The sequence below is a fragment of the Streptomyces sp. NPDC002467 genome (assembly GCF_042889825.1).
Classification (GTDB): Bacteria; Actinomycetota; Actinomycetes; order Streptomycetales; family Streptomycetaceae; genus Streptomyces.
Map to the genome: position 1 here is coordinate 1 of NZ_JBIARJ010000022.1, position 55,800 is coordinate 55,800.

Sequence of the window (55,800 nt, forward strand, 5' to 3'; positions counted from 1 at the left end):
CAGGGCGTCGAACGCACCACGTCTTGCATGTCCGCTGCCGCTTCCCGTTCGACGCCCGAGGAGGTGCCCCGGCGCGCGCCCGGCCCCGACGGCCCCCGGTGCCGCCCGGGCCAGGGGTGCCGCTGCGCGGAGCGGGTCCCCTACCCGCCCTTCCACCGTTCCCCGGGGCTCCGGACCCCGGTCCTCAAACGCCGGACGGGCTGAACGGTGCGGGCGGCAGCAGCCACATCCAGCCCCGCCGGCGTTTGAGGCGCGGGGGTTCGGGGGCGGAGCCCCCGGCACGGCGGGGGCTCAGGATGTGGCGGCGGCAGCCGCGCGACCCGCGGCTCGGCCCGAGAAGAGGCAGCCGCCCAGGAACGTGCCCTCCAGCGCGCGGTAGCCGTGGACCCCGCCGCCGCCGAAGCCCGCCGCCTCGCCCGCCGCGTAGACGCCGGGGAGCGGTTCACCTGACGGGGTCAGGACGCGGGAGGAGAGGTCGGTCTGGAGGCCGCCCAGGGACTTGCGGGTCAGGATGGACAGCCGTACCGCGATCAGCGGCCCGGCCTTGGGGTCCAGGATCCGGTGCGGGGCCGCCGTACGGATCAGCTTGTCGCCGAGGTACTTGCGGGCCCCGTGGATCGACATCACCTGGAGGTCCTTGGTGAAGGGGTTGGCGATCTCCCGGTCGCGCGCCACGATCTGGTCGCGGACGACGGCCTCGTCGAGGAGGTCCTCCTTGGTCACCGCGTTCATGCCGCGCACCAGCGCGGACGGGTCCCGCTCCACGACGAAGTCGGCGCCGTTGTCCATGAAGGCCTTGACCGGGCCGGGCACGGCCTGCCGGGCGCGGTCGATGACGTCGCGGACCGACTTGCCCGTCAGGTCGGGGTTCTGTTCGGAGCCGGAGAGCCCGAACTCCTTGCCGATGATGCGCTGGTTGAGGACGAACCAGGTGTGGTCGTGCCCGGTCTTCATGATGTGGTCGAGGGTGCCGAGGGTGTCGAAGCCCGGGAAGAGCGGTACGGGCAGCCGCTTGCCCGTCGCGTCCAGCCAGAGGGAGGACGGGCCGGGCAGGATGCGGATGCCGTGCCGGGCCCAGATCGGGTTCCAGTTCTCGATGCCCTCGGTGTAGTGCCACATCCGGTCCTTGTTGACGTGGCTCGCGCCCGCCGCCTCCGCGATGCCGAGCATCAGGCCGTCCACGTGCGCCGGGACCCCGGAGAGCATCCGGGCCGGCGGGGTGCCGAGCCGGGTGGGCCACTGCGCGCGGACGAGGTCGTGGTTGCCGCCGATGCCACCGCTGGTCACGATCACGGCCTGGGCCCGCAGGGAGAAGGTCCCGGCGGTCTCGCGGCTGCTGGCGGTGCCCCGTACGGCGGTCGAGGGCTCCAGGATCTCGCCCGTGACCGTGTCCACCGCGCCGGCCGTGGCGGCCAGGCCGGTGACCCGGTGGCGGAACTTCAGCCGGACCAGGCCTCGGGCCACCCCGGCCCGGACCCGCCGCTCGAACGGTTCGACGAGGCCGGGGCCGGTGCCCCAGGTGATGTGGAAGCGGGGGACGGAGTTCCCGTGGCCGTTGGCGTCGTAGCCGCCGCGCTCCGCCCAGCCGACGACGGGGAAGAAGCGGACCCCCTGCGCGTGCAGCCAGGGCCGCTTCTCACCGGCCGCGAAGTCCACGTACGCCTCGGCCCAGCGGCGGGCCCAGACGTCCTCCTCGCGGTCGAAGCCGGCGGTGCCCATCCAGTCCTGGAAGGCGAGGTCCCGGTTGTCCTTGATCCGCATCCGGCGCTGTTCGGGCGAGTCCACGAAGAACAGTCCGCCGAAGGACCAGTGCGCCTGGCCCCCTATGGACTGCTCCGGCTCCTGGTCGAGCAGGATGACCTTGCGGCCCGCGTCGACGAGCTCCGCGGTCGCCGCGAGGCCCGCGAGCCCGGCTCCGATCACGATCACGTCTGCGTCGTACGTCATGCGTGTACCCGTCCCGTCCTGACGTCGGTGGTGGGGCAGATCCTTGGCTACGGAGCGGTAACCAGTCAACAGCGGTGGTTGGATGACTCCTGTGAGTGCTGCTGACGAGGTACTGGACGTGGTGGACCGGGACGACCGGGTCGTCGGGCGGGCCCGGCGGGGCGAGGTGTACGCGGAGGGGTTGATCCACCGCTGTGTGTTCGTGCTGGCCAGGGACGCGGAGGGCCGGGTCTTCGTGCACCGGCGGACCGCGTCGAAGCTGGTCTTCCCCTCGTACTACGACATGTTCGTGGGCGGGGTGCTGGGCGCCGGCGAGGGCTACGCGCAGGCCGCGCTGCGCGAGGCCGAGGAGGAGCTGGGCGTGAGCGGGCTGCCGCAGCCGGAGCCGCTGTTCAAGTTCCTGTACGAGGGCCCGGGCGGGGCCTGGTGGTCGTACGTGCACGAGGTGCGGTGCGAGGGGGTCGTGCGGCCTCAGGAGTCCGAGGTCGCCTGGCACGCCTTCCTGACCGAGGACGATCTGGCCCGGCGGGTCGCCGGGGGCGAGTGGCCCTGGGTGCCGGACGGGCTGGAGGCGTACCGCAGGCTGGCGGAGTACCGGCGGCGCGGCGCGTAGCGCGCCCCGTACATTGGGCGGGTGATCGACTTCGTCAAGGACGTGCGCCTGTGGTTCGCACCCTCGAAGCTGAGGGACGAGGGCGAGACCCCCGACTACCGCTTCTCGCTGGCCAACGAACGGACCTTCCTGGCCTGGATCCGCACCGCCCTGGCCCTGGTCGGCGGCGGTTTCGCGGTCGACCAGTTCCTCCCGGACCTGCGGTGGGGGGTGCGGGTCGGGATGGCGCTGGCGCTGCTCGCGGTGGGGGCCGCGTGCGCCCTGCGCGCGGTGAACCACTGGGTGCGGTGCGAGCGGGCGATGCGGCGGGGCGACGACCTGCCGCTGTCCCGGTTCCCGGTGGTGCTGAGCGTGGGCGTGGGGCTGGTGGCGCTGGCGATGGTGGTGGTCGTGCTGCTGGGCTGGACCAAGCGGTGAGTGCGTGAGCGGCAGGTACGGCGAGGGGCACGACGCGGGCCTCCAGCCGGAGCGGACCCGGCTCGCCTGGCGGCGTACGACGCTGGCCTCCTCGGTCGTGGCGGTGCTGGCCCTGCGGGCGGCGCTGCGCGGGACCGGTACGCCCGTGGAACTGGCCGGGGTGTCGGTGATCGCGCTCGTCTGGCTGCTGTTCCTGTGGGTCGCGCACCGGCGCATCCGTGCGCTGGCGGCGCACCCGCCGCGGACCCTCGCACCGCGGGCGGCGGTGGCCGCGGTCGCGTGCACCGTGGCGCTCGCCCTGTTCGCGATGGCCGTGATCACCTGATCGTCACGTCGGATGATCGGGCTTCCTCGCACCACCGCGACACAACGGGCTTGACGGGATGAACCGGGACGATCCCCACTAGCCTCGGCGCCATGACGACCCTGCACCAGGAACACGCCACACACGAGCACGCGCACGGCGCCGGCTGCGGCCACCGGGCGGTCCGGCACGGCGACCACGTCGACTACGCGCACGACGGTCACCTCCACCGGGAGCACTCCGGCCACTGGGACGAGTGCGAGACCACATCCCACACCGCCCACGAGGGCCACGACCACGCCCACGGCGCGGACTGCGGGCACGAGACGGTGCAGCACGGGGACCACGTCGACTACCTGCACGACGGCCACCGGCACGCCGTGCACGACGGGCACTACGACGACCACTGACCCACCCGCCCTCCCCGGGGCCGGCGGCGACTGACAGGATGCGAGGCGCCCGTCAACGCGACCCGGGGAGACCGCAGATGACCGCCGACGTTCCGTACCTCGTCCAGCCCGCTCCGGGGGTGTACGCCTACGTGCAGCCGGACGGGGGCTGGTGCCTCAACAACGCCGGTTTCGTGAGCGACGGCGGACGCACCCTCCTCGTCGACACCGCCGCCACCGAGCGGCGCGCCCTGGCCCTGCGCGAGGCGATCGTGTCGACCGGGGTGCCGCTCCCCCGCACGGTGGTGAACACCCACCACCACGGCGACCACACCTACGGCAACGGCGTGTTCGCGCCCGAGGCGCTGATACTCGGGCACGAGAACGCCCGGGCCGAGCAGCTCGCCGCCGGGCACCAGCTGGAGATGATCTGGCCCACGACGGACTTCGGCGCGATAGAGATCACCGCGCCCGACCTGACGTACGGCGACCGGACGACCCTGCACCTCGGCGAGACGGAGGTGCGGGTGATCCACCCCGGCGTCGCGCACACCACCGGGGACTCGATCGTGTGGCTGCCCGGGCGGCGGGTGGTGTTCACCGGGGACCTGGTCTTCGCCGAGGGCACCCCCTTCCTGGCGATGGGCTCGCTGGCCGGTTCGCTCCGGGCGCTGGAGATGCTGCGCTCCCTGGACGCGGAGACGGTGGTGCCGGGACACGGCCCGCTGACCGACCCGTCGGCGTACGAGTCCACCGAGCGCTATCTGCGGTACGTGGCCGAACTCGCGCGGGAGGGCCGGGACGAGGGACTCACCCCGCTGGAGGTCGCGCGGCAGGCCGACCTCGGCGAGTTCGCCTCCTGGCGGGAGAGCGAGCGGCTGGTGGCGAACCTGCACCGGGCGTATTCGGAACTGGCCGGGGAGCCGGAGGGGGTCCCGCTGGACATCCTGGCGGTGCTGCGGGACATGACGGTGATGAACGGCGGGACGCCGATCCTCTGCCACGCCTGACCCGCGGTCACGCGGCCGGGGTTCTTTCAGCCCGCGCTCTGGACGACATACCGACTGGTCGGCATGATGGCCCACGGACACCCGTCGCCTACTCCGCACGGAGGTGCGCAGCATGACGTCAGCATCGGCCTCGGCGCCGACCGATCCGCGAGGCCTGAATCTGGAGCGGCTGCGCGGTCATCTCGATCGGGCGCGACCGGGCCTGGTGGCCGGGGCGCTGCGCGGCCGGTTGATCGAGGGCGGCCGCTCGAACCTCACGTACGAGGTCACCGACGGGAGCTCCCGCTGGGTGGTGCGCCGCCCTCCGCTCGGGCACGTGCTGGCCACCGCGCACGACATGCGGCGCGAGCACCGGGTCATCGCGGCGCTGCACGGCACGGCGGTCCCGGTGCCGGAGCCGCTGCTGCTGTGCGAGGACGAGTCGGTGCTGGGGGCGCCGTTCTACGTGATGGAGTACGTGGACGGGGTGCCGTACCGGACGGCCGGGCAGCTCGCCGCGATCGGGCCGGAGCGCACCCGGCGCGCGGTGCTGGGCCTGGTCGACACCCTGGTCGAGCTCCACGCCGTGGACCCGGGGGCGGTGGGTCTGGGCGACTTCGGCCGGCCGGAGGGCTTCCTCGACCGGCAGCTTCGCCGCTGGGGCAAGCAGCTCGCGGCCTCGCGGGGGCGGGAGCTCGCGGGGATCGACGAGCTGCACGGCGCGCTGGGGCGGGCGCTGCCCGACTCCCCCGCGCCGACCGTGGTGCACGGGGACTTCCGGCTGGACAACGTGCTGATCGGCGGTCCGGACGACACGATCCGGGCGGTGCTGGACTGGGAGATGTCCACGCTCGGGGATCCGCTGACCGATCTCGGGCTGCTGGTGATGTACAGCTCGGACCTGGGCCTGACCGAGTCGCCGGTCAGTACGACCAGCGGGGCGCCGGGGCATCCGACGCCCGCCGAGCTGATCGAGCGGTACGCCGCGCGGTCCGGCCGCGACACCGGTGCCATCGCCTGGTACACGGCCTTCGCCTGGTTCAAGCTCGCGGTGATCCTCGAAGGCATCCACTACCGCTACACGCTCGGGCAGACCGTCGGGGCGGGCTTCGACCGGATCGGCGAGCTGGTGCCGGTCTTCATCGAGCACGGACTGACCACCCTCCACGAACCGCAGCAAGGCTGAGGAGCCGATCAGCATGGACTTCGCATTCGACGCCCGGACCGAGGAACTCCGCGGGCGGCTGCTCGCGTTCATGGAGGAGTACGTCTACCCGGCGGAGCCCGTCGCCGCCGAGCAGCGCGCACGGCTGGCCTCGCCCTGGGACACCCCGGCCGTGTTCGGTGAACTGAAGGCCGAGGCGCGCCGTCAGGGCCTCTGGAACCTTTTCTTTGTAGACCAGCACAGCCTTCCCGATGGCGAGTACGGCGCCGGGCTGACCAATCTCCAGTACGCCCCGCTCGCCGAGATCACCGGCCGCAGCCCGCACCTGGCGCCGATGGCGACCAACTGCGCGGCGCCGGACACCGGGAACATGGAGCTGCTCGCGCAGTTCGGGAACGAGGAGCAGAAGAAGCAGTGGCTGGAGCCGCTGCTGGCCGGGGAGATCCGGTCCGCGTTCGCGATGACCGAGCCCGAGGTGGCCTCGTCGGACGCGACGAACATCGAGACCCGGATCGAGCGGTCGGCGGACGGGTCCGAGTACGTGATCACCGGCCGGAAGTGGTTCATCTCCGGCGCCATGAACCCGGACTGCAAGATCTTCATCGTCATGGGCAAGACCGATCCGGAGGGCGCCGATCCGCGCCGTCAGCAGTCGATGATCCTGGTCCCGCGCGACACCCCGGGGGTGGAGGTGCGGCGGGCGATGACGGTGTACGGGTACGAGGACCACGACCACGGCGGTCACGCGGAGGTGGTCTTCGACGGGGTCCGGGTCCCGGCGGCGAACCTGATCGGCGAGGAGGGCACCGGCTTCGCCATCGCCCAGGCCCGGCTCGGCCCGGGCCGCATCCACCACTGCATGCGGCTGATCGGCATGGCGGAGCGGGCCATCGAGCTGATGTGCAGGCGCGCGGTGGGACGTACGGCCTTCGGCAAGCCGCTGGCCGCGCAGGGCGTCGTCCAGAACTGGATCGCGGACGCCCGGGTGACGGTGGAGCAGCTGCGGCTGCTGGTGCTGAAGACGGCCTGGCTGATGGACACGGCGGGGAACCGGGGCGCGCACACCGAGATCCAGGCCATCAAGATCGCGACTCCGCGGGCGGTGGTGCGGATCCTGGACGACGCGGTGCAGTTGCACGGCGCGGGCGGGGTGAGCCAGGACTTCCCACTGGCCGAACTGTGGGCGGCGGCGAGGACGCTGCGGCTGGCGGACGGTCCGGACGAGGTCCACCAGCGCTCGCTGGCCCGCCGGGAGCTGAAGGGATACGCCGCCCCCTCCTGAACGTGTGGGAATCGTGCGGGAGTTCGTGCGAACCCATGTACGACGTGAAGGCGGTGCGGGGAGCCCTTTGAGAAACCTTGTTGAACAACCCCGAACCGCCGGTACGTTCTTGATTTGCGCCTGTCAATCGGAACAGGGTTCTCCAGAAGGTTTGACGCCCCACACGTCAGCATGAGGAGAACTCTCCATATGGCAACTCACAAGCGCTCGCGCACTTTCCGGTACGCGGCGATCGGCACGGGAGCCGCAGCGGCGGCCGCCGCGGCCCTGATCGCCAGCCCCTTAGCCGGGGCGGCGACACCGGCCGAGGGAACGGTGTACGGACTGGGCGCACCCGGTGCGATCAGCGGTAGCTACGTCGTCATACTCGACGCATCCGCGAACAAGGAAAAGCTGGCCAAGAAGTACGGCGGCGAGCTGAAGCGCACCTACAGCTCGGGGGTCAACGGCTTCTCGGCCGCGGGCCTGAGCGAGACCGAGGCCAAGCGGCTCGCCGCGGACCCGGCCGTCGGCAAGGTCGTGCAGAACAAGAAGTTCACCATCAACGCCACCCAGGACAACCCGCCTTCATGGGGTCTGGACCGGATCGACCAGACCGCCAAGGCGGGCGACAAGAAGTACAGCTACCCCGACGGCGCCGGCGAGGGCGTGACGGCGTACGTCATCGACACCGGCATCCGCACGACCCACAAGGACTTCGGCGGCCGCGCCACGTCCGGCTTCGACGCGGTGGACAACGACGACAAGGCCGACGACGGCAACGGCCACGGCACGCACGTCGCGGGCACCATAGCGGGGACCTCGCACGGCGTCGCCAAGAAGGCGAAGCTGGTCGCGGTGCGGGTGCTGGACGACAACGGCTCCGGGACGACCGAGCAGGTGGTCGCCGGGATCGACTGGGTCACCCAGCACCACTCGGGGCCCTCGGTGGCCAACATGAGCCTGGGCGGCGGCGCCGACGAGGCGCTCGACGAGGCGGTGCGCCGGGCCATCGCCTCGGGCGTCACCTTCGCCGTGGCGGCGGGCAACGAGTCGGCGGACGCCGGGCAGGGCTCGCCGTCGCGGGTCCCGGAGGCGATCACGGTGGCGTCGAGCACCATCGACGACCAGCAGTCCTCGTTCTCCAACTTCGGCTCGGTGGTGGACCTGTACGCGCCGGGCTCGGACATCACGTCCGCCTGGAACGACAGCGACACCGGTACGAAGACCATCTCGGGCACCTCGATGGCCACCCCGCACGTGGTGGGGGCCGCTGCGGTCTACCTGGGCGGGCACCCGAACGCGACCCCGGCCCAGACGGCCGCGGCGCTGACGGCCGCGGCCACGAGCGGCGCGGTGACCAACCCCTCGGCGGGAACGCCGAACAAGCTCCTGAAGGTCGCCCCGTAGGCATCCGGCGATCCGGGGATCCGAGGACTTGGGGGGATCCGGTGATCCGGTGATCCGGTGATCGGGTGATCTAGGGACGCAGGGCGCGCAGCAGCAGGTCGGCGAGGTGATCGGCGACCTGCTGCGGCGTGAGCGGACCGTCCGCCCGGTACCAGGTGGACAGGTGGTGGACGGACCCGAAGTGGTAGTCCACCACCAGGTCCGCGGGGGTGGCGGTGGAGAACACCCCGGTGCGCTGGCCCTCCTCGACCAGGGCCCGGAACCGCTCGTGGTAGCGGCGGCGCTCGGCCCGTACCTGCTTGTACTTCTCCGGGCTGAGCTGGTGCATCGACCGGAAGAAGATCATCGCGTCGTCGAGGTTCTCGATGGTGGTGACCACCACGTCGGCGGCCGCCGCCCGCAGCCGTTCCTCGACGGGCGCGTCGGAAGCGGCCACCGCGTCGAGCCGCTGCTGCTGGGTGCGCAGCATCCGCGCGTACACCTCGTGCAGCAGATCGTCCTTGGACCCGAAGTAGTGGTAGAGCGCGCCCTTGGTGACCCCGGCCGCCTCGACGATCTCCTGGACCGAGGTGCGGTCGTAGCCGCGCTCGGCGAACAGCCGTGTGGCGACGGCCAGCAGCCGCTGCGGTACCGGCGCTTCGTGCGTGCCCTCGGGCTCCGTCGTCTTGGCAGCCGCCATGGCGCTGACCTTCCCTTCCCAGTCCTTCGTACGACCGTCCGACTCTTTTCAGCCTCGGTCGCGCAGTTCTCGTCGCAGGATCTTGCCACTGGTCGTCTTCGGAAGAACAGGCAGGATCTCGACCTGACGCGGGTACTTGTACGCGGCCAGGCGCTCGGCGCAGTGGGCGGCGAGTTCCTCCGGTGCCGCCGAGGCTCCCGGACGCAGGCTGACGTACGCCTTGACGTCCTCCCCGCGGTACGGGTCCGGGACGCCGACCACGGCCGCCTCGCGGACCGCGGGGTGCGCGTAGAGCACGTCCTCGACCTCGCGCGGCCAGACCTTGAAGCCGGAGGCGTTGATCATGTCCTTCTTGCGGTCGACGACGTAGAGCCAGCCGTCCTCGTCCATGAACCCGACGTCACCGGTGCGCAACTCGCCCCCGGGGAAGGCCTCCGCGGTCTCGGCGGGCAGACCCCAGTAGCCGCGGACGACCTGGGGTCCGCGGACCACGATCTCCCCGGTCTCGCCGAAGGGGACCTCCGCGCCCTGCTCGTCCAGGACGCGGACGACGGTGTCGGCCCCGGGCAGGCCCACGGAGAGGGTGCCGGAGGCCGGGTCGACGGGGGCTTCGAGGTGCACGGGCACGGAGGCGGAGGCGGCGGTGGTCTCGGTGAGGCCGTAGCCGTTGCGGAGGTAGAACCCGAAGGCGGCGCGCAGGCGCTCGACGAGCGCGGGCGGGAGGGGTGCTCCGCCGGAGGAGATCACCTGGAACGAGGCGAAGTGGTCGCGGGTGACGGCGGGGTGGGCGGCGAGGGCCATGAAGGCGGTCGCGGGGCCGACGGTGTAGGCGGGACGGTGTTCGAGGAAGGCGTCGAGGACGGCTCCGGCCTCGAACCGGTGGGCGAGGACGAGGGTGCCGGCGTTGGCGAAGCAGGCGGCGAGCTCGCAGACCATGCCGGTGATGTGGAAGAGCGGGGCGAGGGCGAAGTAGGCGGCGCCCTCGGGCAGGGGGTGGCCGGCGACCTGGCGGGCGGCGTTGTGCATGAGCGCGCCGTGCGGGTTCATGGCGCCCTTGGGGGTGCCGCTGGTGCCGGAGGTGTAGCCGATGAGGGCGATGTCGTCCCCGCTCAACCCCGGGTCGGCGGGCCCGCCCCGCCGCTCCCGCGCCACGCCGAACAGGTCCAGCACCAAGGGCTCCCGAGCCGCCGGCGGGTCCAACGGCGCCTGAGCGTCGCCCGGCCCCGCCGGCGTTCGAGGCGCGGGGGTCCGGGGGCGTAGCCCCTGGGAACGGGGGGCGGGGCGGAGCCCCGGGGCGGTCGGAGCCGCGGCGGCGTCGGAGGCGGGAACGGTGGAAGGGCGGGTAGGGGACGGCTCCGCGCGGCGGGACCCCCCGGCCGGGCCGGGGAAGACGCGGGGGTCGTTGCGGGTCTGGTGGTCCGTGTCCCGGGCCGTCAGGACGACCCGCACACCGCTCCCCCGCACCGCCCCCCGCAGGTACGCCTGCCACGCACCCGCCTCGCACACCAGCACACCCGCCCCCGAGTCGCGCAGCACGTGCCCGACCTCGGCGGACTTGTACATCGGATTGAGCGGGACGACCACCGCCCCCGCCTTCCAGGCGGCGAGTACGGCGAGCACGAAGTGCGGGGTGTTCTGGAGCATGACCGCGACCCGGTCCCCCCGCCGAACGCCCTCCGCCGCGAGGCGGCCGGCGATCGAGTCGGAGAGCGCGTCGGCCTGCGCGTAGCCGATCCGGCCGTCGAAGTAGGCCAGCGCGGTCCGCTCGGGGGCCCGGGCCACGGCCTCCCGGAAGGCGTGCAGCACGGTGGGCGGCGCCGCGAGGGGGGCCCGCTGCGCCGCGCTGAGCAGGCCGAGCCACGGCTTGGCCGCGTAGCGGGAGCCGGAACGGGAGCCGGAGTTCACCTGGATTCCCACTTGCGCTGGAGATGGTTCATACCGCTCAGCCAGCGGTCCGGGTCGGTGGCACGCGCGGTGTGGAAGTCCGCCACCTCGGGGTGCGGGAGGATCAAGAACCGGCCCTTCTCCATGCCGTCGAACAGTGCGTCCGCGACCGCGTCCGGCTCGATCGCGGTCGGCGCGAGGACGAGTTCGCCCGCCGAGCCCGCGGCGGTCAGCATGTCGGTGCGCACTCCCTGCGGGCAGATGGCGTGGACCTGGACGCCGCGGTGGCGGTAGGTCAGCGAGAGCCATTCGGCGAAGGCGAGAGCACCGTGCTTGGTGACACTGTACGGGGCCGCTCCGATCATGGTCAGCAGTCCCGCGGCCGAGACGGTGGAGACGAAGCGGCCGCTCCCGCGCTCCAGCCAGTGCGGCAGCAGCAGGCGGGCCGCGCGGACGTGTGCCATGACGTTGACGTCCCAGGCCGCCTCCCACACGGCCTCGTCGGCGAACGCGTCGCCGCCGGAGGCGAGTCCGGCGTTGGCGCAGTAGACGTCGATCGTCCCGCCCAGCGCCTCGCGCGCCTCGGCCACGATCGCCGAGGCGTCGCCGGGGACCGCCACGGCCCGTCCGCCGATCTCGTCGGCCACCGCGGCGGCCTTGGCGGGGTCGAGGTCGTTGACCACCACCGTGGCGCCCTCGGCCGCGAAGCGGTGGGCGAGGGCGGCGCCGATGCCGCCGCCCGCGCCGGTGACGACGACTCGCTGGTCCTGGTACGCGCTCACGGGATCACCCTTCGGGGACGGACGCCGACTGCCGGTGCCGGGCAGACTAACCGGTCGGTATGTCGTGGCGGAAGGGGGCCGACGCCTAGCGTGACGGCATGAGTCTGTCGCGACGGGGGCTGCTGGGACTGGCGGGGGCGGCCGGGGCCGCGGGGGCGATCGGGGCGGCCGCGCCCCGGGCGGAGCGGGTGCGCACCGGGTTCGAGCGGCTCGCCGCGGACGGGTACGGCCTGCTGGCCGGGCAGAAGGTGGGGGTGGTCACCAACCCCACCGGCATCACCGCCGACGCCCGCCATCTGGTCGACGTACTGCACGCGGAAGCAGCGGTGGACCTGGTCGCGGTGTTCGGGCCCGAGCACGGTTTCCGGGGCACGGCCCAGGCGGGCGGTTCGGAGGGCGCCGGGCGCGATCCGGCGACCGGGCTGCCCGTTTACGACACGTACGACAAGAGCGGGGAGCGGCTGGCGGAGGTGTTCAGGGCGTCCGGGGTGGACACCGTCGTCTTCGACATCCAGGACGTCGGGGCTCGCTTCTACACCTACATCTGGACCTTGTACGACTGCATGCGCGCGGCCGCCCTCGCGGGCAAGTCGATGGTGGTGCTGGACCGGCCCAATCCGGTGGGCGGCCGGCGGGCGGCGGGGCCGGTGCTGGAGCGCGCGCAGGCGAGTTTCGTGGGGCGGGAGCCGATCGCGCTCGCGCACGGGATGACGGTGGCCGAGCTGGCGCTGCTCTTCAACGGCGAGTTCCTGGGCGCCGATCCGGTCAGGCTGCGGACGGTGGCGATGTCCGGCTGGCGCCGGGGCTCCTTCTTCGGGGAGACGGGACTGCCCTGGGTGCCGCCGAGCCCGAACATGCCGACTCCGGACACGGCCCTCGCGTACGCCGGCACCTGCCTGTTCGAGGGGACGAACCTCTCCGAGGGCCGCGGGACGACCACGCCGTTCGAGGTGGTGGGCGCGGAGGGGATCGACCGGCGCTGGGCGGAGGCGGCGAACGCGCTGGGGTTGGCGGGCGTGTGGTTCCGGGAGGCGTACTTCACGCCGTCCTTCTCCAAGCACGTGGGGAAGACGTGCGGCGGGGTCCGGCTGATCGTGCACGACCGGGAGGTCTTCGACCCGGTCCGGGCCGGGATCGGGCTGCTGGTGACCGCGCGCCGGGTCTGGAGCGGCTTCGGCTGGCGCGAGGACCACTGGATCGACAGGCTGACCGGCTCGGACCGGGTGCGGACGATGGTGGACGCGGGGGCCGGGGTGGAGGAGATCGCGGGCGACTGGGCTGCGGGGTTGGCCCGGTTCGAGGCCGTGCGCGGGAAGTACCTGCTCTACGGCTGAGCCGGTGGTGTCACGGGTCTGGCCGGGCGGGGACGGCGGCAGGATGCTGGACCCGGCGGGATCCAACGGCGTTCGCGGACGTGCGGAGGCACGGCTGCGCGGATGCACGGTTCGGAGGGGACCTCATGGCGCAGAACGTGGCCGGGACCGGGGCGGGGATCGGGGCGCAGAACGTGGCCGGGATCGGGGCAGGGGTCGGGGCGGGGTCCGGGGCGGGGTCCGGGGCGGGGATCGGCGTCGGGCCGTACGCGGAGCTGACCTTCGACTCCGAAGGGGACCTGGACCGGGCCACGTACGGGCCGGTCCAGCGGATGGAGGCCACGGACCTGCTGGTCTTCGCGCACGGCTGGAACAGCGACCGGTCCACGGCGACCCGGCTCTACGACCGGTTCTTCGCCCCTTTCCCGGGGCTGGTGGGGTCGGGGGTGCGGCTGGGGTACGTGGGGGTCGTATGGCCCTCGATCCGCTTCTCCGACGAGCCGATTCCGGACTTCGACCCGCCCGGCGCCCTCGCGGAACCCGGCTTCGGTACGGCGCTCGACCCCGCCACCCGTCAGGCGCTCGGCAGGTTCTGGCCGGGGCGCGGCGCGGAGCTGGACCGGGTCGCGGAGCTGCTGGAGGAGCGGCCGGAGTCGGAGGCGGCGTTCGCCGAGTTCGGGGCGCTCGTACGGCGGCTCTCCGGAGCGGACGGGGGGTCGGCCGCCGCGCCCGGGGCGGTCCCGGCCCTGTTCACGGACGACGCCGTGGAGGTGTGCCGGGCCCTCGCGCTCGCGCTGGTCGAGGCGGGCGGGCCGCCCCTGGGTCCGGGGGAAGGGCTGGGGTCGACCCTCGGCGGCGGATTGCGCGGGTTGTGGGGCGGAGCCAAGGAGCTGCTGCGGCAGGCCTCGTACTACCAGATGAAGAAGCGGGCGGGGGTGGTCGGCGAGCGGGGCCTGGGGCCGGTACTGGCGGAGCTGGCGGCGGCCCGCCCCGCCCTGCGGATCCACCTGATCGGGCACAGCTTCGGGGCCCGCCTGGTCTCGTTCTCGCTGCGCGCGGTGCCGGACGGCGCCCGGTACGTCACGTCGCTGACCCTGCTCCAGGGGGCCTTCTCCCATTACGCGTTCTGCGACCGGCTGCCGCACGACAGGGGGCGCGGGGGCGCCCTGGGCGGGCTCCAGCGCCGGGTGGACGGACCGGTGCTCGCCTGCCATTCCCCGTACGACTCGGCCCTGAAGGTGTTCTACCCGCTGGCCTCCCGGATGGCCGGGGATTCGGCCGGTCTGTTGGGTTTCGACGAACGGTGGGGCGCGCTCGGGCACGACGGGGTGCAGGCGGTACCGGGCGCGCCGAGGCTGTCCCTGGACGCGGCCCTGCGCGACGGGTTGCCGACGTCGGGCTGCGTGAGCGTGGACGCCGGTTCCGTGGTGCGGCGAGGCGGGGCCCCTTCGGGGGCGCACAGCGACATCTGCCACGCCGAGCTGGCCGAACTCGTGGTCAACGCGGGGCGCATGGGGCGCTGAGTTCCGGCCATGTGCCACCCGCACGCCTCGTCCGCCCTGCATGCGCCCGCTGTCCGCCGGGCATGTTGGGCACATCGGTGCAGGTGGAGGTGAAAGTGTGATGGCGGGTTTCCGGAGTCTGGCCTACCAGGTGCGCGACGCGCGCAACGACCGGGCGCTGCGGCGCCATTCGCTGCGCCGCTGTCTGGAGCGGTTCGCGCCGTACGGGCACCGGGCCACGTGGTGGCACCTGTGCGACCGGCACGGGATCGCCCCCGAGGACCGGGGGGCCGATCCGCTGCGGCTGGTGGCGGCGCTGGAGGAGCTGGAGGACGCGCGGGCCGTGTGGCTGGAGTACGAGCGGCAGTTCGCGGAGCGGCGCCGCCGGGAGAAGCACGACGGGCTGCGCCGGCCGGAGTGGGCGTGGGGCGGCAGCGGGGACGCGGTGGTGCGGTGCGCGGATCCGGGGGTGCGGCCGGAGGGGACGCTGGGTGAGGTGCTGCGTCGTCTGGTGAGGGCACTGGAGTCGGAGCCGGGTACGGGGTGCCCGGTCTGCGGGGACAGCGAGCTGCGCTGGCCCGCGGTGGTCCGGGTCGGCTCGTGGGAAGGGGCCTGGGCGTGGGACGGGCCGCTGTGCGCGGGCTGCGGGATCGTGGTGCCCAGACCGGCGCTGGCGGAGGCTCCCTCGGCGGCGGTCCGGGCGGGGGCCGCGTGAGAACGGCCCTGCCGGGGCTGCCGGTCATGCCGGTGCTGCTGGCGTCGGTGAACGGTGCTCGGAGCGCCTCGGACGGTCCTGCCGTGCCCATGTCCCCGGCCGATCTAGCGGATTCGGCGCTGGCGGCGGTCGCCGCGGGGGCCGGGGAGGTGCTGGTGCACCCGCGGACCCCGTGCGGGCGGGAGAGCCTCTCGCCCAGGGTGGTGGGGCCGCTGCTGGAGGAGCTGCGGGGCGCGGGGGTCGGCGTACCCCTGGTGGTGCCGGCGGGCGTCGGGGCCGGGCCCGGTGCCGTCGAGCGGCTGGAGCGGGTGCGCTCGTGGACGGTGCTGCCGGACCGGGCGGTGGTGCGCTTCGCGGAGCCGGGGGCGCGGGAGCTGGCGGAGGCCCTGCTGGGCCGGGGTGTGGCGGTGGACGCGGTGGTGCCGCTGGGTGGGGCGGCCGGGCCGACCGATCCGGATCCGATGGCCCGGTTCCTGGCCTGGCCGGTGCGCGAGCCGGGCCGGGTGCGGCTGGTGGCGGAGCTGCCGTCGGCCGATCCGTCGCTGGTGGCCGGGTTGCGCGGGCTGCCCCCGGTGGCCGTGGTGCTGTTCGGGCGGGAGGCCGCGGCGTGGCCGGTACTGCGGCTGGCGGGGCGGTGCGGGACGGGTGCGCGGACGGGCGTGGGCGACGTACTGCACCTGCCGGACGGGCGGCCGGCCCGGTCGAACGCGGAACTGGTGGCGGCGGCCCGCGCGGTGCTGCGCGACGCGACGGACCCGGGGCCGGCCGTACGGGTCTAGAGCGGGAGCGTGGGCCGGGCGCGCCCGTCCACAGCGGGACCCGGGGGCGGGCGCGCCCTGTCCAGAGCGGGACCCGGGGGCGGGCGCGCCGTTCTAGAGCCGGGATCCGGTGACGCGGTCGCCTATGACGTCGTCCGGGTTGGACAGTGCGCAGGTCTTCATCGAGAGGCAGCCGCAGCCGATGCAGTCCGTCAGGTGGTCGCGCAGGCGGGCGAGCCGGTGGATGCGCTCGTCGAGTTCCTTGCGCCAGGCCTCCGAGAGGCGGGCCCAGTCCTCGCGGTTGGGGGTGCGCTCCTCGGGGAGTTGGGCCAGTGCCTCGCGGATGTGGGCGAGGGGGATGCCCACGCGCTGGGCGGCGCGTACGAAGGCGACGCGGCGCAGGGCGTCTCGGGTGTAGCGGCGCTGGTTTCCGCTGGTACGGCGGCTGCTGATCAGGCCCTTGGTCTCGTAGAAGTGGAGTGCGGAGACGGCGACGCCGCTGCGGGCGGACAGCTGGCCGACGGTGAGTTCGTGGACGTTCTCGGGAATCTGCGGCACCCGGCCGAGCGTAGTCGGAGGTCCGTTGACATACACATACGGTCCCAGCATGCTGAGCAAACGCTTATTCGTCTGTTCATGTGCACCGACAGGTAGGAGCAAGGGCATGGCCGAGCCGAGGGTCTTCACGTCCGCCGAGGAGCTGCGCGCCGGGATCGGCGAGCCGCTCGGCCCGAGCGGCTGGCTGGAGGTGGACCAGAAGCGGATCGACCTCTTCGCCGACGCCACGGGCGATCACCAGTGGATCCACGTGGACCCGGAGCGGGCGGCGGACGGCCCCTTCGGCTCCACCATCGCGCACGGCTACCTGACCCTGTCCCTGCTGCCGAGCCTGGTGCCGCAGATCATGCGCGTCGAGGGCATGCGGATGGGCATCAACTACGGGACGAACAAGGTCCGTTTCCCGGCGCCGGTGCCCGTCGGTTCGCGGCTGCGCTCCACCGCCGTGATCACGGAGGTCACGGAGGCGGGCGGCGGCGTGCAGGTCACGGCGACGGTCACGGTCGAGCGGGAGGGCGGCGACAAGCCGGTGTGCGTGGCGGAGTCGGTGTCCCGCTACTACTTCTGAACCGCGCCGGGACCACTTCAGCGCTTCACTGCTTCACTGCTTCCGGGCGGGGGCCGCGGGGCTCGCGCCCACCATGCGGAGCACGAGGTCGGCGTAGAGCGCGCCGACCTCTTCGGGCGTGCGGTGTCCGGCCGCGCTGAACCAGCGGGCCACGTCGATGCACAGCGAGAGCACGGCGAGGGTGGTGCCGGGCACGTCCGGGACGTCGAACTCCCCCGTCGTGACGCCGTCGGCCAGGATGCGGCGCACGGCGGCGTCGCTCTCCCGGCGCAGTGCCACGATTTCGGATCGGTGCTCCGGAGCGAGAGCGTCGAGCTCGTACTGGACCACGCGCGCGGTGGTGTGGTGCGCCGCGTGCCACCCCACGAAGGAGCGCACGGCCGCGTCGAGCCGCTCCGCCGCGGATCCGGGGCCCTCGGCGGCCGAGGTCAGGATCTCCAGCGCCTTGTCGTGGCCGATCCGGCTGATCCGGTGGAGCAGCTCTTCCTTGGTCTTGTAGTGGATGTAGAGCGCGGCCGGGCTCATCCCGGCACGGCCGGCGATGTCGCGTGTGGTGGTCGCGTGGTAGCCGCGCTCGGCGAAGGCGTCGACGGCGGCCACGAGCAGCCGCCTCGCCGCGTCGGGGGTGACCTCCGACCACGGCCGGTAGCCGCCGGTTTCCGCGCTGTCCATCGCTCGCTCACCCTCTTCGCCTTGTAGGAATGAACACCTTACCGGAGGGTGAGCAAGCGCTTAGCGATCCTGGGCGTTGGGCTGCTTCGGAGCGAAGGGGTCGTAGTTCGTCATGAGCTTCTCCATCCGGGCCTGGTCGACCCGGCTGACGATCTGACCGACCTCCTGACGGTCGCGGATCACCTTGGCGAGGGTGAAGGCGGAGGTCGTCAGGTAGAGCACCGCGATGCCGAGGAAGGAGCGGACCCAGGCGTTGGTGTCCAGGTTGTAGATCCCCAGCGCCACGGCGGCGGTGGCGACGCCGAAGGAGGCGACGGCCTGGGCGTAGAAGGCCCCCGTGTTCTGCTGCTTGACCGGTGTCTCGTTCATGGGTCCAGCTTCGGGCGGGGACGGCGCGGACACATGGGTGCGCGTACTCACCTACGTACTCAGAAGGGGCTCAGAAGGGGCTCAGAAGGCGGAAACCCCCGTGCGCGCGCGGCCGATGAGGAGTTTCTGGATCTGGCTCGTGCCTTCGTACAGGGTCATCACGCGGGCGTCGCGCAGCAGTTTGCCGGCCGGGTACTCGTCGATGTAGCCGTAACCACCGTGGACCTGGAGGGCGTTGCTCGCGGCGCGCACGGCGGCCTCGGAGGCGAAGAGCTTGGCGGTGGAGGACTCGGTGGCGAAGGGCTGCCCGCGGTCGATGAGGTCGGCGACCCGCCAGGTCAGCAGTCGGGCCGCGTCCACGTCGACCGAGATGTCGGCGATCAGCTCCTGGACCAGTTGGTGGTGGGCGATCGGCTTGCCGAACTGCTCGCGCCGGGCGGCGTAGGAGACGGCGGCGTCGAGGGCGGCCTGCGCGATGCCGACGCATCCGGCGGCGACCGACATCCGGCCCTTGGCCAGCGCGGACATGGCGACCGAGAAGCCCTTGCCCTCGGGGCCGAGCATCGCGGAGGCGGGCACGCGGACGCCGTCGAGGGCGAGTTCGGCGGTGGCCTGGCCGCGCAGCCCGAGCTTGCCGTGGATCTCGCGGCGGGCGAGGCCGGGGGCGTCGGCGGGCACGAGGAAGGCGGAGACCCCGCGGTGGCCCGGCTCGTCGTTGGTGCGGGCGAAGAGCAGGACCACGTCGGCCCAGGTGCCGTTGGTGATGAAGGTCTTGCCGCCGCTGATCACGTACGAGTCCCCGTCGCGCACGGCGCGGGTGGTGAGGTTGCCGGCGTCGGAGCCGGTGCCGGGCTCCGTCAGGCCGAAGCAGCCGAGGGCGTCGCCGGAGCAGAGCCGGGGCAGCCAGTCGTTCTTCTGCTCCTCCGTCCCCCAGGCGGCGATGGTCTTGGCGACGAGGCCGAGGGAGACGGAGACGATGCCGCGCACGGAGGAGTCGCCGCGGCCGAGTTCCTCGGTGACCAGCACGTAGGCGAGGTGGTCACCGCCGGAGCCGCCGTACTCCTCGGGGACGGTCAGGCCGAGGAATCCGAGGGCGCCGAGCTTCTTCACGATGGCCCGGTCCACGCTTTCGGCGCGGTCCCAGTCGGCGGCGTACGGGACCACCTCGCGCTCGGTGAACGCGCGGGCGAGCCTGCGTACGGCCGCCTGCTCCTCGCTCAGCTCCATGTCCACCGGGCACCTCCGGGTGTGTCGTGGGTCGTCCGCGGCCGCCACGCCCCCCGGTTAACTAGCACCGGTAGTTTATGGCGGGCAGGCCCTACTATGTGGCGCATGGCCAGACCGCGCAAGCCCCTCCTCAGCCGAGCCCTCATCGTCGAGGCGGCCGGTGCCCTGGTGGACGCGGAGGGTCTGGAGGCGGTGTCGACGCGGCGGCTGGCCGCCGCGCTGGGCGTCAGCGGGCCCTCCCTGTACAACCACTTCCGGACGAAGGACGAGATCCTGGAGGCGGTCGCGGACGCGGTGAGCGCACGGGTCGACCTGTCGATGTTCGAGGGCGGCGGGCAGGACTGGCGCGGGGCGCTGCACGCGTGGGCGCACTCGTACCGGGACGCCCTGTCGGACCATCCGAACATCGTGCCGGTACTGGCGCGGGGCCCGGGTCGCCGGCCGGCGGGTCTGAGGCTGGCGGACGCGGTGTTCGGCGCGATGACCGAGGCGGGCTGGCCCCCGGGACAGGCGACCCGGATCGGCGCGCTGATGAGGTACTTCATCCTGGGCTCGGCGGTGGCCTCGTTCGCCGGTGGTTTCGTGGACGACGAGACGGCCTACGACCCGTCGGACTACCCCCACCTGGGCCAGGCGCACCTGCTGGCCGAACGCCGCCGCGAGGTGGACGAGGGCGCCTTCGAAACGGGGCTGACGGCCCTCCTGGACGGGCTGGCCCTGCAGTACGAGGCGCTGCGCGAGACCGTGCGCTAGCGGCGCCGCGACCGCGACCGTCCGCGACCGTCCGGGCCCGGTGAGCGGGCGGTGAGCGGGCGGTGAGCGGTGGCGGCCACCGTGTCCTCGTCGCCGGATCCACCGCGGACCGGCCGCCGAACGAGGAGCAGGTCATGGGCAACACGACGCACCACGCGACGAACCACGCCACGGGCAACGCGACGGGCGAACTGGCGGGCAAGACCGCGCTGGTGACGGGCGGATCCCGCGGGATCGGCCGGGCGGTGGCGCTGCGCCTCGCCGCCGAGGGCGCACTGGTCGCGGTCCACTACGGCGGCAACGACGCGGCGGCCAAGGAGACCGTGGCCGCGATCGAGGAGGCGGGCGGCCGGGCGTTCGCCGTCCGCGCCCGGTTCGGCGAGGAGGGCGCCGTGGACCGGCTGTTCGAGGGCCTCGCCGAGGGACTGGCCGGACGCGGGCTGGACATCGTGGTCAACAACGCCGGCATCATCTCGGGCAACTCGATCGCGCGGGTGACGCAGGAGGAGCTCGACAGGCTGCTCACGATCAACGTCAGCACGCCGTTCTTCGTGATCCAGCGCGCCCTGCCGCTCATGAACGACGGCGGCCGCATCGTCAACATGGGCTCGACCGCGAGCCGGTTCGCGGTCTCCACCCAGATCGGCTACACGATCAGCAAGGCGGCACTGGAGTCGATGACCCCGTCGCTGGCCAACGAGCTCGGCGGCCGGGGCATCACGGTGAACACCGTCGCACCCGGCGCGATCCGGACCGACATGACCGCCGGCTACACCTCCATCCCCGAGGTGGTCGCCGGGCTCGAATCGATCACGGCCCTCGGCCGGCTCGGCGAACCCGAGGACGTCGCCGACGTCGTCGGGTTCCTGGCGGGCCCGCGGGGCCGCTGGGTGACCGGCCAGACCATCGACGTCTCGGGCGGGACCTACCTGGGCCCGATCGCCCACGCGTGATCGACTCGGATGGCGTCCGGATCAACTCCGGATCAACTCCGTTGGATAATCACCGACATGCTGTTCGGAATACTCGGCGAGACCCGGGCGTGGCACGACGACGGCACCGAGGTGCCGCTGGGCGGACCGGCCCGCCGCGCCCTGCTGGCCCTGCTCCTGCTGAACCCGGGAGAGGCCGTCTCGGCGGACCGGCTCGCCGATGCCCTCGACCCGGACGGAGCGCTGTCGGCGCACGCCCTGCAGTCCCAGGTGTCGAGGCTGCGCAAGTCCCTCGGCGCGGCGGCCGCCATCGAGCAGGCCGGGGCGGGCTACCGGATCGTGGTGGCGCCGGACGACGTGGACGCGTGCCGGTTCGAGCGGCTGGCCCAGGAGGGGCGGGCCGCGCTGCGCTCCGGGGAGGCCGGACGGGCGGTCGTACTGCTGCGCGAGGCCCTGGAGCTGTGGCGGGGGCCGGCGCTGGACGGCCTCGACGGCAGCGAATCGGGCCGGCCGGCCGCCGTACGGCTGGAGGAGCGCCGGCTCGGGGCGATCGAGGACCGGATCGAGGCCGAGTGCCTGCTCGGCGGGCACCACACCGCCGTACCGGAGCTGCGCGAACTGGTCGGCCGCCATCCCCTCCGGGAGCGACTGGCGGGGCTGCTGATGCGGGCGCTGTTCGCCGAGGGCGGGCAGGCCGCGGCGCTGGTGGTGTTCGAGGAGACCAGGCGGCACCTGGCCGATGAGCTGGGTGCCGACCCGTCGGCCGAACTGGTTGCCCTGCACCGGGAGTTGTTGAGTGCGGATCCCTCGCCCGCGCCCGCCGCACCGCCCGCCCAGCTGACGGCCTTCGTCGGACGGGGCGAGGAGGTCTCCGAGGTCGCGGGGCTGCTGCGGGTGGCCCGGCTGGTCACGCTGACCGGCCCGGGCGGCGTCGGCAAGACCAGGCTGTCCGTCGAGGTGGCGGGCGCCCTGGCCGACGAGGTGTGCTTCGTCGAGCTGGCCCCGCTGCGCGACGGTACGGGAGTGGCGCAGGCGCTGCTGGGCGCGCTCGGCCTGCGGGAGAACGGGCTGACCCTGGGCGACGGCGCGCAGGCGCCGGTCGACCGTCTGGTGGCGGCGCTGTCCGACCGGATGCTGCTGCTGGTCCTGGACAACTGCGAGCACGTCGTCGACGAGGCCGCGGCGCTGGCGGCGCGGCTGTTGGCGGCCTGCCCTCGGCTGCGCGTCCTGGCGACGAGCCGGGAACCGCTCGGGATCATCGGCGAGAGCATCCGGCAGGTGCGGCCGCTCGACGGCGACGCCGCCGTACGCCTCTTCACGGACCGGGCGGGCGCCGTGCGGCGCGGTTTCACCGCCGACCCGAAGCTCGTACGGCGGATCTGCGCGGCCCTCGACGACCTGCCGCTGGCCATCGAGCTGGCGGCGGCGCGCGTCAGGACCCTGGACGTCGAGGACCTCGCGGGACGGCTCGACGACCGGCTGGGGGTCGCGGCCCGCGGCAGCCGTACGGCCGACGAACGGCACCGGACGCTGCGTTCGGTGGTCGCGTGGAGCTGGGACCTGCTGTCGGAGGCGGAGCAGTGTGCCGCCCGGCGGTTCACGGTCTTCGCGGGCGGTGCGACGGCCGGGGCCGCGCTGCGGGTGTGCGGCGCGGACGAGGAACTGCTGGAGTCGCTGGTCGGCAAATCGCTGTTGGAGGTGGCGGGGGGCCGCTACCGGATGCTGGAGACGATCGGCGCGTACGGCGGCGAGCGGCTCGACGCGGCGGGTGAACGGGACGCCGTACGACGGGCCCACGCCCGGTGGCTGCTGGAGCTGGTACGGACCGCCGACCCGCATCTGCGGCGGGCCGAGCAGCTGGAATGGCTGCCCGTCCTCACCGCCGAGCACGGCAACTTCCTCGCGGCGCTGGGCCGGGCGGTCGAGGCGCGGGACGTGGAGGGCGGGCTGGAGCTGCTCGCTGCGGCCTCGCACCACCTGTGGATCCGGGGCATGGCCTCCTCGGTCGCGCCGCAGGCCATCGCGCTGCTGGAGGCGATGGGGGGCGTGGCGGACGACGGGTCGGGCTGGGCTCCGCCGGACGGGCTCGGCGAGGGGTACGTGCTGTGCGTGCTGCTGGCGGCGTCCGGTACCGGCGGGCGGCCGGTGTGGCAGCGCCACCGTGCGGCGGCCGGATCGGCCCTGGCCGCGGCGTGGTCGGCTGCCCGGCCGGGCCGCCATCCCGTCGCCCTGTTCCTGTGGATGATGCGGAACGCGGGCGAGTCCGATCCGCACGGCGCGTTCGAGCTCGTCTCCTCCCAGCGCGACTGCTCCGAGCCGTGGGCGCGGGCCGCCGCCCGGTACGTTTCGGGGTTCGGGCCGCTCGGCGAGGGCGACACGGAGCGGGCCGGGCGGGAATTCGGCGCCGCGGTCGAAGAGTTCCGCGCGCTCGGCGACCGGTGGGGCACCGCGCTGGCCCTGGACACGCTCGCCGGCCTGGCGGGCGGGCGCGGCGACCTCGCTCGGGCGATCGCGCTGACCGACGAGGCCCTCGTACTCACCGAACAGCTCGACGCCCTGGAGGACAGCGCGGATCTGCTGGTCAACCGGGGCGACCACCTCGTCGGGGAGGACCCGGCGGCGGCCCGGGCCGACTACGGCAGGGCGGCCGCTCTCGCGCGACGTGCCGGCAGCTCCACCGGGCTGGCGGCGGCCCTGCGCGGCCTCGGTGACCTGGCCCTGCTCGACGCGGACCTGCCGGAGGCACGGCGGCTGTACGAGGAGGCGCTGGAGCGGGTCGACCCGCACTGGGTCAAGAGCGTCGGCACCCGGGTCCGTACGCTCGCAGGGCTCGGCCACGTCGCCGAGGCGCGCGGCGACCGGGGCGCGGCCCGGGAGTACTACCGGGAGGCCGCGGAGGGGGCGGCGGTCATGGGGGCCGACACCCTGGCGGTACTCCGGCTGCTGGGCGTCCCCGAGGGCGTCGTGGGCAGCGTGGTCGGGGCGACGGAGGATACGGGCTCGGCGGGGACGGGGGACTCGTCGGGTCCGGTGGGTCCGGGGGGCACGGGGGGCTCGGTGGGCACGGGGGGCACGGGGGGCCCGCCGCCGGGGCGGTGAGCCGGCGTTGCGGTGAGCGGGCGGCTCGGTGAGCGGGCGGCTCGGTGAGTCGGCGGTGAGCGGGCGGTGAGCGCACCCAGCGAAGCTCACCGCATGAAGAAGAACCTCGACGTCCTCATCTCCGGCTCCTCCGTCGCGGGCCCCGCGCTCGCCTACTGGCTCCACCATCACGGCTTCAACCCCACGGTCGTGGAACGCGCCCCGGCACTGCGCGACGGCGGCTACGCCGTCGACTTCCGGGGCGAGGCCCACCTGTCGGTCCTGCGGGGCATGGGCATCCTGGACGCCGTCGAAGCCGCCCGGACCGGCACGGGCTCCATGTCGTACGTCAACAGCGCGGGCAAGGTGCAGGCGAAGCTGCCGGCCGACCTGTTCGCCGGGGACGTCGAGATCCTCCGGGGCGATCTGGCACGGATCCTGTACGACGCGACCGCGCCGTACACGGAGTACGTCTTCGGCGACTCCATCACCTCTCTCACCGAGGACGCGGACGGCGTCACCGTCGCCTTCGAACGGAGCGCGCCGCGCCGGTTCGACCTGGTGATCGGGGCCGACGGGATGCACTCGAACACGCGCCGCCTGGCGTTCGGGCCGGAGGAGCGGTTCGTGAAGCGCCTCGGCCTCCACTGCGCGATCTTCACGACGGCCAACCACCTGGGGCTCGACCACACCGGACACGCCTACCGCACCGCGGGCAAGCTCGTCGCGATGTACAGCGCCCGTCACAACACCGAGGCCAAGGCGGTCTTCTACTTCGCCTCTCCGGCCCTGGACCTCGGCCGGCGCGAGGTGACGCGGCAGCAGGCCTTCCTCGCCGAGCAGTTCGCGGGCACCGGGTGGGAGAGCGACCGGCTGCTGCGGGAGATGCGGTACGCGCCCGACTTCTACTTCGATTCGGTCGGGCAGGTCCGGATGGACTCCTGGAGTCGGGGCCGGATCGCCCTCGTCGGCGACGCCGCCCACTGCCCCTCGTCGCTCTCCGGCATGGGTTCGGGGCTCGCCCTGGTCGGCGCGTACGTCCTCGCGGGGGAACTGGCGGCCGCCGGCGGCGACCACCGGGTCGCCTTCGGCCGGTACGAGGAGGCGCTGCGGAAGTACGCGGAGGGGTGCCAGAAGATGGGCGACGGGGTGGCCGGGCTCATGGTCCCCGGAAGCCGATTCATGGCGGGGCTGCTCAATCGCTACTACAAGGTCATGCCCTACCTGCCCGGAAGCAACATGGCCGCCAGGATCGCCCGCAGGACGGCCGAGAACATCACACTGCGGGACTACGGAACGCGGGGCGCCCTGAGTGCCTAGTGCTCTGGCCGGAAAGGTTTGCCGGCTCGCGGCGTCCGGTGCGGTGCATCGCAAGGCGGAGGGCCACGCCTTGTACTGGACGTACTTGCGTGGCGCGACAACGCGGCGAGGTGCCGTGCCGGGCGTCGTGAGGCGGTGAACCTTTCCGGTCAGAGCACTAGACACAGCAGGGCGCCCCGCGGGCCCGGCGGCCTAGAAGACGACCAGCGAGCGGCCGCCCTTGCCCTCCAGCATCGCGTCGAAGGCCGCCGGGATGCCGTCGAGGGTGATGCGGTCGGTGACGAGGGCGCCGAGGTCGAGGCGGCCCGCTCGGACGTGTTCGGCGATCACCGGGAGGTCGCGGGCGGGGTCGCTGTTGCCGTAGACGCAACCGGTGAGGGTGCGGGCGAAGTGGAAGATCTCCAGGGCGTGGAAGGTGACCTGCTGCTCCTTGCCGCCGATGCCGACGACCGTGGTGCGGCCGCCGCGCCGGGTGGACTCCCAGGCTCCGCGGATGGTCTCGGCCCGGCCGACGCACTCCACGGCCACGTCCGTGCCCCGGCCCCCGGTGAGGGCCCGGATCTCCTTGGCGGTGGTGTCGGAGGCGAGGACGAACTCGGTGGCCCCGGCCGCCCGCGCCAGCTCCTCCTTGGCCGGGGAGACGTCCACGGCCACGATCGGGCCCGCCCCGGCGATGCGGGCGGCCTGGAGCGCGGCCAGGCCGACCCCGCCGGCCCCGAAGACGGCGACGGATTCGCCGGGGCGGACCTGGGCGCTGTGATGGACGGCGCCGTAGCCCGTGAGCACGGCGCAGCCGAGCAGGGCGGCCTCGGCGAGCGGGATCCCGGCGGGCGCGGGCAGCACGCAGTTGGCCGCGACGACGGTCTCCTCGGCGAACGCGGCCACGTTCAGCCCGGGGTGGAGCGGGGCGCCCTGCGCGTCGTGAGCGTGGACGGCACCGACCCCGGTGAGCGCGTTGACGCAGAGCCACACCTCGCCGATGGCGCAGTGGTGGCACTCCCCGCAGGAGGGAGCCCAGTTGAGCACGACCCCGTCGCCGGGGGCGACATGGGCGACGCCCTCGCCCACCGCGAGGACCGTGCCCGCGCCCTCGTGGCCGAGGACGGCGGGTACGGGGACCCTCATGGTGCCGTTGGTGAGGGAGAGGTCGGAGTGACAGACCCCGGCGGCGGTGAGCCGTACCCGGACCTGCCCGGGTCCGGGATCGGGCAGCACGATCTCCCGCATCTCCAGCGGGGCTCCGACGGCGGGCAGGATGGCGGCGCGGACCATGATCGTCGTCTCCGTGTTCAGAACTGCAGGGACTTGGTCTGGAGGTACTCCGTCAGGCCGTGCGGGCCCAGCTCGCGGCCGACGCCCGACTGCTTGTAGCCGCCGAAGGGTGCGAGCACGTTGAAGCGGCCGCCGTTGATGTCCACCTGCCCGGTGTCCATGCGGCGGGCGAACGCCACGGCCGTCTCCTCGTCCTCGGCCCAGACGGCGCCGCCCAGGCCGTAGACGGTGCCGTTGGCGATGCTCAGGGCCTCCTCCTCGTCGTTGTACGCCAGGATCGACAGCACGGGGCCGAAGATCTCCTCCTGGGCGATGGTCATGTCGGGCGTGACGTCGGCGAACACGGTCGGCGCGACGAAGTAGCCCTGCTCGTGCGGGGAGTCGGGGCCGCCGGCGACGAGACGGGCGCCTTCCTCGATGCCCTTGGCGATGTAGCCGCGGACGCGTTCGTGCTGCTTGGCGTTGACCACCGGGCCGAGGCGGGTGCCCTGCGTGCTGGGGTCGCCCGTGGGGTACTTGGCGACGGCGGCGGCCGCGAGCGAGACGGCCTCCTCGTAGTGGTCCCGGTGGACGAGCATGCGGGTGAGCGCGTTGCAGCTCTGGCCGGCGTTGTTCATGACGTGGCCGACGCCGGCCGCGACGGCCTTGGCCAGATCGGCGCCGGGCAGGATGACATTGGCCGACTTGCCGCCCAGTTCCAGGGCGACCCGCTTGACGGCGGCGCCGGCCGTGGCGCCGATCTTCTTGCCGACCTCGGTGGAGCCTGTGAAGGAGACCAGGTCGACTCCTTCGTGCGCGGCCAGGGCCTGGCCGGCGACCGGGCCGGTTCCGGTCACCAGGTTGAAGACTCCGGCCGGGATGCCCGCCTCGTGCACGGCTTCGGCGAAGAGCTGCGCGGTCAGCGGGGTGTCCTCGGCCGGCTTGAGTACGAGGGTGCAGCCGGCGGCGAGAGCGGGTGCCACCTTGGCAACGACCTGGTGCAGCGGATAGTTCCAGGGGGTGATGGCGCCGACCACCCCGACGGGCTCCAGCAGCACGGTGGAGTTCCCGATCCGCTCCTCGAAGGAGTACGAGGCCGCCAGTTCGGCGTACGAGGAGGCCACGGCGATCGGCGACCCGACGTGGACCATCTCCGCGAAACCGAGCGGGGAGCCCAGTTCGGCGGTGATGGTCTCGGCGATCTCGCTCTTGCGGGCGATCAGTACGTCGCGCAGCGCGCCGATCAGGGCGGCCCGCTCGGCCGCGGGCGTCGCCGCCCAGCCGGGCAGCGCCGCCCGGGCCGCTCGTACGGCCGCGTCCACGTCCTCCTCGGTGCCTGCCGGCACCGAGGCGATGACCTGCTCGTCGGCCGGGTTGACGACCTCGATGCGGTCGCTTCCGGCGGCGGGCCGCCATGCGCCGCCGATGTACATCCCGTCGTGGGCCTTCATGCCATTCCTCCCGAGCACGCACGAGTGCGTAGACCAGACCTCGCGGACACCCTACAAACTAGCGTCGGTAGTTTTCTGTGCGCCAGGGGAGGCGGGAATCAGATGATGCCGAAAAGCATCCCCGCCCCGAGGACGACGAGGGAGGTCAGTGCCGCCCATTTCACGGTGAACCTGGTGTGGTCGCCGAACTCGACCTTCGCCATGCCGACGAGGACGTAGACGGCCGGAACCAGCGGGCTCGACATGTGCAGGGCCTGGCCGACGAGCGAGGCGCGGGCGATTTCGAGGGGGGAGACACCGTGGGCGGCGCCGGCCTCGGCGAGGACCGGGAGGACGCCGAAGTAGAAGCCGTCGTTGGACATGAAGTAGGTGAGCGGCAGGCTCAGGAGGCCGGTGACCAGGGCCATGTGCGGGCCCATGCCCTCGGGGATGGCTCCGACGAGCCAGTCGGCCATGTGCTTGACCATGCCGGTACCGGTCAGGACTCCGGTGAAGACGGCGGCGGCGAAGACCATGCCTGCGACGTTCAGGACGTTGTCGGCGTGGGCGGCGATCCGGGCCTTCTGGTCCGGCATGTGCGGGTAGTTCACGGTGAGCGCGAGAGCGGCGCCGAGCAGGAACAGCACCGGGATGGGCAGCAGCTCCATGATCATCGCGGCCAGGAGGGCGACGGTGAGGGCGGCGTTGAACCAGTACAGGCGCGGACGCAGGGTCGCGCGGTGCGGGTCGAGGCCCTGGAATCCGCCCTCGGGGCCGGCGCCGCCCGCGGCGTCGGGCGTCCCGGTGGAGCCGGTGGCACCACCCGAGGAGCCGGTGGTGTTGCCGTCGGAGCCGGTGGTGCTCGCGTCGGAGCCGGCAGCGGAGCCGGTGGCGGCCCCGCCCGCGCCCGTCCCGGAGGCGGCCATGACCAGTTCCTCGTCGTCCGCCGTCTCGTCCCCAGGCAGGGAGAGGAGGCCGACCCGGCGACGCTCCTTCAGCCCGAGGACGTACGCGAGGACGAAGACGAAGAGCAGTCCCACGGCGAGTGCCGGGATCATCGGGACGAAGATGTCCGCGGCGTCGAGCTTGAGCGCGGTCGCGGCGCGGGCCGTGGGGCCGCCCCAGGGCAGGGTGTTCATGACTCCGTTCGCCGTGGCCGCGACACCCGTCATGACCACCAGGCTCAGGCCGAGCCGCTTGTAGAGCGGGTACATGGCCGAGACCGTGATCATGAAGGTGGTCGATCCGTCGCCGTCGAGCGAGACGATCGCCGCGAGGACCGCCGTGCCGACCACCACCCGGACGGGGTCGGCCTTGCAGAAGCGCAGGATGCCCCGCACGATCGGGTCGAACAGGCCGACGTCGATCATCACGCCGAAATAGACGATGGCGAACATCAGCATGGCGGCGGTCGGGGCGAGTTTCCCGACGCCTTCGATGACGTAGTCGCCGAGGTGCGCGCCCTTGCCGGCGAAGACGCAGAACAGGGCGGGGATGAGGACGAGCGCCGCGATGGGCGACATTTTCTTCATCATGATCAGGGCCAGGAAAGTCGCGATCATGGCGAAGCCGAGGAAGGTCAGCATGGGGGGAAGGTAGGTGCCGCCTCCTTGGGCCAACAAGACGTCGAGCCGTGAGCAATACGAGCAAAACCCCAGCTCAGGGCAGGGGTGCGAGTTCGACGGGGAAGCCGTTGAGCACCGCCGTGCCGGACAGCGGGTCGAGCAGGGTGCCGTCGAGGAGCTGGTTGACGTTGGCGCCCGGCACCGCGGAGGCCACCGAGAGCCGGGTGCCGGCCCGGTCGTGGCCCCAGCCGTGCGGGAGGCTCACCACTCCGGTGCGGACGGCGTCGGAGATCTCGACGGGGACCTCCAGACTCCCGCCGGCGGCGGTGATCCGGGCCCTGCCGCCGTCGGTGAGGCCCAGCCGCCCCGCGTCGTCCGGGTGCACCTGGAGGGTGCAGCGGTTGGAACCTCCGGTGAGGGCCGGGACGTTGTGCAACCAGCTGTTGTTGGACCGCAGGTGGCGGCGGCCCACGAGCACCAGGGCGGCGGGGCGATCGGCGAGCGTCGTACGCAGCCTGAGGAGCTCGGCCGCGATCGGATCCGGCAGCAGCTCGATCCTGCCGCTGCGGGTCCTCAGCACGCCCGGGAACCGGGGGCGCATCGGTCCCAGGTCGATGCCGTGCGGGTGCGCGAGCAGCCGCTCCAGGCTGAGCCGTTCCCCCTCACCGGCGGCGCCGAACAGGTCTCCGTACGGGCCGAGTCGGAGCATCATGTCCAGGCGGCGTTCCGGCCCGCTGTCGCCCGTGAGCAGGCTGGCGAGACGGGCCGGGTCCTGCCCGTGCAGCGGGGAGTTCGGGTCGGCCGTCTCCTTGCCGAGGGTGCTCCGCACGGCGAGGTCGTCGACGGCGTCCGGGCCGGTGGCGCCGTGCATGCCGGAGACGGCGAGGACGAGGCGGGCGTGGATCTCGCACTCGTCGAGTCGACCGGCTTCGAGCGGGACGGCGGCTCGGGTGTAGCGCACCTGGTTGCGGATGGCGAAGCCGTTGAAGGCGAAGTCGTGGTGCGGGCTCTGCGAGGGCGGCGGCGGGGGCAGTACGACGTGGGCGTGGCGTGAGGTCTCGTTCAGGTACGGGTCGATCGAGACCATGAAGTCGAGGCCGGCCAGCGCCCGGTCGAGCCGGTCGCCGTCGGGTGCGGACAGGACCGGGTTCGCGGCGATGGAGATCAGGGCGCGGATCCGCCCCTCCCCCGCCGTCTCGATCTCCTCGGCCAGGGCGGCGATGGGCAGTTCGCTCTTGACCTCGGGGTGGCCGCTGACCCGGCTGTGCCAGCGCCCGAGCGCGAAGCCCTTGCCCGGTCCGGCGGGGCGCGGCCGCGGTCCGGCGGCCGGGAGCGGGAAGAGGACTCCGCCGGGCCGGTCGAGGTTGCCGGTGAGGATGTTCAGTACGTCGACCAGCCAGCTGGCGAGGGTGCCGTGCTCGACGGTGCAGCTGCCGATCCGGCCGTAGACGGCGGCGGTGGGCGCGGCCGCGAGGTCGCGGGCGAGGGTGCGGATCTCGTCGGCCGGGAGGTCGCAGGCGGGTGCCACGGCCTCAGGAGTGAAACTCTCGAGCACGGCGGCGAGTTCCCCGAGTCCCTCGATCTTTCCGTCCGGTTCGTCGGGGGCGGCGAGTTTCTCCGCGAGCAGCGTGTGCGCGAGGGCCGCGAGCAGCAGGGCGTCGCTGCCGGGGCGCGGGGCGAGGTGGCGGTCGGCGAGGGCGGCGGTGCGGGTGCGACGCGGATCGACGACGACGAGGGTGCCGCCACGGGCGCGCAGGGCTTTGAGCCGGCCGGGGAAGTCGGGGGCGGTGCACAGGGAGCCGTTGGATTCGACCGGGTTGGCACCCAGGAGCAGCAGGAAATCGGTCCTGTCGAGGTCGGGTACCGGGATGGCGAAGGGGTCGCCGTAGAGCAGGCCGCTGGAGACGTGCTTGGGCATCTGGTCGAGCGTGCTGGCGGTGAAGAGGTTCCGGGTGCCGAGGGCTTTGAGGAGCAGTGGCGGGTAGAGGGCTCCGGCCATGGTGTGCGTGTTCGGGTTGCCGAGGACCACGCCCACCGCCTGGGTCCCGTACTCCTCGACGAGGGCGGGCACGGCGGCGGCGACGGCGGCGAACGCCTCCTCCCAGGTGGCCTCCCGGAGGTGGCCGTCGCGGCGGACGAGGGGGCGGCGCAGGCGGTCGGGGTCGGCGTCGAGCTGTCCGAAGGCGGCGCCCTTGGGGCAGATGAATCCACGACTGAAGACGTCTTCCCGGTCACCGCGGGCGCCGGTGACCTTGGCGCCCTCGATGGTGAGGGTGAGGCCGCAGGTGGCTTCGCAGAGGGGACAGATGCGCAGGGCGGTGCGGGGCATGGGCCCTCCAGGGGCGGCAGGCTGCGGCACGGGCACGCGGGGCGCACCGAGCATACCGACCGGTACGCATGGAGGGGAGGGCCTTGCCGGACCGGGATCGCACCGGGGCAGGGTGGAAGCCATGACACGGCGGGGCGGCGAGCCGGACACCCCCGGGCCACCGGTACCGCGACCGTGCGGGGACGGGTCAGTCCAGTACGCGGGCCAGGTAGGCGTGCATCATCACGCGGATCTCGGTGACGATGGTCGGGTCCCCCTCCGGATCGATGCGGAAGGCCAACTGGACCAGCGCGTCCGTGGCTTCGACTGCGACCAGGACCGCCCGCTCGAGGGCGGCGTCGGGGGTCAGGCCGAGGTGCGTGCAGAGCAGTTCGGTCAGGCGGGCGGCGACCAGGTTGTTGGGATCCGAGTCCGGACCCTCGGTCGGCGGCGCGGGGATGCCGAAGTCGACGAGCGCGAATCCGGGGACGGTCCGCTTCATGGTGAGGTACTCGTCGAGCACGGCGTCGACGACGGGCCGCCAGTCGGTGGCGGGGAGGTCGGCGAGGCGGTCCGCGATGCCGTCGGCGTAGGTGTCGAGGTTGCGGTGGGCGAGGGCCGTGGCCATCGCCCGCTTGTTGCCGAAGAAGCGGTAGACCGAGCCGATCGGGACACCTGCACGCAGGGCGACGGCCCGGGTGCTGAGGTTCTCGTACCCGGTCTCGTCCAGGAGTTCGGCGCAGGCGTCGAGGATCCGGGCGAGCCGGTCGGCGCTGCGCTGCTGGATGGGCGTACGACGCATGGGGTGGGCGGGAGGCACGGGGTCCATCATGCCGCTCCTCGCTTCCGGGTTCGGCGGGGGCCTGGACTCGCTCGCCGTCTCCTGGTTCGGACAGCTCGGCCGGTCCAGGCGGTTCGGCCGGTTCGGCTAGTTCAGCAGGAGGCTCAGCCCTCCAATGGTGTAAGTGATCATCAGCGCGAGCAGCGGGAGCTGTCCGGCCACCGCTTTCGCGGGCGGGAAGAGGCGTACGGAGCGGTCGTGGGCCGCGGTGACACCGAGCACGTGGCCGGTGACGACGGCGACGACCTGGAGCACGGCGAGACCGCCCGGACCCAGTGGCGACAAGGGTTCCGGGGCGTTGTCAGTGCCCACTGCCATGATTACGGTGCGTGGTCCTTCGACTACAAGGAGGGAGAAGTAATGGGCGACGAGATAGCCGAGTGCGATCGGTACCAGTGAGTGCGCGAAGGCGGTCAGCGGGCCGGGGTGCGGGCCGCTGACGAGTCGGGTGGCCGCCGCGCAGAGGCAGTAGAGGGTGGCGACGAGGGCGATGGAAGCGAGCAGTCCGAGGGTGGCCGTGGGGGTGCGGCCCAGGGGGGAGGTCTGAAGGGTGTCGATCCAGGAGGGGCTGTCGGAGAAGCCGTCGTAGGCGGTGGAGCCGAGGAGGACGCAGACGGTGGCGACGAGTCCGGGCCGCTCGGGCGTCGCGTCGAGTCCGTGGAACGGATTGCGCAGGACGAGACGGCCGTCGCGGCGGCGGCCGAGGGGGGAGAGACGGGCGAAGAGGGTGGAGTAGGCCTCGAAGGCGTCTCCGTCGTCGAACCAGCGCTCGCCGAAGCGGGCGGCGAGCAGCAGCTGGACGGTGCAGTACAGGGCGAGGGCGATCAGGAGGGTGGTGGTGGATGCGGGATCGGGAGCGACGAGTTCGAGCCAGGTGAAGGCGAACAGCCCGGCGGCCCCGGGCCATTGGCCGAGCCGGGCGGGGAGGGGGTGGTCGGGGGTACGGCGGCGCAGGGCCCGGGAGAGCAGGAGGTGCAGGGTGCGGAGCGGGTTGAGGCGGCGCCAGACGGGGCCGAGGAGGAGGGAGGCGGGGACGAGTCCGACCCAGAGGAGTACGTAGACGGCGCCGGGAGCGGGGTTGCGAGCGGGGTCGTCGGGACCGAGGAGGAGGTGGAGGAGGACGGTCAACGCGGCGGCTAGGCCGAGGGCGCGTAGGGCGGTGCGGGTGGCTTGCGCGTCGACGGCCCTCTGGAGGGCGGCGGGGAGGGCGAGCCCCGACCGGTCTCCGCGGAAGCGGGAGGTCGACCAGAGCAGGCCGAGAGCGAGGAAGGAGACGAACAGTGCGGCGAAGGCGCCGGCGAACGCGTAGAAGGGAGAGATCGGCAGGTCGTGCTGGGACCCGATCCCGTGCGCGAGTGTGGTGAGCGGATCGGCCGGGTGTTGGACCACGCCCTGGCCGGTACCGTCACCGCCCACGCCCGCGCCCGGGACGGCCCCGGCAGGGCTCAGCACCGGCCGGCCGGAGTCGGTGCCGGTCCGTCGGCGCGGCCGGGCGTCCCGGACTCGGGCCCGAGTCCGGGGAGCCGCGGGTGCGCGTGGCCGTGCGGGCCCGGGCGCGGGCGCGGGCCGGAGTGCGGGCGCGGGCCGGAGTGCGGGCGCGGGCCGGAGTGCGGGCGCGGGCCGGAGTGCGGGCGCGGGCCGGAGTGCGGGCGCGGACGTGGGCTCAAGTGCGGCTGTGGGTGCCGGTGCGGGTGCGGGTGGATGTACGTGTGCCGGGTCATCGGACGAGGAGTTGGGTCAGGACGAGGCCGGACTCGTGCGTCTCGACCTCAAAGAGGCCGGTGCGGTCGACCGTCAGGATCAGGGTGGCCTCCTGGCCTGCGGGGAGTCTGAGTTCCTTGTCGTAGCCGTGGACGTGCAGGGTGTCCGCGCGGTCGCTGGTGACGCGCAGGGCGACGCGCTCGCCGCGCCGCAGCTCGGTGCGGGCCGGGGCAGGGCTGACCTTGCCGTCCCGGACGGTGACGGTGACCGTGCGGTCGGCCTCCGGCGCCGCCTGGGACGTCGGCGGGGACGTCGGCGGGGTGTGGCTGTGGCCGCCGGTCTGGCCCGGGGCGGCTGCGGTGAGCTGCGCCGAGCCCTCTATCGGCTTGCCGGCCACCGCCCAGGCGGTGTGGTCGTCGGCGTAGAGGCGGACGGTCAGGGTGTGCGCGCCCTCGGGGACCTGCGCGGCGGGCAGGTGGAACCAGGGGCCGTACAGCCGGGCCAGCTTGTTCCCGTCGAGCAACAGGTGGGCATGGCCGGCGCCCGGGAGGGCGCCGCCGCCGGTGCTGTCGGGGGTGAAGCGGTAGTTCTTCACGGCCAGTTGGAGGTTCCAGCCGTCCTCGGAGTCCGGGCGGGCCGTGAGCTCGACCTCCGGCGCGCCTTCGGCCGGGACCTCCCGGAGGCGGTGGCCCGCTCCGTCATCGGCGGTGAGCAGGGTGCCCACGCTGCCGGAGGCCTGCTCGTGGCTGGTGCCGGGCTTGTGGTGGGTGGTGGCCCGCCCGCCGCAGCCCGTCGCGGCGCCGCCGGCGAGGAGCAGGACGAGGGCGAGCAGAGCCGCGCCCCGGGCCCGCCCGCCACGCCTGCGCGGCGGGCGGGGCGGGGCGGCGCAGACGTCGCACCGGATCCGCTCGGCGGAACGGTCGTCGCTCACAGCAGCCCTCCCCGCGCATGGAGGCCCCGCCCGGCCGGGTGGTCCCCACCGGCCGGGCGGGCAGTACACCGGGCACATGGAAGCGCCGGGGTGGGTGTTGGGGGGTGGGTGGGAGTGGGGTGGGGGGCCCGGGGGTGAGGGGTCATGGGGTGGGCTCCGGGGTTGACGGGGGGTTGGGGGCTGTCGTGCTCAGGGACGGGGAGGGGTCCGCCGGGACCGGGGAGCGGTCGCCGGCCGGGTGGGCGGGGGTGTCGGGGCGGGCCGAGGCCACGGCGGCCCACAGGATCCAGACCAGGGCGACCAGTGCCCGTACCCAGGCGGGGCTCAGGGGGGTCCAGGGGATCATCAGGACCGCCTTGTCGAAGGCGTCCAGCAGGGTCAGGCCGGCCAGCAGCAGGGTCAGGCGGGCAAGCCAGGGCCGGGTGGGGCGCAGCGCGAGGCCGATGCCCGTCCACCACAGGCCGAGCAGGAGGAGGGCCAGGGCGGGGACGGAGGTCGCGGTCAGCGGCATGGTGGAGCCGGCCACGTCCAGGGCCAGACCCGCCAGGCCGAGGAGTGAGGCCACCGTGGCGAGGCGTGAGGTCCGCAGGCGGCGCCACCACAGCACCCCGCCGATCAGGAGCAGCACGGCCGCCACGGCCAGCGCGATCTGGGTCTCCACCCGCTCCAGGCCGCGCGCACCGTACCAGTCGCAGCCGGCCGGGAGTTTGCGCGCCTGGACGCTGTAGTCGGCGCAGACGAGGAGTTGGACCAGCTTGACCGGTTCGCCGACCAGGCGGGCCGAGGCGCCCGAGACCTCGCCGCGCACACCGCCGCACTGCGGGACCGTGCCCGGGGTGGAGCCGTCGGGGCCGTCCTGCCAGCAGTTGGCGCGACCCTGGCCGTCCCACCACACGTCCATGCCGTTGGGGTGGGACGCCCCGGACTTGTCCTTGCCGAGGACGTTGCCCGCGTACCGGTTGTGGTGGGAGGTGTCCGTCTGCTTGGACCACGCCTCCTCGCCCCGGATGAAGGCGGGGACGGCGCTGAGGAAGAAGCCCGCGCGCTCGTGGCCGTACACCCAGTTGTTCTCGTAGAGGTTCCAGTTGCCGCCGGCGGTGATGATGCCGGTGCCGGGGGGCATGGAGATCTGCGGGCAGACCACGCCCCGCTCGTAGCCGCGCTCGATCGGCGGCTTGGCGCAGGTGCCGTCGGCGACGTACCCGTAGTAGTCCTGGTTGTTGTCGTGGATCAGGTTCCGCTCGAACTTGGCGTGGTTCTGCGGGAGTCCGGGGTGGCCGGGGAAGGCGCTGTCCATGGACGCGCCGCCCATGTTCTGGTCGAACTCGTTGTCGTGCACCCACACGGAGTCGCCCGCCGTGCCGGAGTAGCCGACCATGTTGTGGTGGCTGCGGCAGCCGGTGATCTCGATGGAGTACCGGGGGACGTCGTAGCCGCGGCCGTCGTTGATGTTGGAGGCGCTGCCGGGGTAGATGCCGGAGTCGCCGTTCCCGTAGGACTCGCAGTTCTTGTAGAGCCCGTGGTCGCTGGCGAAGGTCAGGAACCCGTACTCGTCGTTCCAGCGGGTCAGCACGTCGTCGATGACGAAGCCGTCGCCGGCCAGGACGTACAGCGAGTTGAAGGTGGTGCGCTGGGCGGTGAAGTTCCGGAAGTAGATGCCATTGGACTTGTCGGCGCGGATGCCGTTCAGCTTCTGGTACTTGGCGTCGATGACGACGTCCATGCGCGAGGCGCCGGTGCCCTCGATCTGGAGGTTCGTCTTGCCGAGGATGGCGACGAGGTTCTGGTTGTGGCGGCAGGCCACCTGCTGCTCGTAGCTGAGGATCTGGTAGCCGAGCGCGGAGTTCGGGGCCTTGAGCGAGGCGCACTCCCCCGTCGGTTTGCCCAGTGAGGGCTCCTCCTCGTAGAGGCCGGGGAGGATCGCGATGTTCATCCCCGGCCGGTCGACGGCGTCGACGGCTTCCTGGAGGTGGCGGTAGCCGGTCTGCAGGCACCGCTCGAACAGGGCGAGGTTGCGGTCCCGGAGTTCCTGCGGGAAGGCGGACGTCCGGCGTTCGAAGTCGGGCCGGTCGGTCTTGCAGACCAGCAGGTCCGGCTCCGCCTTGCGGTACTCGGGCACGGATCCGGTGCCGTCGGGGAGGGTGACGGGGCGCTCCTCGTGCGCGCTCGCGGCGGGCGCGGCGACGAGGAGGGACAGGAGGGCGAGAAGGGCGGCGAGGAGCACCGCCGGCACGGCAGGAGACCTGCGGGTCCACGACATGCGCGTGAGAGTAGAGCATTGTTCATCTTTTGGGATCCCCCTCCGCGCGATGAAGTCCGACGGACTCGGGGGTTCGGATGCGCCGTGCGAGGCCGGGGCGCCGTTGACGTGCGGGCCGCGGAATCCTACTGTCGGGCATAGGATTCCTTCGACGGAGTGGGAGCAGCAGATGAGCGAGCAGGCCAGGAAGACGGCCGAGGCACTGGAGTACCTCACCGGCTTCGGCAACGAGCACAGCTCGGAGGCCGCGCCGGGCGCGCTTCCGCTCGGCCGGAACTCGCCCCAGCGGGCCGCTCTCGGCCTGTACGCCGAGCAGCTCAGCGGCAGCGCCTTCACCGAGCCCCGCACCCACAACCGCCGTTCCTGGCTCTACCGGATCCGCCCCTCGGCCGCGCACCCGCCCTTCGCCCGCGTCGACAACGGGGCCCTGCGCACCGCGCCCTTCACGGAGACCGTCCCGGACCCCAATCGGCTGCGCTGGAACCCGCTGCCCGCCCCGGCCCCCGGCACCGACTTCCTGGCCGGCCTGTGGACCCTGGGCGGCAACGGCGACGCGACCCAGCGCACCGGTATGGCCGTCCACCTCTACTCCGCCAACGCCGACATGACCGACCGGGTCTTCAGCGACTCCGACGGCGAGCTCCTGATCGTCCCGGAGCGCGGCGGCCTGCTGTTGCGCACCGAGCTCGGCCTGCTCTCCGCCGGCCCCGGCGAGGTCGCCCTGATCCCCCGCGGCGTCCGCTTCCGCGTCGAGCTCCTCGAGGACGACGCCCGCGGCTACGTCTGCGAGAACTACGGCCAGCCCTTCGAGCTGCCGAACCTGGGCCCGATCGGCGCCAACGGCCTCGCCGCGGCAAGGGACTTCCGGGCTCCGGTCGCCGCGTACGAGGACGTCGAGCGCCCGACCGAGGTGGTCAACAAGTTCTGCGGCAACCTCTGGTCGGCCACCTACGACCACTCCCCGCTGGACGTGGTCGCCTGGCACGGCACGCACGTCCCGTACGTGTACGACCTGCGCCGTTTCAACGTGATCGGGTCCATCAGCTACGACCACCCGGACCCGTCGATCTTCACCGTGCTGACCGCGCCCACCGACACCCCCGGACTGGCGGGCGTGGACTTCGTGGTCTTCGCCCCGCGCTGGCTGGTCGGCGAGGACACCTTCCGCCCGCCCTACTTCCACCGCAACGTGATGAGCGAGTACATGGGCCTGATCGAGGGCGCCTACGACGCCAAGGCTGCGGGCAAGGGGGGATTTGTCCCCGGCGGCGGCTCGCTCCACAACATGATGTCCGCGCACGGCCCGGACCGGGAGACCTTCGACCGGGCGAGCGCCGCCGAGCTGAAGCCGCAGAAGATCGACGACGGTCTGGCCTTCATGTTCGAGACCCGCTGGCCGATCACCGCCACCGCCCAGGCGGCCGGCGCGGACCACCTCCAGCGCGGATACGACGACGTCTGGCAGGGGCTCCAGCGCCACTTCCGCGCCTAATATGCGCAGGACACCACCCCTGTCAGCCCTACGGAGACCCCACCCGTGACCGCCTTCGCCCCCGACTCGCTGGTCCTGAACCGGAAACTTCCCCTCTGGTACCAGGTCTCGCAGTCGCTGCGCGCCTCGATACTCGGGCGCACGCCGGACGCCTCCCTGCGGCTGCCCACCGAGGAGCAGCTCGCCGAGCACTACGGGGTGAGCGTGCTGACCATGCGGCAGGCGCTCAAGGAGTTGGAGGGCGAGGGGCTGATCAGCCGGCACCGTCGGCGCGGCACCTTCATCGAACCGGGGGCCCGGCGGGCCGCCCCGGTGCGACTGCTGGGCTCGGTCGACACGATCGTGGCCCAGCAGTCGGGCGAGCGCACGACGATCCTCGGGCACGCGCGGACGGCGGTGTCCGGGGAGCTGCTGGAGCACTTCCCGGACACCCCCGAGGTGGTCACGTACCGCCGGCTGCGCCACGACCGCGAGAGCGGGGAGCCCAGCAACTGGGCGGAGAACGCGGTCCTCCCGGAGTTCGCCGAGTCCGTCCGGCTCGCCGATCTCGAACGGTGGCCGATGACGAAGGTGCTGCGGGACGTCGTGGGGGTGCGCATCAGCCGGATCACGGACACGGTCGAGGCCCGGCTCGCCGATCCGGAGACGGCCGAGCTGCTCCAGGTCCCGCTGCTCAGCCCGATCCTGCACTACACGGGCGTGACGTACGACGAGGACGGCCGGGTGGTGGACGTGGCGCGGATCCGCTACCGCGGCGACCGGTTCTCCTTCACGGTGACGGTCGACGCGCACTGACACCCTCCGCGAGGCGGCGGCGCTACCGCTTCTCGTCGTCCTCCGCTGACCGCTCGCCCTCGGCCTGGGAGGGCGTGGTGCGCGTCGTCTTCGGGTGGTGCGTCTGCCGCATCTGGGTCTCGTCCATGTCCTCGTCGAGCCGCTCCCCCTCGGCCTGCGACGGAGTCGAGTATTCGTCGTACTGACTCATGACATCTCCTCGGTCGATTCCATACATACACGTCATACGCGTACACAAGGAGCGTAGCTCTTCGGCCTGGGCGGAGCCCGGCCGCCGAGTGCCGTCGCTACCATCGGCGGCGTGAGCGAAGACGTACCGCTGCTGGACGATCTGATGCCCTGGTCCGTGGGCGGCCTGCGCCTGGGCCGGGACTGGGTGGCCGCGCCCGATCCCGCTTCCCTGCGCGCCCGCTGGGCGGCCCTGACCGGTGCCGAAGGCGCCGACCGGGAGCGGCTGTTCCGCCCGAGCCGGCTGCGCACTCCCGCCTCCGGGGCGGCCGCGCTGCCGGGGCAGCGTTCGGCGGCCACCGCCCGTTTCGCGGACGAGCCCGGCCCGTGCCCGGAACCCGTACGAGTGCTCCGCGAGCCCTTCGACGAGCAGTGGCTCCTGCCCGACCAGCGGCTCATCGACTCGGCCCGCCCCGAGCTGTGGCGGGTCCTGGACGAACACCAGCTGTTCGCCGTCGAGACCCCCGAGCTGCTGGTCAGCGCGTACCTCCCGGCCGGCCGGCTCGGGCGGATCCGGCCCCTGCACCGGCGCCCGGGCGGCGCCGAGCCCAATGTCGCCCCGGGGCTGCTCCCCCTGCTCGGCGAGCGGTACGGCGGCTGGGTCACCCCCGAGGACCTGCTGTGCTGGACCCTCGCCGCGGGCCGCCCCGGGCCGCGGGGGTACGAGGTCCCGCTCTCCACCGATCCCGGGCGCTGGCGGGCCGGGCTGGAGCTGGGACACCGAATGCTCACCGTCCAGCTGCGCGGGGCGCGCGGCGGCGAGCCGCCCCGGCTGCCCGGCGGGCGCCGGCCGTACGTCCGCTCGGCGGTCGGGGCGTGGCCGCGGGAACTGTCGTACGACGCGGAGAGCGAGACCCTGGGCCTCGGCTCGGGCACGGTCTCCCCCGTGCCGTCCGGGGCCTGGGAGTACGAGGCGCAGGGCGTGCGGGTGCTGGAGGCCTGGTTCGCGGCCCGGGTGGCGCACCGGGCGGCGGACGCCGACGGGCTGGTGGCGCTGGGTCCGGGGCAGTGGCCGCAGGCGTGGACCTCGGAGCTGTTGGCGCTGGTGACGACCCTGGCGCTGCTGGCGGACCTGGCGCCGGAGCGGGCGGCGTTCGAGCCGGGCCCGCCGCTGTCCGCGGCCGCGCTCCGGGCGGCCGCGGTGCTGCCGCCGCCGCGTTGGGCGCGCCGCCCGGCCTCGGTGCTGGACCACCAGGAGGAGGGCCCGGGCGGGCAGTTCGCGCTGCTCTGAGCACGTTGCCCGGGCTGCGCCGAGCGCGCTGCCCGCGGCACTCCGAGCACGTCGCCCGGGCCACTCCGAGCACGTTGCCCGAGCCACTCCGAGCACGTTGCCCGAGCCACTCCGGTCGCGTCGCCCGGGCTGCGCCGAGCGCGCTGTCCGCTCCGCTCCCGGCACGTCGTCGACACCGCTCCGGGCGGCGCGAAGCGGCCTACGCCCCGCCCCAGGCCCCCAGCAGCCGGGACACCGACCGGTCGAAGACCGCGGCCATGTCCAGTCCCGGTTCGGGGGCGGGCCGGGCGCTCGTGAGGGCGGCGGTCAGCCGCGGGTACTGTCCGGTGGCCAGCCGTGAGCCGAGCCAGGCGGCCCGGGCGCCCGCTTCGGCGGCCTCGCTCCAGGGCAGGGAGCGGGCCCGCTCGGCCAGTGCCAGCTCGCTCGCCACGTACGTGGACACCATGCCGTTGACCGCGGCGACGAGTTCCAGCTTCTCGCCGTCCGGCACGTCCAGCGGGGCCAGGCACTCCAGGCTGTGCTCCAGGTACGCGAGCGCGTTCGGGCTGAAACCGTGGACGGGGCTGAGGAGCCCCGGCAGCCACGGGTGGCGGTGCATCAGGTCCCGTGTCTGGCGGGCCAGCGCCAGCAGGTCGGCCCGCCAGTCGCCGGTCGGCTCCGTGAACTCGTACTCGCCGCTGACCGCGTCGACCATCAGCTCGTACAGGTCGTCCTTGCGCGGCACGTAGTTGTACAGGGACATCGTCCCGGCGCCGATCCCGGCGGCGACGCGCCGCATGGAGACGGCCTCGATCCCCTCCGCGTCGGCGATGCGCACCGCTTCGGCGGCGATCGACTCGCGGCTGTGCGCGGGCCTGGGGCCGCGACCGGCCCGCTGCGGGCGGGACCAGATCACTTCGGGTTCAGCGGGTCGCCCGCCGGCTGTCATCGCTCGGATCACCTCGTCGTCTCGCCACCATCTTAGTTACGTACACCGTACGTAGTGGGGTAGGGTGCCGCACATGACTACTACGTACGCTGTACTTAGTGAGGGTCTGGAGAAGAACTACGGGGACGTCCACGCCCTGCGCGGTCTCGACCTCGCCGTGCCCGAGGGCACGGTCTGCGGTCTCCTCGGCCCCAACGGAGCGGGCAAGACCACCGCCGTTCGGATCCTGACCACGCTCACCGCGCCCACCGGCGGCCGCGCGCTCGTCGCCGGCCACGACGTCACCCGCGATCCCGCCGCCGTCCGCCGCGCCATCGGGGTGACCGGGCAGTACGCCTCCGTCGACGGGGACCTGACCGGCCGCGAGAACCTCCGGCTCTTCGCCCGGCTCGCCGGACTGCGCGGCTCCGCCGGCCGGTCCCGCGCCGACGGGCTGCTGGAGCGCTTCGGGCTCGACGAGGCCGCGGACCGGGTCGCCGGCACCTGGTCCGGCGGGATGCGCCGCCGCCTCGACCTGGCCGCCGGGCTGATCACCCGCCCCGGCGTGCTGTTCCTCGACGAGCCCACCACCGGCCTGGATCCGTCGGCCCGCGAGCACATCTGGAGCGCGGTTCGAGAACTCGCGGCCGAGGGCACCACGGTGCTGCTCACCACGCAGTACCTGGAGGAGGCGGACCGACTCGCCGACGACATCACGGTCGTCGACCGCGGCCGCGCCGTCGCGAACGGCACCCCCGGCGAACTCAAGGCCCTGATCGGCGCCCGCGCCGAGGTCACCGTCGCCGGACCGGAGGCCCTCCCCCGCGCGGCGGCCGTCCTGGACCGGCTCACCGGCGGCCGGCCCGCGCTCGACGAGGAGCGCCTCACCGTCGGCGTGACCGTCCTCGACGCGGGGCTGACGCTGCCGCGGATCATCCGCGAACTCGACACCTCGGGCGTGCCCGTCACCGACGCGAGCCTGCGCCCGCCCACCCTCGACGAGGTGTTCCTGCGCCTCACCCGCATCCCCGCGCCCGTGGCCCCGAAGGAGAACGCGGCATGAGCACCCTGCTGTCCGACGGCGGCGCCGTCCTGACCCGTCAGCTGCAGAAGGCCCGGCACGCCCCGGCCCTGCTGATCCTCACGCAGACCATGCCGATCACGATGCTGCTGTTCTTCGGCTACGTCTTCGGCAGCGCGCTGGCCATGCCGGGCGCCGAGTACCGCGAGTTCCTGGTGCCCGGACTGCTCGCCGCGACCGCCGCGAACGGCCTGATGACCGGCATGTTCACGGCGGCGCAGGACGCCCACCGCGGGGTGATGGACCGCTTCCGGACCCTGCCCATGAGCCGCGCCGCCGTCCCGCTCGGACAGACCGCGGCGGACCTGCTCACCACCGCAGTCTCGATGGTGCCGCTGATGCTGGTGGGGCTCGCGATGGGGTGGCGGGTCGAGACCGGCCTGCCGGGCGCGCTGGGGGCCCTGGGCGTGCTCCTGCTGTTCCGTTTCGCCTCCGCCTGGGTCGGCACGTACCTCGGCCTGCTCAGCAAGAGCGAGGAGGCGGCGGGGCAACTCGGCAGCGCCACCTTCGTACTGCCGATGCTGTCGAGCGCGTACCTGCCGACGGCCGGGCTGCCCGGTTGGCTGCGCACGGTCGCCGAGTGGAACCCGATCAGCGCCGTCGCCACGGCCGTACGGGACCTGTGCGGGAACGCCGGGGCGCAGGCCCTGCCGGGCGCCGCCTGGCCCGCCGCGCACCCGGTGGCGGGGGCGCTGCTCTGGTCGGTACTGCTGCTCGCGGTGTTCGCGCCGCTCGCGACCCGGCGGTTCGCCAGGGGCGCGGCGGGCTGACCCGGACCCCGGTGGGCCGGACCGACCCCGGGCCCCCAGGGGGGTGACAGGGCGGGGTCCTACGGGATAGGCATCGGTGCCATGGACACCGAAAGCGCCGCACCCGAACCGCTCCCGCTGGACGGCATCACCGTCGTCGCCGTCGAACAGGCCGTCTCGGCCCCCTTCGCCACCCGCCAGCTCGCCGATCTCGGCGCGCGGGTGATCAAGGTCGAGCGCCCCGACGGCGGCGACTTCGCGCGCGGCTACGACACCGCCGCCCACGGCCTCGCCTCGCACTTCGTGTGGGCCAACCGCGGCAAGGAGTCCATCGCGCTCGACCTGAAGGACCCGCGCGGCCTGGAGGTCCTGCACCGACTGCTCGCGGACGCCGACGTCTTCGTGCAGAACCTGGCGCAAGGGGCCGCCGCCCGCCTCGGGATCGACTCGGCCGCGCTGTGCGCGCGCTACCCGCGGCTGGTCGCCGTGGACGTATCCGGCTACGGCCCGGAGGGCCCGTACGCGCACAAGCGGGCCTACGACATGCTCGTGCAGTGCGAGGCGGGGCTGGTGTCGGTGACCGGCACCCCGGAGCGGCCCGTCAAGGCGGGCATCCCCGCGGCGGACATCGCGGCCGCCATGTACGCCTTCTCGGGGGTGCTGGCCGCGCTGCTGCGCCGCGGCATCACGGGGCGCGGGGGCAGGGTGGAGGTGTCCATGCTGGACGCGCTCGCCGAGTGGATGGGGCATCCGCTGCACCACACGATGCACGGTGGTGAGCAGCCCGTGCGGACGGGGCTCGCGCACGCGGTGATCGCACCGTACGACGCCTACGCGACGGCCGACGGGGACCGGGTGCTGCTCTCCGTGCAGAACGACCGGGAGTGGCGGCGGCTGGCCGGGCAGGTGCTGGAGCGACCGGAACTGGCCGAGGACCCGTCGTACGCGACGAACGCGGCGCGCACCGTGAACCGGGAGAAGACCGACGCGGTGGTGGCCGAGGCCCTGGGCCGGCTGGGCGCGGACGAGGCGATCGGGCGACTGGAGGCGGCGGGCATCGCCTGCGCGCGGCTCAACTCGGTTGCGCAGCTCGCCGGGCACCCGCAGCTGGCGGCCCGGGACCGATGGCGGGAGGTGGATTCACCGGTCGGTCCGTTGCGGGCCCTGCTGCCGCCGATCGGGCTGCCGGGCGGCGCGGCACCGCACATGGGTGCGGTGCCCGCGCTGGGCGAACACACCGGGGCCCTGCTGCGCGCCCTGGGGATGACGGACGCGCAGATCTCGGACCTTCGCCGGGACGGTGTGGTGGGCGTGTTCGAGTAGGGCCGGGGAACCGGCGGCCGGGACGGCCGACGGCTGCGGTGCGGGGACGGACGGGCAGTTACGAGCGGCGACTGCCGAAGAGCGTGCGACGCAGACGGCGCAGCGGGGCGAAGAGCGAGACGCGCGCGCTCCGGCTCCGCAGGCGGTGCGTGTGGTCGCGGGAGGTGAGCTCGCGCATCAGCAGCGTCGCCTCGGCGGTCTCCCGGTGCGGGAGGGCGGGTCCGCCCAGCACCGCGAGGTGGCGGTCGAGGCGCGAGCTGCTCGCGCTGCTGCCGCAGGTGATGGCAGGCACGCGTGGCGGCCTGCTGCGCATTGCTATCTGTTCCATGATCTCTCCCCACCCGTACAAGGGCACCCGACCCGGGCAGGTTAACCCTATCGCCCCCACAACGCCCTCGGGTATCCCGGTGGTGTGAATTACCCCTATCGCGACGGGGAGTTGACGATTACTCAACGGAGTCACCCGTCACTCTCCGCATAGATGTGCCGAGTTCGGAACGGGCCGCCACCAGTCGCGTCACGACAGGAGCCACATCACCCGCCCTGCGCTAACTTGGAGTGATCACCTCATGACGCATGGGAGGCTCGCGTGGCTGGGAACGTGCGTGGACCGGGTGACGCGGGTGGGGAATCGCACTCCGATCGGGTCGTCTCCGGCCGTTACCGGCTGCTCGAACCCATCGGCCGCGGCGGGATGGGACTCGTGTGGCGGGCGCGGGACGAGGTGCTGGCCCGTGAGGTCGCCGTCAAGGAGGTGCTCGCGCCCGCCTGGATGGAGCCCGCCGAACTCGCCCGGATGTACCGGCGCCTGGAGCGGGAGGCCTGGGCGGCGGCCCGCGTCTCGCACCGCGGGGTCGTCACGGTCTACGACGTGGCCTCCGAGGACGGCCGGCCGTGGATCGTGATGGAGCTGGTGCGGGGCCTCTCGCTCTCCGAGGTGCTGGAGGCCGAAGGGCCGATGGCCCCGCGGCGCGCCGCGCACATCGGGGAACAGGTACTGGCCGCGCTGCGCTCCGCGCACGACTCGGGGGTGCTGCACCGGGACGTCAAGCCCGGCAACGTCCTGCTCGCCAATGACGGGCGGGTGGTGCTGAGCGACTTCGGGATCGCCGGCCTGGAGGGTTCCCCGGCGATCACGATGACGGGCGAGGTGGTCGGCTCCCCCGAGTTCCTGGCCCCGGAGCGGGCGCTCGGGCAGGACCCCGGCCCCGCGTCGGACCTGTGGTCGCTCGGGGTCATGCTGTACACCGCCGTCGAGGGCGCGCCGCCGTTCCGGGGCGGGAGCCCGGTGGACGTCCTGCGGGCGGTGGTGGACGGGGAGTTGCCGCCGCCGCGCCGGGCGGGCCCGTTGGAGCCCGTACTGGAAGGGCTGCTGCGCAAGGACCCCGCCGCCAGGCTGTCCGCGGCGGACGCGGCCCGGATGCTGCGGTTGGTGGGTGCGGGAGGGGCCGTACGGGCCTCGGGCGGGCCGGTGTCGGGGCCGGACTCGCCGACGGCGGTCGCGCACCACCACGACCACGGACCCGACGACGGATCCGACCGGCGGCGGCCGTCGCTCGACGCGCCCCCGTCCGAGACCGAGGCGGTGGGGCGGAGCGGGGCCGGGGCCGTGCTGGCCGTCGGGATCGTGGTGCTGCTCGGGGCGTTGGCGTTGCTGGGGTGGCTGCTGGTGAAGGACCGCCAGGGCACGGACGGCGGCCGGGGCGCGGGTCCCACCGGTTCGACGAGCAGTTCGCGGGCCGCCACGGCGACGCCGTCGGTGACGCCGTCCGCCTCGGCTCCCGCGTCCGCGTCGGCCTCGCCGTCGGGCGCGGCGGGTCGGGACGTCCTGGCGTACGTGGACGTCGTGCGTTCCGCCTACACCGGCACCTGCCCGCCGCCCGCGGATCGGGCGCCCGCCTTCACCGCCACGTTGGAGGTGGAGCGCACCCCGGTGACGCTGGAGTACCGGTGGGCCACGCGGAGCGGGAAGAGCTCCGGTCCGGGCTGGCAGTCCGTCACGTACGAGGCGGGCGGGCCGAGGAGCCGGCGGCTGGAGCACGGCGAGCTGACGTACGCGGCGGACGCGGAGTGGCACGACGCCGTGCGACTGGAGGTGCGCGGGCCGGCGGAGGTGGCCACGCAGTGGGTGGACATCTCCGTGACCTGCGAGAAGGAGGCTCCGACGAGCGGAGCCTCCTCCCCCGGTCCGGGCCCGTCGCCGAGCCCGACGCCGAGCCCGTCACCGAGCCCGGCGGCCGCGGATCCCGTGGCCGGTCAGGCCGCGTTCGCGAAGGCGGGCAGGTAGCCGCCGGACTGTCCGGCGGCGGTCGGGTGGTAGGACTCGCCGATGTTCAGCCAGTTGACGCTGTGCAGCCAGGCGTCGCCCGAGCAGATCTCGTGGCCCGTGAAGGCGCCGGCGACCGAGGCGAAGGTGAAGCCGTGGTTGGCGGCGCGCTTGGCGATGGCCGCGTTGAGGTAGTCGGCCGCGCCGTTGATGGCGGAGCGTTCGCCCTCGGTCAGGCCGGTGACGCAGGTGCCGTTCAGCTTGTAGAAGCGGGGGTAGCCGAGGACGACGACGTGCGCGGAGGGCGCCCGTCCGGAGATGGCGTTGTACACCTGGTCGAGCTGGCCGGGGAGGGTGGAGTCCACGTACGCCTTCGCCTGGTTGACGCGGGCGACGCAGGTGGCTTCGGACTGGAGCACACAGGTCGTCATGACGTCGGAGAATCCGGCGTCGTTGCCACCGATGGTGATGCTGACCAGGTCGGTGCCGGAGTTGAGCGGGCCGAGCTGGCCGGACAGGACATCACCCGTACGGGCGCCCGAGCACGCGGCGAAGGAGAAGGTCTGCGGGGCGTGGGCCGCGGCCCACAGGGCGGGGTAGGCGCGGGTGGTGCGCTTGCAGTTGCCGCTCGCGCCGTCGTAGTTGCCGGCCCCGACACCGGAGGAGTACGAGTCGCCGAGGGCGACGTAGCCGAAGTCGGCCTGCGCCGCGGCGGCCGCCTGGCCCGCACCGAACAGGGCCGCCCCCGCTGCGAGTAACAGCGAGGACGTCAAGGCGGCGAAACGCGTCATTCTCATGCTCATGGGGGTGCGGCTCCCTTGTGGGGGGGTGTGGGGGTTCCTCCGGTATGACGCGGTTGTCACGCCGGAGTTACTGCGGAGTTACTGCTGAGTCCGTGGTACAAGGAGCCGGGGGCTTCTGGAAGTGTCCATGCCAAGAATGTTCGGGGTGGGATTCCGGGCCGAATCTTCACGTCCGGCACGTTTGAAGAGGGAACTTGGCCACCCGAACCGGGGAAACACGGGTGCAAGAGGGCACGACGTGCCGGATCATGGGCGCCATGCCAGCCAACCCGCATGACGCGCTGCCGATCCGGCTCAATGTCGACGACAGCGATTCGCCGTCGGATGTCGTGGACGCGTTGTTCCTCGGCCGGTTCGCGTCCGGCGAACAGCCGTACTCCCACAGCCTGTCGATCGACCGGGTGAAGGCCGACGCCACCCTGCTGCCGCCCGGGGCCAAGGTCCTGCGCTCGGCGCGCGACAGCGACCGCAGCGCCACCCTCGCGGAGGGCGAGGGCTGGACCATGCTCGTCTCGCGCTGGAGCCGGGGCGCGGACGTCACGGTGACGGCGGTCAGCGACGAACTCGCGCAGAGCGTGCTGGGCGATGCCACGGAGGGCGTGCAGGACGAACCGGAACCGCAGCCCGAGAACGTCACGATGGGCTTCTGGTACGTGTCCCCGCGCCGGGGACCGTACCGGACGACCCGCCAGATCGCCGCCGGAACCTGGGCGGAGGTCCGGCCGAACTACACGGCGCCGGTGGCCGGGGCGATGGACCGGCTGATGAAGGTCACCCCGGACGACATCGCGGGCCGGCTGCTGCTGCTCCACGGGCCGCCGGGAACGGGCAAGACCTCGGCGCTGCGCACCCTCGCCCGGTCCTGGCGGGACTGGTGCCAGGTGGACTGCGTACTGGATCCGGAACGGCTGTTCAACGACGTCGGCTACCTGATGGACATCGCGATCGGGGAGGACGAGGGCACGGCGAAGGGCCGTTGGCGGCTGCTGCTGCTGGAGGACTGCGACGAGCTGATCCGCGGCGAGGCCCGGCACACGGCGGGGCAGGCGCTGTCCCGGCTCCTGAACCTCACGGACGGGCTCCTGGGCCAGGGCCGCAACGTCCTGGTCGGCGTCACCACCAACGAGGACCTCGAACGCCTCCACCCGGCGGTGGTCCGCCCGGGCCGGTGCCTGGCGCGCATCGAGGTCGGCCGGCTGACGCACCGCGAGGCGGTGGACTGGCTCGGCACGGACGAGGGCGTGCCCCGCGAGGGCGCGAGCCTGGCGGAACTCTTCGCCCTGCGGCGGGGCACGGGCCCGGCGGTGCTGCCGGCGCAGGCGCCGTCGGAGGCGGGCCTGTACCTCTAGCCTCCGGCGGGCGGGCGGTTCATCGGCTGCGGCCCGGCTGCCGGGGCTCCGCCCCGTACCCCGCGCCTCAAACGCCGGCGGGGCTGGGGGTGGCGCGCCTCAAACGCCGGCGGGGCTGAAATTGCCCTCCGGGCAATCCGGCCCGCCCGGGCGCAAGGTTGCGCTACGCGCACTTGCAGCGGACGTCGGCAAAATCCGGCCCCGCCGGCGTTTGAGGCGCGGGCGTTCGGGGGCGGAGCCCCCGCGGCGGCGCGGCACCTACTTCGCGTACCGGGCACGGACGGCTTCGGCGGCGGCAGACACGGCTTCGGCTTCCGTCAGCCCGAGCCGGTGCGCCCGGTCCGCGTAGGCCTGCGCGGCGGACGCGGCCTCGCGGGCGGCGCCCTCGCCCGCCGCCGCGACGAACGTCCCGTTCCGGCCCCGCGTCTCGATCACCCCGTCCGCCTCCAGCGCCCGGTACGCCTTCGCGACGGTGTTGGCGGCCAGCCCCAGCTCCTCCGCCAGCCCCCGCACGGTCGGCAGTTTGAAGCCGGCCGGCAGTTTGCCCGAGCGGGCCCGGTCGGCGATCTGCGCGCGCAGTTGCTCGTACGGGGCGGCCGAGCCGGTCCGCACGTCGATGGTGATCTTCAGGTTCGTCGAGGTCACGCGGGTGATTGTCCACCATCGCCGGTTAATTGGGAGGCGACCGGTCCACCCCGCACGTAGCGTCGGCCGCATGACCGTATCGATCCGCGACCTCCGCCCGGGAGACCTTTCCGACGCCGAAGCCGTCGCACGGGTACGCGGGCGCGCGCTGCCCTTCCTGCTGAACACCGCCGAAGGCATCGCCTTCGAGCTCTCCTCCGCCCACCCGGCCCGCCACTACCGCGTCCTGGTCGCCGAGACGGACGACGGCCGCGTCATCGGCACCGCCCAGGTCGGCCTCGCCCACGACAGCCCCGAGCCCGGCCGCTCGACGGTCAACCTCTACGTGGACCCCTCCCACCGCGGCCTCGGCGCGGGCGGCCTGCTGCTGCGCACCGCCGAGGAGTACCTGGCCGCGCGGGGCGCGGTGGAGACGTACGCGTGGGTCATGGACGAGCCCGCCCATCGCGCCTTCGCCGAGCGCCGCGGCTACCGCCCCGGCCGCTCCTCGTACTTCCTGCGCCTCGACCTGACCGCGGCCGTCCTGCCGCCGCTCCCGGAGGTGCTGCCGGCCGGGGTCGAGGTCCGTCCGGGCTCCGCCTTCGCCGAGGACCCGCGCCCCCTGTTCGCCGCCGACGCGGAGACCACGTCCGACGAGCCGGGCGACGTGGGCACCGAGATCGACGACTACGAGGACTGGCTCCGGCACATCTGGCGCAACCCCGTCCTCGACAAGGAGCTGACCACCGTCGTCCTGGTCGACGGGGTGGTCGCCGCCTTCACCGCCGTGCACACCGACGGCGCGACCCGGTACTCGACGGGGATGACCGGCACCCTGCGCGCCTTCCGCGGCCGCGGACTGGCCGGGCTCGCCAAGACCTTCTCCCTGCACCGGGCCCGCGCGGCCGGCTACACGGAGGCGCTCACCGGCAACGACACCGACAACCGTCCGATGCTCGCCGTCAACAGGCGGCTCGGGTACGAGATCCGCGTGACAGAGACCCGCTACGCGAAGGAACTGGAGACGAAGTGAGCGTGCAGGAGCTGACCGTGGCACTGGTCAAGGCCGGACGCGAGAAGATCCGCTACCCGGCGGCGCAGGTGGCCGACGACGGCGACCGGATCTCCGTACGCGCCCCCTGGGCGGCGGAGGGCGTGCGCGACTTCGGCTTCGTGCGCTTCGAGCCGGGCGACGTGTTCGTCGAGCACTTCTGGCGCACCCGCTGGTACGCGGTCAAGGAGGTGTGGACCGGCGACGGCGTCCTCAAGGGCTGGTACTGCGACGTCACGCGCCCGGCCGTGGTGCGCGAGGGGGTCATCACGGTGGAGGACCTGGACCTCGACCTGTGGGTCTCGGCGGACGGGAGCTCCGTACTGCGCCTGGACGAGGACGAGTTCGCCGAGAGCGGTCTCGCCACCAGCGACCCGGAGGCCGCGGCCCAGGCCGTCCGCGCCCTCGACACCCTGGACGAGCAGGCCCGCACACCGGCGGGTCTGCCCGCGCTGCTCGGGTAGCGGGTGCCGCCGGTTCAGAAGACGGGCAGGGCGCCGAGGGAGGTGCCGTCCAGGAGGAACACTCGGTTCGCGTCGCCCGTGATCCAGTAGCGGTCGGGGTTCTTGACGACGCGGAACACCCACGGCGGCCGGTTCTCGGACGAGAGGTCGATGACGTTGATCCCTCCTTCGGTCCGGTCGACGGTGACCGACCAGAAACCGTTGCCCTGCACGACGAGCGGGCTGGGCGGGTCGCATTCGAAGAGGCCCTGGTAAGCCCAGTCCGTTCCCTTGCCGGTACGGAGGGCGAGGCGGACGGGGGTCCTCTGGACGGTCGCGTAGACGTGGTCGCCGTGGATGGTCGCGGGGCCCCAGGAGACCGCGGCGCCGTTCTGCGGTGCGGGGTTCCCTGCCGACCAGAGGTCCCTCCCGTCGACGACGTCGACGGCGGTGAGGGTCTTCCCCGTCACGCACAGGGAGCGCCCGGACAGGGCGACCTTGGCCCGGCCCTCATCGGACTGCCCGCGGCGCTCCCACACCTTGCGGCCGTCGGCCGTGTCGAGGGCGATGACCGCCCCGTCCGCCGCCGTGACGACCAGCCGGCCCTCGGCCGCGAGGCCGCGCGACGCCGCCTTCGTCCCGAGCTGCGCGTCGATGCCGACCGTCCAGCGGATCCTGGCGTCGGACCGGCCGACGGCGCGCACCCGCCCGTCCTTGGTGATCAGGTAGACGGCCTCGTCGTCCGCGGCGAGCAGGGAGGCGGCCTCCGCGCGGGAGGTCCACTTGGGTTCGCCGGTCGAGGCGACGAACGTCGTGAGGGTGCCGTCCGCGTCGGTGGCCACCACCAGCCGGTCGGAGAGGGACAGGTAGCGGTTGGCGGCCACCACGTCCGGCACCGACCACCGGAGCGTGCCGTCGACGACGCTGCGCGCGGCGATCCCGCCCTTCGGCGCTCCGACGATGACGACGTCGCGCACGGGGAGGGGCGCGGGTGACTCCTCCGCGACTGCCGAGGGCACCCTCCAGAGCTCCTTCGGGGTCTCCCCGAGGATGTAGTCGCCCTTCTTCGGGTCCAGGACGCGGGCCTCCGGGGTCCGGACGGCCGCAGGGACGTCGAAGGGGTCGCTTCCCTTCCGCATCCACCACGCGGTGGCACCACCGCCTGCCGCGAGCACGGTTCCGCCGACCGCGAGGCCCGTCAGCAGGCGCCGCCGCGACACGGAGCGCGGTGCGACCGCGCCCGGCACCGTGGTCAGCTGGTGGAGGCTGTCCGCGCGGGTCGTGATGTCCTGCCCGATCGGGCCCTGCCGCCAGACGCGTTCGGCGCCCCGGAGCGGGGCGGACGAGGAGACGATCTGCTCCGGCCGGGGCCGCTCCGCCGGGTCCTTGGCGAGGCAGGGGCCGATCAGGGGCAGCAGGCCCGGCGCGACCCGGTCGAGGCGGGGTTCGCCGTGGACGACCTCGTACTGCACGGCGGCGACGTGTGTGCCCTCGTACGCGTGCTGCCCGCTCGCCGCGAAGACCAGGACGGCGCCCAGGGAGAAGACGTCGGCCGCAGGGCCGACGCGCTGCCCGAGGACCTGTTCGGGCGCGCCGTAGCCGGGGGTGACGGGGACCTGGCCGGTGGCGGTGAGCGTGAGGCCGTGTTCGGGGCGGGCGATGCCGAAGTCGATGACGCGGGGGCCCGTCGCGGTGAGCACGATGTTGGCGGGCTTCAGGTCCCGGTGGACGAGGCCGGCGGCGTGGATGTCGCGGAGCGCGTGGGCGAGTGCCGCCGCGAGGGCCCGGACCGCCGGTTCGCCGAGCGGCCCGTGGGCGCGTACGGCGTCCGCGAGGGTCGGCCCGGTCAGGAACTCGGTGGCGATCCACGGGCGCCCGCCCTCGGTCCGGGCGTCCAGGACGCGGGCCACGGACCCGCCGGTGACCGTCGTGGCCATCAGGGCCTCGCGGACGAAGCGCTGCGTGAGGTTCCGGTCGTGCGTCAGGTGGGGGTGCAGAACTTTCACGGCTGCGGGGTGCCCCTCGCCGTCCTGGCCGACGTAGACCTTGCCCATGCCCCCTTCGCCGAGCACCGCGAGGATGCGGTACGGACCGAGCCGGATCGGGTCGCCGGATTCCAGGGGCTTCATGGCGTGTGGCGCTTTCTGTGAGCTCAGTCGAGGGGATACGCGGCGGCGTACTCGCCCTGCTCGCCGACGGCGATGAGCCGCCGGGCGGACGGGTGGGCGAAGTACCGCGCCTTGGCTGCCTTGAAGGGTCGGGACACCGCGCCGGTCCGGATGTCCGCGGCGAGCAGTCCGGACGAGGCCCTGCTGTGCGCGTACACGTGCGCGATCCCGACGGCGGGCGGGGTGTCGAGGTCCTCGGCCGGGACCTCGCGGGCCTTCTCCGCCCACCGCTGCGTGCCGTTCGCGGCGTCGAGCGCGACCATGCCTCGGCCCTCCTCGACCGCGTACACGAAGCCGTCCTTGACGGCCGGCGGGCCGAAGCGGGCCGCCGGGCTCTGCCCTTCGAAGCGCCATGCCTGCTTGCCGTCGGCGAGGGAGAGCGCGGCGAGTCCACCCGCCGCCGGGTACACGTGCGTGCCGTCGACGGCCGGTTGGGCGCGGGTGAAGGCCGGCTGTTCGCCGGGGAGCGGCCGGTTCCACAGCGCTCTGCCCGTCCGGGCGTCGTGCACGGCGAGGCTCGGTTCTCCGTCGGCGGACTGCCGTACGAGGACCAGGTACTCGCCCACGGCCCGGGCGGACAGGAAGTGCAGGCGGGTGGACTTGTCCGGGCGGGCGGGGAGCGGGACCTCCCACAGCTTGCGGCCGGAGCGGACGTCGACGGCCAGCAGGAACCACTTCTGGTCCTTGGCGAAGGCACCTTGTGCGTGCGTGCCCCGGCCCCCCGCCAGGTAGACGGCATCGGCCGTCGCGCAGAGCAGCTGGGTTCCGTAGAGGATCCCCTTGAGGTCCGCCGGCTCGGCGAACGGGGCTCCGGACTTCCCGGTGGCCGGATCGACCGTGGAGACCCTGAGCGGATCGCCTTCCTCGATGGTGTATTCGACGGTGTGGATCCGTTTGCCGTCCGTGGCGGTCCGGTGCATGAAGTAGCCGCCGGGGCCGCCCCACTTCACCGCTCCGGTCGCGGGGTCCAGGCCCTGTGCGCCGTACTGGCCCACGACGACCAGTCCGTCCAGGACGAGCGCGGCGGGCGGAACGACGGGGTCGGCGGAGCTGGTCTGCACCTGCCAGAGCAGGTCCCAGGCGGGTTCCCCGGAGGTGGCGGGCGGCTTCGGGGCCGTGGTGTCACGACGGGCCGACCAGGCCCAGGCGCCGGCGCCGGCCGCTGCGACTCCGAGCACGGAACCGCCCCCGAGGGTGAGGAGCCTGCGGCGGGAGAGGCCGGCCGGGGTGGCCACGGTGGAGGCGTTCACCGGGCCGCCACTCGGGAAGGTTTCGGCGAGTTCGTGTTCCGGCGGGGCCGGGAGGCGGTGGGGCCGGGCCTGCCAGACGCCTCCGGCGCGGCGGGCGATCTCCATGAGCAGGGGCTCGGGGAGCCGGTCGGCGAAACTGCCCTGGCCC

At 73.3% G+C, this 55,800-nt stretch carries 50 protein-coding genes (1 of these 50 only partly in view); 27 read left to right on the forward strand and 23 right to left on the reverse strand.

Annotated features, from left to right (window positions below):
* Positions 1-291 precede the first annotated feature (291 nt).
* Positions 292-1,947, reverse strand: a complete 1,656-nt coding sequence (locus ACFYYJ_RS34150) for an FAD-binding dehydrogenase (RefSeq protein WP_389138040.1) — start codon at positions 1,945-1,947, stop codon at positions 292-294.
* Positions 1,948-2,029: 82 nt separating this feature from the next.
* Here ACFYYJ_RS34150 and ACFYYJ_RS34155 point away from each other — a divergent pair, with 82 nt between their 5' ends.
* From ACFYYJ_RS34155 to ACFYYJ_RS34190, 8 genes are all read left to right on the forward strand, one after another.
* Positions 2,030-2,560 carry an NUDIX hydrolase gene (locus ACFYYJ_RS34155; RefSeq protein ID WP_389138042.1) on the forward strand — a complete coding sequence of 177 codons (531 nt, stop codon included), beginning with the start codon at positions 2,030-2,032 and terminating at the stop codon, positions 2,558-2,560.
* 21 nt (positions 2,561-2,581) lie between these two features.
* A complete protein-coding gene (locus tag ACFYYJ_RS34160; RefSeq protein ID WP_385129063.1) occupies positions 2,582-2,977 on the forward strand; it encodes a YidH family protein in 396 nt (131 codons plus the stop codon).
* Between the two features lie 4 nt (positions 2,978-2,981).
* On the forward strand, positions 2,982-3,302 hold the full coding sequence (locus tag ACFYYJ_RS34165) for a DUF202 domain-containing protein (RefSeq protein ID WP_389138044.1): 321 nt from the start codon (positions 2,982-2,984) through the stop codon (positions 3,300-3,302).
* A 92-nt stretch (positions 3,303-3,394) separates the two neighbouring features.
* Entirely contained in the window at positions 3,395-3,691 is a 297-nt protein-coding gene (locus ACFYYJ_RS34170) for a hypothetical protein (RefSeq protein ID WP_385129061.1), read from the forward strand.
* A 77-nt stretch (positions 3,692-3,768) separates the two neighbouring features.
* Positions 3,769-4,680, forward strand: coding sequence for an MBL fold metallo-hydrolase (locus ACFYYJ_RS34175; protein WP_389138046.1), 912 nt, complete (start codon positions 3,769-3,771; stop codon positions 4,678-4,680).
* A 112-nt stretch (positions 4,681-4,792) separates the two neighbouring features.
* On the forward strand, positions 4,793-5,845 hold the full coding sequence (locus ACFYYJ_RS34180) for a phosphotransferase family protein (protein WP_389138048.1): 1,053 nt from the start codon (positions 4,793-4,795) through the stop codon (positions 5,843-5,845).
* Between the two features lie 13 nt (positions 5,846-5,858).
* On the forward strand, positions 5,859-7,106 hold the full coding sequence (locus tag ACFYYJ_RS34185; RefSeq protein ID WP_389138050.1) for an acyl-CoA dehydrogenase family protein: 1,248 nt from the start codon (positions 5,859-5,861) through the stop codon (positions 7,104-7,106).
* Between the two features lie 189 nt (positions 7,107-7,295).
* On the forward strand, positions 7,296-8,495 hold the full coding sequence (locus ACFYYJ_RS34190) for a S8 family serine peptidase (protein WP_385364259.1): 1,200 nt from the start codon (positions 7,296-7,298) through the stop codon (positions 8,493-8,495).
* 70 nt (positions 8,496-8,565) lie between these two features.
* Here the strand turns inward: ACFYYJ_RS34190 and ACFYYJ_RS34195 are convergent, their stop codons facing one another.
* Genes ACFYYJ_RS34195 through ACFYYJ_RS34205 form a run of 3 tightly spaced genes read right to left on the reverse strand, consistent with a single transcriptional unit; the run spans position 8,566 to position 11,840 of the window.
* Positions 8,566-9,174, reverse strand: coding sequence for a TetR/AcrR family transcriptional regulator (locus ACFYYJ_RS34195; RefSeq protein ID WP_384585310.1), 609 nt, complete (start codon positions 9,172-9,174; stop codon positions 8,566-8,568).
* Positions 9,175-9,222: 48 nt separating this feature from the next.
* Positions 9,223-11,091 carry a class I adenylate-forming enzyme family protein gene (locus ACFYYJ_RS34200; RefSeq protein ID WP_389138053.1) on the reverse strand — a complete coding sequence of 623 codons (1,869 nt, stop codon included), beginning with the start codon at positions 11,089-11,091 and terminating at the stop codon, positions 9,223-9,225.
* On the reverse strand, positions 11,076-11,840 hold the full coding sequence (locus ACFYYJ_RS34205) for an SDR family oxidoreductase (RefSeq protein WP_385129054.1): 765 nt from the start codon (positions 11,838-11,840) through the stop codon (positions 11,076-11,078). The genes ACFYYJ_RS34200 and ACFYYJ_RS34205 overlap by 16 nt, the downstream gene beginning before the upstream one ends.
* Positions 11,841-11,938: 98 nt before the next feature.
* Between ACFYYJ_RS34205 and ACFYYJ_RS34210 the strand changes: the two genes are divergently transcribed.
* The 4 genes from ACFYYJ_RS34210 (at position 11,939) to ACFYYJ_RS34225 (ending at position 16,149) form a co-directional block, all read left to right on the forward strand.
* The gene (locus ACFYYJ_RS34210; protein ID WP_389138055.1) at positions 11,939-13,174 is read left to right on the forward strand and encodes an exo-beta-N-acetylmuramidase NamZ domain-containing protein; all 1,236 of its coding nucleotides are present in this window, start codon (positions 11,939-11,941) and stop codon (positions 13,172-13,174) included.
* A gap of 125 nt (positions 13,175-13,299) precedes the next feature.
* On the forward strand, positions 13,300-14,676 hold the full coding sequence (locus tag ACFYYJ_RS34215) for a serine-threonine protein kinase (protein ID WP_389138056.1): 1,377 nt from the start codon (positions 13,300-13,302) through the stop codon (positions 14,674-14,676).
* 100 nt (positions 14,677-14,776) lie between these two features.
* Positions 14,777-15,370, forward strand: a complete 594-nt coding sequence (locus tag ACFYYJ_RS34220; protein ID WP_385129050.1) for a hypothetical protein — start codon at positions 14,777-14,779, stop codon at positions 15,368-15,370.
* 26 nt (positions 15,371-15,396) lie between these two features.
* Positions 15,397-16,149, forward strand: a complete 753-nt coding sequence (locus ACFYYJ_RS34225) for a 3-keto-5-aminohexanoate cleavage protein (RefSeq protein ID WP_389138151.1) — start codon at positions 15,397-15,399, stop codon at positions 16,147-16,149.
* A gap of 93 nt (positions 16,150-16,242) precedes the next feature.
* Here the strand turns inward: ACFYYJ_RS34225 and soxR are convergent, their stop codons facing one another.
* A complete protein-coding gene (soxR, locus tag ACFYYJ_RS34230) occupies positions 16,243-16,686 on the reverse strand; it encodes a redox-sensitive transcriptional activator SoxR (protein ID WP_385129049.1) in 444 nt (147 codons plus the stop codon).
* Between the two features lie 106 nt (positions 16,687-16,792).
* On the opposite strand from soxR, the gene ACFYYJ_RS34235 reads away from it, so the two are divergent.
* Positions 16,793-17,254, forward strand: coding sequence for a MaoC family dehydratase (locus tag ACFYYJ_RS34235; RefSeq protein ID WP_376655927.1), 462 nt, complete (start codon positions 16,793-16,795; stop codon positions 17,252-17,254).
* A gap of 33 nt (positions 17,255-17,287) precedes the next feature.
* On the opposite strand, the gene ACFYYJ_RS34240 is transcribed toward ACFYYJ_RS34235, so the two are convergent.
* From ACFYYJ_RS34240 to ACFYYJ_RS34250, 3 genes are all read right to left on the reverse strand, one after another.
* Positions 17,288-17,926 (reverse strand): TetR/AcrR family transcriptional regulator, encoded by a 639-nt coding sequence (locus ACFYYJ_RS34240; protein WP_385129048.1) that lies wholly within the window; start codon positions 17,924-17,926, stop codon positions 17,288-17,290.
* A gap of 60 nt (positions 17,927-17,986) precedes the next feature.
* The gene (locus ACFYYJ_RS34245) at positions 17,987-18,295 is read right to left on the reverse strand and encodes a YiaA/YiaB family inner membrane protein (RefSeq protein ID WP_385129047.1); all 309 of its coding nucleotides are present in this window, start codon (positions 18,293-18,295) and stop codon (positions 17,987-17,989) included.
* Between the two features lie 81 nt (positions 18,296-18,376).
* Positions 18,377-19,528, reverse strand: a complete 1,152-nt coding sequence (locus tag ACFYYJ_RS34250) for an acyl-CoA dehydrogenase family protein (protein ID WP_385363942.1) — start codon at positions 19,526-19,528, stop codon at positions 18,377-18,379.
* 99 nt (positions 19,529-19,627) lie between these two features.
* Between ACFYYJ_RS34250 and ACFYYJ_RS34255 the strand changes: the two genes are divergently transcribed.
* From ACFYYJ_RS34255 to ACFYYJ_RS34270, 4 genes are all read left to right on the forward strand, one after another.
* Positions 19,628-20,275 carry a TetR/AcrR family transcriptional regulator gene (locus tag ACFYYJ_RS34255; RefSeq protein ID WP_389138060.1) on the forward strand — a complete coding sequence of 216 codons (648 nt, stop codon included), beginning with the start codon at positions 19,628-19,630 and terminating at the stop codon, positions 20,273-20,275.
* Positions 20,276-20,409: 134 nt separating this feature from the next.
* Positions 20,410-21,228 (forward strand): SDR family oxidoreductase, encoded by an 819-nt coding sequence (locus tag ACFYYJ_RS34260; RefSeq protein WP_389138152.1) that lies wholly within the window; start codon positions 20,410-20,412, stop codon positions 21,226-21,228.
* A gap of 57 nt (positions 21,229-21,285) precedes the next feature.
* The gene (locus tag ACFYYJ_RS34265; RefSeq protein ID WP_389138062.1) at positions 21,286-24,306 is read left to right on the forward strand and encodes a BTAD domain-containing putative transcriptional regulator; all 3,021 of its coding nucleotides are present in this window, start codon (positions 21,286-21,288) and stop codon (positions 24,304-24,306) included.
* Between the two features lie 93 nt (positions 24,307-24,399).
* A complete protein-coding gene (locus ACFYYJ_RS34270; RefSeq protein WP_389138063.1) occupies positions 24,400-25,605 on the forward strand; it encodes an FAD-dependent monooxygenase in 1,206 nt (401 codons plus the stop codon).
* A 192-nt stretch (positions 25,606-25,797) separates the two neighbouring features.
* Here ACFYYJ_RS34270 and ACFYYJ_RS34275 read toward each other — a convergent pair whose 3' ends face one another.
* The 8 genes from ACFYYJ_RS34275 to ACFYYJ_RS34310 form a co-directional block, all read right to left on the reverse strand.
* On the reverse strand, positions 25,798-26,877 hold the full coding sequence (locus tag ACFYYJ_RS34275; RefSeq protein ID WP_389138065.1) for a Zn-dependent alcohol dehydrogenase: 1,080 nt from the start codon (positions 26,875-26,877) through the stop codon (positions 25,798-25,800).
* Positions 26,878-26,894: 17 nt separating this feature from the next.
* Entirely contained in the window at positions 26,895-28,307 is a 1,413-nt protein-coding gene (locus ACFYYJ_RS34280; protein ID WP_389138067.1) for an aldehyde dehydrogenase family protein, read from the reverse strand.
* A gap of 98 nt (positions 28,308-28,405) precedes the next feature.
* Positions 28,406-29,872 carry a CitMHS family transporter gene (locus ACFYYJ_RS34285; RefSeq protein ID WP_389138068.1) on the reverse strand — a complete coding sequence of 489 codons (1,467 nt, stop codon included), beginning with the start codon at positions 29,870-29,872 and terminating at the stop codon, positions 28,406-28,408.
* Between the two features lie 73 nt (positions 29,873-29,945).
* Entirely contained in the window at positions 29,946-32,180 is a 2,235-nt protein-coding gene (locus tag ACFYYJ_RS34290; RefSeq protein WP_389138069.1) for a molybdopterin oxidoreductase family protein, read from the reverse strand.
* 187 nt (positions 32,181-32,367) lie between these two features.
* Entirely contained in the window at positions 32,368-32,988 is a 621-nt protein-coding gene (locus tag ACFYYJ_RS34295) for a TetR family transcriptional regulator (protein ID WP_389138071.1), read from the reverse strand.
* Between the two features lie 99 nt (positions 32,989-33,087).
* A complete protein-coding gene (locus ACFYYJ_RS34300) occupies positions 33,088-34,389 on the reverse strand; it encodes a hypothetical protein (protein WP_389138154.1) in 1,302 nt (433 codons plus the stop codon).
* A 328-nt stretch (positions 34,390-34,717) separates the two neighbouring features.
* The gene (locus tag ACFYYJ_RS34305; RefSeq protein WP_389138155.1) at positions 34,718-35,533 is read right to left on the reverse strand and encodes a hypothetical protein; all 816 of its coding nucleotides are present in this window, start codon (positions 35,531-35,533) and stop codon (positions 34,718-34,720) included.
* Positions 35,534-35,774: 241 nt separating this feature from the next.
* Positions 35,775-37,892 (reverse strand): right-handed parallel beta-helix repeat-containing protein, encoded by a 2,118-nt coding sequence (locus ACFYYJ_RS34310; protein ID WP_389138073.1) that lies wholly within the window; start codon positions 37,890-37,892, stop codon positions 35,775-35,777.
* Positions 37,893-38,061: 169 nt separating this feature from the next.
* Between ACFYYJ_RS34310 and hmgA the strand changes: the two genes are divergently transcribed.
* Together hmgA and ACFYYJ_RS34320 are read left to right on the forward strand one after the other, a co-directional pair.
* Positions 38,062-39,384 (forward strand): homogentisate 1,2-dioxygenase, encoded by a 1,323-nt coding sequence (hmgA, locus tag ACFYYJ_RS34315; protein ID WP_389138074.1) that lies wholly within the window; start codon positions 38,062-38,064, stop codon positions 39,382-39,384.
* Between the two features lie 45 nt (positions 39,385-39,429).
* Positions 39,430-40,179 (forward strand): GntR family transcriptional regulator, encoded by a 750-nt coding sequence (locus tag ACFYYJ_RS34320; protein ID WP_385129035.1) that lies wholly within the window; start codon positions 39,430-39,432, stop codon positions 40,177-40,179.
* Between the two features lie 22 nt (positions 40,180-40,201).
* Here ACFYYJ_RS34320 and ACFYYJ_RS34325 read toward each other — a convergent pair whose 3' ends face one another.
* On the reverse strand, positions 40,202-40,369 hold the full coding sequence (locus ACFYYJ_RS34325; RefSeq protein ID WP_385129034.1) for a hypothetical protein: 168 nt from the start codon (positions 40,367-40,369) through the stop codon (positions 40,202-40,204).
* Positions 40,370-40,471: 102 nt separating this feature from the next.
* On the opposite strand from ACFYYJ_RS34325, the gene ACFYYJ_RS34330 reads away from it, so the two are divergent.
* Positions 40,472-41,638: a type ISP restriction/modification enzyme gene (locus tag ACFYYJ_RS34330; RefSeq protein ID WP_385365508.1), complete on the forward strand. Its 1,167-nt coding sequence runs from the start codon at positions 40,472-40,474 to the stop codon at positions 41,636-41,638.
* Between the two features lie 199 nt (positions 41,639-41,837).
* Here the strand turns inward: ACFYYJ_RS34330 and ACFYYJ_RS34335 are convergent, their stop codons facing one another.
* Entirely contained in the window at positions 41,838-42,566 is a 729-nt protein-coding gene (locus ACFYYJ_RS34335; RefSeq protein ID WP_385365503.1) for a TetR/AcrR family transcriptional regulator, read from the reverse strand.
* A gap of 73 nt (positions 42,567-42,639) precedes the next feature.
* Between ACFYYJ_RS34335 and ACFYYJ_RS34340 the strand changes: the two genes are divergently transcribed.
* From ACFYYJ_RS34340 to ACFYYJ_RS34350, 3 genes are all read left to right on the forward strand, one after another.
* Positions 42,640-43,608, forward strand: a complete 969-nt coding sequence (locus tag ACFYYJ_RS34340) for an ATP-binding cassette domain-containing protein (protein ID WP_385129032.1) — start codon at positions 42,640-42,642, stop codon at positions 43,606-43,608.
* The gene (locus ACFYYJ_RS34345; protein ID WP_385365499.1) at positions 43,605-44,396 is read left to right on the forward strand and encodes an ABC transporter permease; all 792 of its coding nucleotides are present in this window, start codon (positions 43,605-43,607) and stop codon (positions 44,394-44,396) included. The genes ACFYYJ_RS34340 and ACFYYJ_RS34345 overlap by 4 nt, the downstream gene beginning before the upstream one ends.
* 81 nt (positions 44,397-44,477) lie before the next feature.
* Positions 44,478-45,698 (forward strand): CaiB/BaiF CoA transferase family protein, encoded by a 1,221-nt coding sequence (locus ACFYYJ_RS34350; RefSeq protein ID WP_385129030.1) that lies wholly within the window; start codon positions 44,478-44,480, stop codon positions 45,696-45,698.
* A 58-nt stretch (positions 45,699-45,756) separates the two neighbouring features.
* Here the strand turns inward: ACFYYJ_RS34350 and ACFYYJ_RS34355 are convergent, their stop codons facing one another.
* The gene (locus ACFYYJ_RS34355; protein WP_384591384.1) at positions 45,757-46,026 is read right to left on the reverse strand and encodes a hypothetical protein; all 270 of its coding nucleotides are present in this window, start codon (positions 46,024-46,026) and stop codon (positions 45,757-45,759) included.
* Positions 46,027-46,392: 366 nt separating this feature from the next.
* On the opposite strand from ACFYYJ_RS34355, the gene ACFYYJ_RS34360 reads away from it, so the two are divergent.
* Positions 46,393-47,985 carry a serine/threonine-protein kinase gene (locus tag ACFYYJ_RS34360; protein WP_389138157.1) on the forward strand — a complete coding sequence of 531 codons (1,593 nt, stop codon included), beginning with the start codon at positions 46,393-46,395 and terminating at the stop codon, positions 47,983-47,985.
* On the opposite strand, the gene ACFYYJ_RS34365 is transcribed toward ACFYYJ_RS34360, so the two are convergent.
* A complete protein-coding gene (locus tag ACFYYJ_RS34365; RefSeq protein WP_389138159.1) occupies positions 47,955-48,761 on the reverse strand; it encodes an SGNH/GDSL hydrolase family protein in 807 nt (268 codons plus the stop codon). The two genes, ACFYYJ_RS34360 and ACFYYJ_RS34365, sit on opposite strands and share 31 nt — an antisense overlap.
* Positions 48,762-49,024: 263 nt before the next feature.
* Here ACFYYJ_RS34365 and ACFYYJ_RS34370 point away from each other — a divergent pair, with 263 nt between their 5' ends.
* Positions 49,025-50,116 (forward strand): DUF5925 domain-containing protein, encoded by a 1,092-nt coding sequence (locus tag ACFYYJ_RS34370; RefSeq protein WP_389138079.1) that lies wholly within the window; start codon positions 49,025-49,027, stop codon positions 50,114-50,116.
* A gap of 258 nt (positions 50,117-50,374) precedes the next feature.
* On the opposite strand, the gene ACFYYJ_RS34375 is transcribed toward ACFYYJ_RS34370, so the two are convergent.
* Positions 50,375-50,761, reverse strand: coding sequence for a GntR family transcriptional regulator (locus ACFYYJ_RS34375; RefSeq protein WP_384748371.1), 387 nt, complete (start codon positions 50,759-50,761; stop codon positions 50,375-50,377).
* Positions 50,762-50,831: 70 nt separating this feature from the next.
* On the opposite strand from ACFYYJ_RS34375, the gene ACFYYJ_RS34380 reads away from it, so the two are divergent.
* Positions 50,832-51,773 carry a GNAT family N-acetyltransferase gene (locus tag ACFYYJ_RS34380; RefSeq protein ID WP_389138081.1) on the forward strand — a complete coding sequence of 314 codons (942 nt, stop codon included), beginning with the start codon at positions 50,832-50,834 and terminating at the stop codon, positions 51,771-51,773.
* Positions 51,770-52,255, forward strand: coding sequence for a DUF402 domain-containing protein (locus ACFYYJ_RS34385; RefSeq protein WP_385129847.1), 486 nt, complete (start codon positions 51,770-51,772; stop codon positions 52,253-52,255). Before ACFYYJ_RS34380 ends, ACFYYJ_RS34385 begins: the two co-directional genes overlap by 4 nt.
* Before the next feature lie 14 nt (positions 52,256-52,269).
* On the opposite strand, the gene ACFYYJ_RS34390 is transcribed toward ACFYYJ_RS34385, so the two are convergent.
* Both ACFYYJ_RS34390 and ACFYYJ_RS34395 read right to left on the reverse strand, forming a co-directional pair.
* Positions 52,270-54,363, reverse strand: a complete 2,094-nt coding sequence (locus ACFYYJ_RS34390; RefSeq protein ID WP_389138083.1) for a protein kinase — start codon at positions 54,361-54,363, stop codon at positions 52,270-52,272.
* Between the two features lie 23 nt (positions 54,364-54,386).
* Positions 54,387-55,800 carry the 3' portion of a serine/threonine-protein kinase gene (locus tag ACFYYJ_RS34395; RefSeq protein WP_389138085.1) on the reverse strand. 797 nt of this gene lie beyond the right edge of the window, so the window shows 1,414 of its 2,211 coding nt (coding positions 798-2,211); its start codon lies off the right edge, out of view; its stop codon occupies positions 54,387-54,389.

Excerpts from the sequence above, each read along its gene's own strand:
- ACFYYJ_RS34155 (WP_389138042.1), top strand. The coding sequence starts at position 2,030 with ATGACTCCTGTGAGTGCTGCTGACGAGGTACTGGACGTGGTGGACCGG.
- ACFYYJ_RS34190 (WP_385364259.1), top strand. The coding sequence starts at position 7,296 with ATGGCAACTCACAAGCGCTCGCGCACTTTCCGGTACGCGGCGATCGGC.
- ACFYYJ_RS34240 (WP_385129048.1), bottom strand. The coding sequence starts at position 17,926 with ATGGACAGCGCGGAAACCGGCGGCTACCGGCCGTGGTCGGAGGTCACC.
- ACFYYJ_RS34290 (WP_389138069.1), bottom strand. The coding sequence starts at position 32,180 with ATGCCCCGCACCGCCCTGCGCATCTGTCCCCTCTGCGAAGCCACCTGC.
- ACFYYJ_RS34285 (WP_389138068.1), bottom strand. The coding sequence starts at position 29,872 with ATGCTGACCTTCCTCGGCTTCGCCATGATCGCGACTTTCCTGGCCCTG.
- ACFYYJ_RS34340 (WP_385129032.1), top strand. The coding sequence starts at position 42,640 with ATGACTACTACGTACGCTGTACTTAGTGAGGGTCTGGAGAAGAACTAC.
- ACFYYJ_RS34170 (WP_385129061.1), top strand. The coding sequence starts at position 3,395 with ATGACGACCCTGCACCAGGAACACGCCACACACGAGCACGCGCACGGC.
- ACFYYJ_RS34370 (WP_389138079.1), top strand. The coding sequence starts at position 49,025 with ATGCCAGCCAACCCGCATGACGCGCTGCCGATCCGGCTCAATGTCGAC.
- ACFYYJ_RS34280 (WP_389138067.1), bottom strand. The coding sequence starts at position 28,307 with ATGAAGGCCCACGACGGGATGTACATCGGCGGCGCATGGCGGCCCGCC.
- ACFYYJ_RS34345 (WP_385365499.1), top strand. The coding sequence starts at position 43,605 with ATGAGCACCCTGCTGTCCGACGGCGGCGCCGTCCTGACCCGTCAGCTG.
- ACFYYJ_RS34235 (WP_376655927.1), top strand. The coding sequence starts at position 16,793 with ATGGCCGAGCCGAGGGTCTTCACGTCCGCCGAGGAGCTGCGCGCCGGG.
- ACFYYJ_RS34260 (WP_389138152.1), top strand. The coding sequence starts at position 20,410 with ATGGGCAACACGACGCACCACGCGACGAACCACGCCACGGGCAACGCG.
- ACFYYJ_RS34350 (WP_385129030.1), top strand. The coding sequence starts at position 44,478 with ATGGACACCGAAAGCGCCGCACCCGAACCGCTCCCGCTGGACGGCATC.
- ACFYYJ_RS34195 (WP_384585310.1), bottom strand. The coding sequence starts at position 9,174 with ATGGCGGCTGCCAAGACGACGGAGCCCGAGGGCACGCACGAAGCGCCG.
- ACFYYJ_RS34275 (WP_389138065.1), bottom strand. The coding sequence starts at position 26,877 with ATGGTCCGCGCCGCCATCCTGCCCGCCGTCGGAGCCCCGCTGGAGATG.
- ACFYYJ_RS34365 (WP_389138159.1), bottom strand. The coding sequence starts at position 48,761 with ATGAGAATGACGCGTTTCGCCGCCTTGACGTCCTCGCTGTTACTCGCA.
- ACFYYJ_RS34310 (WP_389138073.1), bottom strand. The coding sequence starts at position 37,892 with ATGTCGTGGACCCGCAGGTCTCCTGCCGTGCCGGCGGTGCTCCTCGCC.
- ACFYYJ_RS34210 (WP_389138055.1), top strand. The coding sequence starts at position 11,939 with ATGAGTCTGTCGCGACGGGGGCTGCTGGGACTGGCGGGGGCGGCCGGG.
- ACFYYJ_RS34150 (WP_389138040.1), bottom strand. The coding sequence starts at position 1,947 with ATGACGTACGACGCAGACGTGATCGTGATCGGAGCCGGGCTCGCGGGC.
- ACFYYJ_RS34220 (WP_385129050.1), top strand. The coding sequence starts at position 14,777 with ATGGCGGGTTTCCGGAGTCTGGCCTACCAGGTGCGCGACGCGCGCAAC.
- ACFYYJ_RS34380 (WP_389138081.1), top strand. The coding sequence starts at position 50,832 with ATGACCGTATCGATCCGCGACCTCCGCCCGGGAGACCTTTCCGACGCC.
- ACFYYJ_RS34225 (WP_389138151.1), top strand. The coding sequence starts at position 15,397 with ATGCCGGTGCTGCTGGCGTCGGTGAACGGTGCTCGGAGCGCCTCGGAC.
- ACFYYJ_RS34215 (WP_389138056.1), top strand. The coding sequence starts at position 13,300 with ATGGCGCAGAACGTGGCCGGGACCGGGGCGGGGATCGGGGCGCAGAAC.
- ACFYYJ_RS34355 (WP_384591384.1), bottom strand. The coding sequence starts at position 46,026 with ATGGAACAGATAGCAATGCGCAGCAGGCCGCCACGCGTGCCTGCCATC.
- ACFYYJ_RS34295 (WP_389138071.1), bottom strand. The coding sequence starts at position 32,988 with ATGGACCCCGTGCCTCCCGCCCACCCCATGCGTCGTACGCCCATCCAG.
- ACFYYJ_RS34335 (WP_385365503.1), bottom strand. The coding sequence starts at position 42,566 with ATGACAGCCGGCGGGCGACCCGCTGAACCCGAAGTGATCTGGTCCCGC.
- ACFYYJ_RS34255 (WP_389138060.1), top strand. The coding sequence starts at position 19,628 with ATGGCCAGACCGCGCAAGCCCCTCCTCAGCCGAGCCCTCATCGTCGAG.
- ACFYYJ_RS34185 (WP_389138050.1), top strand. The coding sequence starts at position 5,859 with ATGGACTTCGCATTCGACGCCCGGACCGAGGAACTCCGCGGGCGGCTG.
- ACFYYJ_RS34270 (WP_389138063.1), top strand. The coding sequence starts at position 24,400 with ATGAAGAAGAACCTCGACGTCCTCATCTCCGGCTCCTCCGTCGCGGGC.
- ACFYYJ_RS34175 (WP_389138046.1), top strand. The coding sequence starts at position 3,769 with ATGACCGCCGACGTTCCGTACCTCGTCCAGCCCGCTCCGGGGGTGTAC.
- ACFYYJ_RS34360 (WP_389138157.1), top strand. The coding sequence starts at position 46,393 with ATGGGACTCGTGTGGCGGGCGCGGGACGAGGTGCTGGCCCGTGAGGTC.
- ACFYYJ_RS34390 (WP_389138083.1), bottom strand. The coding sequence starts at position 54,363 with ATGAAGCCCCTGGAATCCGGCGACCCGATCCGGCTCGGTCCGTACCGC.
- hmgA (WP_389138074.1), top strand. The coding sequence starts at position 38,062 with ATGAGCGAGCAGGCCAGGAAGACGGCCGAGGCACTGGAGTACCTCACC.
- ACFYYJ_RS34325 (WP_385129034.1), bottom strand. The coding sequence starts at position 40,369 with ATGAGTCAGTACGACGAATACTCGACTCCGTCGCAGGCCGAGGGGGAG.
- ACFYYJ_RS34245 (WP_385129047.1), bottom strand. The coding sequence starts at position 18,295 with ATGAACGAGACACCGGTCAAGCAGCAGAACACGGGGGCCTTCTACGCC.
- ACFYYJ_RS34180 (WP_389138048.1), top strand. The coding sequence starts at position 4,793 with ATGACGTCAGCATCGGCCTCGGCGCCGACCGATCCGCGAGGCCTGAAT.
- ACFYYJ_RS34265 (WP_389138062.1), top strand. The coding sequence starts at position 21,286 with ATGCTGTTCGGAATACTCGGCGAGACCCGGGCGTGGCACGACGACGGC.